Source organism: Thalassobaculum salexigens DSM 19539 (assembly GCF_000423805.1).
Taxonomy (GTDB): domain Bacteria; phylum Pseudomonadota; class Alphaproteobacteria; order Thalassobaculales; family Thalassobaculaceae; genus Thalassobaculum; species Thalassobaculum litoreum.
Window position 1 is genome coordinate 141,707 of record NZ_KE384095.1, and the last position, 56,562, is coordinate 198,268.

Consider the following 56,562-nt stretch of genomic DNA (forward strand, 5'->3'; position numbering starts at 1 on the left):
CCGTCGCCGCCCGTCAGCGTGTCACTGCCGTCCCCACCGGTGACGGTGTCATTGCCGTCACCGCCAGTCAGAGTATCCCCACCCGGGGTGGTGTCCTCTGCCGTTTCGGTGGGTTCGGTGTTCGCACTGAAGCGGAGTTGGGTATAGGGCGCGCCGCTCTCGTCGGTGCCGGTCGAGATCTCCGCAACCTCGAAGCCGCCAATCGCCTGGAAGCTGAAATCGGCAACCCCGTCGCCGTCGGTATCGACATTCACGGTGGTGCGGTCGTCGGCACCGATGGTTCGCGTGACGGTCAGAGCATCGGCATTCAGGGCCGACCCGTTGATCCGCACCGCATCGACCTGCTCCAGATCGAGAATGACGTCCCCATCATCGACCACGAAGGTGTCGGCACCGGCGCCACCCGTCATCCGGTCGGCCTCGGCACCGCCGTCGATCACGTCGTCGCCGGCCCCACCCGACATCTCGTCGCGCCCGGCGCCGCCTGACAGCGTGTCGCTGCCGTCGCCCGCGACGATCCGGTCGTCGCCGGCTCCGCCGTCGATCACGTCGTCGCCGTCATTGCCTTCCAAGTAGTCGGTGCCGTCATTGCCGAACAGCGTGTCGCGACCGGCACCGCCAAAGACTGAATCGCCGCCCTCGCCGCCGGACAGCAGGTCCTCGCCGTCGCCACCGACCAGAACGTCGCGATCGGCGCCGCCGGAAATCGTGTCGTCGCCCGCTCCGCCCGACAGGTTGTCGCGGCCGGCGGCCCCGGTGATCAGGTCGTTGCCGTCACCACCGGACAGATTGTCGCCGGCGCTGCCGCCAGCGAGAGTCGTGCCGTTCCAGCCAGCACCCGCGTCGCCCGCCAGGGAGTCGTCGCCGGAGCCGCCCTCGACCGTGTCGTTGCCGTCGCCGGACTGCACGGTGTCATTGCCGTCGCCACCGACTACGGAATCGTCGCCGTCATTGCCGTCGATGACGTCGTCGCCGCTGCCGCCATCGACGGTGTCGTTACCGGCGCCGCCGTCCAGCGTGTCGTTGTCCGCGCCGCCATCGACCAGATCGTCGCCGTCGCCGCCGGAAAGGGAATCCGCGCCTGCGTCGCCTTCGACGGTGTCGTCGCCGGCCCCACCGGCCGCGGTGTCGTCGCCGGAGCCACCGGCCACGCTGTCATTGCCGTCGCCACCGGCCAGGCTGTCATTGCCGTCGCCGCCCGCAACCGTGTCGTCCCCGTCGCCGCCGCCGACCGTGTCGTCGCCTGCGCCGCCCTCGGCCAGATCGTTGCCGGAACCGCCGTCGACGCTGTCATCGCCGTCGCCGCCTGCGACCGTGTCGTCGCCCGCACCGCCCTCGGCCGTGTCGTTACCGGCACCGCCGTCGACCACGTCGTTGCCCGAGCCGCCATCGACGCTGTCGTCGCCGTCATTGCCGGCCACCGTGTCGTCGCCGCTCCCGCCCTCGGCCGTATCGTTGCCGGCGCCGCCGTCGACCAGGTCGTTGCTTGCCCCGCCGTCCAGGCTGTCATCGCCGCCCCCGCCGGACAGGGTGTCCTCGCCCGAATTGCCGCTGACGACGTCGTTTCCGTCGCCGCCGTCCAGGCTGTCGTTGCCGATGCCGCCGGACAAGGTGTCCTCGCCCGACCCGCCCTCGGCGGTATCGTCGCCGTCGCCACCCAGGGCGATGTCGTCGTCCTCGCCGCCCAGCAGGCTGTCATTGCCGTCGCCGCCGGACAGGGTGTCGTCGCCCGCCTGGCCCGACAGGGTATCGTCGCCGCCGCCGCCGGAGACCACGTCGCCCGCCGACTTGGCCGAGATGTCGTCGTCGCCGTCGCCGGCCTCGATCGTGTCGTTCTCCGGCGTGCCGACCAGGGTGTCGGCGCCATCGGTGCCAAGCTCCGGCTCGAACGCCTCGAGGCTGATATCGACGCCGCCGGACCCGTTGTCGGTGACCGTCGGCGAGGTGAAAAGGCCATCCAGACGGATCGTGGAGTCGGGCGTGCCGTCGCCGTCGGTGTCGAGGCTGAGCGTGCTGCCGGTCTCGTCGCGGACCAGGGTGACGCCCAGTGTGTCGGCGCTGACCCCGGCGACCGAGATCACGTCCACGCCCGCCGCGAAGTCGCGGATCAGGTCGCCGTCGAGCTCCTCCGGCGTACCGGCGAAGGTGTCGGCGCCCGCGCCGCCGGCCAGACTGTCCGAACCGGCACCGCCGACGAGCGCATCGTCGCCGCCGTCGCCGTCGATGTCATCGGCGCCGGCGCCGCCGGACAGCAGGTCGTCGCCGTCGCTGCCGCGCAGGGTGTCGGCTCCCTCGCCGCCGTCCAGCGTGTCGTTGCCGCCACCGCCCGACAGCAGATCGGCACCGTCATTGCCCTGGATGCTGTCGTCGGCGGCCTCGCCCAGAAGCTCGTCGTCGCCGGCCCCGCCGGTCAGGGAATCGTCGCTCGGCCCGCCATACAGCGTGTCGTCGCCGTCGCCGCCGGCCAGGGCGTCCTCGCCCTCGTTGCCGGAGAGCAGATCGTTGTCGGCGCCGCCCGCGACCGTGTCGTTGCCGGCACCCCCGTCCAGGGTGTCGGCCCCTTCGCCGCCGGACAGCAGGTCGTTGCCGTCTCCGCCATCGACGGTATCCTCGCCGCCGCCGGCCAGGACGGTGTCGTCGCCACCGGCGCCGGACAGCGTGTCGGCCGCGGCACCGCCGGTCAGCACGTCGTTGCCGTCGCCACCGGTGGCCAAGATCGGGCCCTGATCGCGGATGGTGAAGTCGGTATAGGTGGAACCGTCGGCCGCGGTCCGGGTGACCGCCTCGACGTCGTTGAAATCGCCCTCCAGCGTGAGGGTCAGGTCGGCATTCCCGTCGCCGTCGGTATCGATACGGATGCCGGTGGTGGTGCCGTCCTCGCTGCGCACCAGCTCGACCGCGTCCGCATCCAGCGACACGCCCTCGACCCGGACCACGTCGTCGTCGCCGAGATCGGCGATCACGTCGCCGTCGCCGGCCACGAAGACATCGCCACCAGCACCGCCGGTCAGGGTATCGGATCCGGCGCCACCGTCGAGACGGTCGCTGCCGGCCCCGCCGACCAGGACGTCGTTGCCGCCGTCGCCCTCCAGCGTGTCGTCGCCGCCACCGCCGTTGAGGGTGTCGTTGCCGCTGCCGCCTTCCAGGTAGTCGCGGCCGGAGCCGCCCCGGATCGAGTCGGCGCCCGCACCGCCATCGAGGCGGATGCCCGGACCGGACCAACTCACCGTGTCGTTGCCGGCGGTCACGCCGCTGGCGGCGGCGGAGACCTGGCCGCGGTCGAGCACGGAGCCGTCGGCGAACTCGATGTTCTCGATGGTCCGCAGGGTGTCGGTCCAATAGTCGATCTCGACCATGTCGGAGATCGAGTCCCAGCCGACGGCGTCCTCGGCCGCGGCGAGATAAAGCGTGGATCCGTTCAGCCAGAGGGTCACGTCCTCGGCGTTCAGGTCGCTCAGCTCCAGGGTATCGATGCCGCCATGGAGCAGCGTCGGCGTGCCGATATGACCGAGCGGGCTGCGGGTCTGGTACCAGTACTCGTCGATGATCCTGTCGCGGCCGTCGCCGGAGGCATACTGGTAGACATCGTCGCCGCCGCCGGCACGCAACAGGTCATTACCCTCGCCCCCGACCAGGGTGTCGTCGCCCTCCGGCTCTGCGATGGCCGCGCCGCGGATGCCGCCGCTGCCCAGCAGCGTGTCCGCACCCGCACCGCCGGACAGCAGGTCGTTACCGTCGCCGCCGTCGATCGTGTCGTTGCCGTCGCCGCCCCGCGCCGTGTCGTTGCCGACACCGCCGCGGATCGAGTCGTTGTCCGCGCCGCCGTCGACCACGTCATTGCCGCCGCCGCCGACCAGCAGGTCATTGCCGTCACCGCCGGAGACCGTGTCGTCCGCCGCCCCGGCCACCACCGTGTCGTTGCCGCCCGCCGCATCGACGCCCAGCGCGGTGTCGGTCCAGCTCAGGCTCTCGTCGGCCGAGGTGCCGTCGAGGTTGGCGGTGATATCCTCGACCGACAGCTCGCTGCCATCGTCGAATTCCAGCGTCTCGATCCGGTAGTCGCTGTCGCGCCAGTTCTCGATGGTGATCTGGTCGGCCAGATCGCCGAGTTCATTGACCCCGTCGCGGATGCCGATGACCAGGTCGTCGCCGATGATGTCGAACCACAGATCCTCGGCGCCGATGCCAGGGCCGAAAACGATCCGGTCGGCGCCGCCGTCGGTCACATAGGCGTTGTCGACATGGCCGAGCCCGTTCTCCGGGACGATTTTGTACTCGTCGACGATGGTGTCCTGGCCGTCGCCCAGGTTGAAGCTGTAGACGTCGTTGCCGCCGCCGCCGCGCAGCAGGTCGTCGCCGACCCCGCCGGACAGGTGATCGTGGCCGACCGCCTCGTTGGTGGTGCCGGCTTCGGCCGAGCCGTCGAGGGTGTCGTTGCCGATGCCGCCGACCAGAGTGTCGTCGCCGGTGCCGCCGAGCACGGAATCGTCGCCGTCGCCGCCATCGACCCGGTCGTTGCCGCCACCGACCGACACGGTGTCCTGGCCGGAGCCGCCGGCCACACTGTCGACGCCGGCACCGGTAACCACCGCGTCGTCGCCGTCGCCGCCGTCGATCTGGTTGTCACCGCCCGCCGCGTTGACGACGTCGTTGCCCGCGCCGCCGCCGATCGTGTCCGCGGCGTCGGTGGCCGTGATGGTGTCGTCACCGCCGCCGGCATCGATGCCGAGGGCCGGCCCTTCCCACGTCACCGTGTCCGACTGGCCCGAACCCTCCAGGTCGGTGACCAGACCGGACACATCGATCGTGGTGCCGTCCTCGAACTGGATCTGCTCGATCGCCCGCAGGGGATTGTCGGCGTCGTTGAGGCGCAGCAGGTCGCTCAGACCGTAGAGGTCGGTGTCGCCGTCGCGGATGCCGATGATCAGGTCGTCGCCATCGAGGGAGACCCACAGGTCCTCATAGGTGATCCCCGCGCCGAACCGGATCGTGTCGGTACCGCCGTCGAGTTCGACAGGACTTCTGATCGACCCAAGGCTGATGCGCTCATGGAAGTAGTAGTAATCCTGGATCTCGTCGTAACCGTCGCCGCGGTTATAGAGATAGGTGTCGTTGCCGCCACCGCCGCGCAACGTGTCCGAGCCCGATCCGCCCGACAGCGTGTCGTCTCCGGTGGGCTGATTGAAATCGTTGATGTTACCGGCTGATCCGTCGATCAGATCGTCGCCGGCACCGCCCAACAGCAGGTCGTTCCCCTCCCGGCCGTCGAGAGAGTCGTTACCATCGCCTCCGAAGAGCGTGTCGTTGACGGCGCCGCCGAACAGCGTGTCGTCAGAATTAGTGCCGGTCAGATCGACCATGGGCAGGTTTCTCCCCCCTGGAGCGCGCAATCTATCCCCTCGACCCGCACATCGCAAATTTTATGCAAATTCTGGCTACCTGAGAATTTCGCAAGAACTGTTGAAGGATTCTCCGACACTTGGCAGGACGCCGCCGACGGGGTAAATCCTGGGCCGCTGCGGGCCTGATCGTCCCCAGCCGAATCGTGCGGAACCGGGGCCCCAGATGACCGCCAAGTCGTTGCTGGAAAAAGATTTCGAAGAACACGCGAGCGTAACGGCCTCAACCCGCGCGGCCGTCGAATCGGCCTTCGAAGAGTTGGTGGCCGCTTGCGCGTCATCCGTGTCCAATGGTGGAAAATTGCTCTTTTTCGGTAACGGCGGCAGTGCCGCGGATGCCCAGCATCTGTCCACCGAGCTGGTCGTACGCTACGTCACGGACCGGGCAGCGATTGCCGCCCTGGCCCTGACGACGGACACATCCGCCCTGACGGCGGGTGCCAACGATATGGGGTACGACCGGGTCTTCGCCCGCCAGATCGAGGCGCTCGGACGCCCCGGGGACGTCGCCATCGGCCTCAGCACCTCGGGCAAGTCGCCGAACGTGCTGAAGGGGCTGGAGGAGGCAAAGGCGCGCGGCCTGATCGCCGTGGCCATGGTCGGCGCCAATCGGGAGCAGGTGGACCCGATCGCCGATATCGTGGTGTCGGTACCGGCCCGGGCGGCGAACCGGATCCAGGAAATGCACATCCTGATCGGCCACGCGCTGTGTGGCACGCTGGAGCGCCGCCTCGGTCTGGTGGAAGAAGAATGACCGACGAGTCCGAACTCGCCTCCCTCGTCGAGGACCTCGCCGGCATCCGCGTGCTCGCGGTCGGCGACCTGATGCTCGACCGTTTCGTCTACGGCGCGGTCGACCGGATCTCGCCGGAGGCCCCCGTCCCCGTCCTTCGGATCGAGCGCGAGACCGTGATGCTGGGCGGCGTGGGCAACGTGGCGCGCAACCTGCGGGCGCTCGGCGCGACCGTCTGCCTCGTCGCCGTGATGGGACGCGACCAGGAAGCCCGCGACATCAAGGGCCTGCTGCGCGACGACCTGGAGATCGAAAGCCATCTGATCGAGGACGAGGCGCGGCCGACCACGATCAAGACCCGCTACATCGCCGGCAGCCAGCAGATGATGCGCGCCGACCGCGAGCGGATCGTGCCGGTCTCCGCCAGCCTGGAGGAGGAGATCGTCGCCCGCGCGGTCGCCGATCTGGCCCAGGCCAAGGCGATGGTGCTGTCGGACTACGGCAAGGGCGTGCTGACCGAGCCGGTGCTGCGGCGGCTGATCGAGGCCGCGGCCGAGCGCGGCGTGCCGGTGATCGTCGACCCCAAGGGAAGCGACTATGCCCGCTATGCCGGCGCCACCCTGGTGACGCCGAACCGCCGCGAACTGGCCGAGGCGACCGGCGGCATGGCGGACGGCGATGCCGGGATCGTCGAGACCGCCACCGCCCTGATCGAGGCGTCCGGCGTGAACGGCGTGCTGGTCACCCGCAGCCAGGACGGCATGTCCCTGGTGCGCGGCGGCGGGGTGGAACCGCTGCATCTCTCGGCAACCGCGCGGGAGGTCTATGACGTCTCCGGCGCCGGCGACACGGTGGTGGCGACTCTGGCAGCCGCGCTGGGTGCGGGGATCGCGGTGGAAGACGCCTGTCGGCTGGCGAATGTGGCGGCCGGAATCGTCGTCGCCAAGATGGGCACGGCGACCGCGGCGGCGAACGAGATGGCCGCAACCCTGCGCCAGCGCGAGCTGGATGTGGGCGAGTCCAAGACCCATACCCTGGAGGAGGCCCGCTCCCTGGCGCAGTCGTGGCGCCGTCAGGGCCTGAAGGTCGGCTTCACCAACGGCGTGTTCGACCTGCTGCACCCCGGTCACGTATCGCTGTTGCGACAGGCGCGCGCGGCCTGCGACCGGCTGGTGGTCGGGCTGAACAGCGATGCCTCGGTGAAGCGGCTTAAGGGGGAGTCCCGGCCGATCCAGAACGACGCCTCGCGCGCCCTGGTCCTGGGTTCGCTCGCCTCCGTGGATGCGGTCGTGATTTTCCCCGACGACACGCCGCTGGCGGTGATCGAGACCCTGCGGCCGGACGTTCTGGTGAAAGGAGCCGACTACACCGTGGCAACCGTGGTCGGCGCCGATGTGGTGCAGTCCTATGGCGGCCGGGTGATGCTGGCGTCACTCGAGGACGGTCACAGCACGACCGCGACGGTCGCCCGGATTTCCAAGAAGTAAGAGTACTTCTCCAGAAGCCAGGTTTCAGGCAGGCCCGCTCTCGGACCCGCGCAACCGCCCGGGGCAAGGCCATTGAACGGCCTGCGCCCCGGTCTCGGTTGGATACTGGTCCCGGACAGGCCGGGACATAGGCCCTTAGAGGGCGCCGGCGACCGCGGTCAGGGCGATCAGAGCCCAACCCATGCTGTAAGCGATCACGGTCTTCGCGACATCGATATTGGCCATGTCTGCCTCCACGTTCGGCGGCGGATCATCCCGTCGCCTTCTGCAGTGCAACATAGGGCGGAATAACGGTCAGGATAACTGACCAAACTGGCAGCGAATTAGTCGTGAAATAGAACCAATACTCGGTCGATTAATTCAAATATTGATCATTTATATTTTCAATAAGCCCGGCCTGACGCAGCTTTTCGCACCTGCAGCGCGACAGAACTGTCCGCCCCCCTCTTAGAGCCGGGGGTCCTCCAGGCCGCGCAGGCGGCGGGCGGCGGTTGCGGCAAAGCGCAGGGTGATCGCCTTGCGCCGGGCGGCGGCCAGCCGCACCACCGGGGCCTCGCGCAGGATTTCGGCGCCCCAGGCGTCGGCGACGATCAGGCCGCAGGTGTCGGGATCGGGCAGGCGCTCGAGCGGGAAGTCGGGCGAGACCGCGAAGAAGAACCGGTCGCAGAACGGCCCGTAATCCACCCATTTGCGGTCCGCGGCGAAATCGGGGATGCCGGATTTCACCTCCACGATCGTCACCGTGCCGTCCGGAGCCAGGGCGACGATATCCGCCCGCCGGCCGTTGGCCAGCCGCAGCTCGGTGACCACCGCATGCCCCAGATCCTCGAACAGCCGCGCCGCGCCGCGGGTGACGGCCCGGGTGATCGCGGCAGCCCCGTCCGTCTCCGGCCAGGGCGCCTGCGTCACAGGGCGACGTCCTGCGCGCCCCGGAAATCGGTGTCCCGGGTATCCGCGCCCCGCAGGTCGGCATCGGTGAGGATCGCATCTTGCAGATCGGCGCCGCGCAGGTTGGCGTCGCGCAGGTCCGCGCCTGTCAGATCGGTGTGCATCATGGCGGCGAAGGACAGGTCGGCGCCGCGGAAATTCGCCCCCGCCAGCCGGGCATGCTCCAGATGGGCGGTCCAGCGCTGGACGTTGGAGCCGATGATGTTGATCGGCCCGAGCCGGGCGCCGGTGAGATTGGCGCCGGTCAGGTTGGCACGGCGCAGGGTCACCCCCCGCATGTCGGCCTGGGACAGGTCGGACTTGCGCAGGTCGGCGAAGGCCATGTCCGACATCAGCAGTTCCATGCGGCTTAGATCGCAGCCGGTGAGGACCACGAATTCCATCCCGGCCGCCGACAGGTTGATGCCGGACAGCGACTGACCGCTGGCGTCGCGCCGGGTCAGCACCGCCCGCTGTCCCTGACGTCCGGAGGACCGGATCCAGGCGTCATGGGCGATCAGCATGGTCCGCATCTCCATGCCCAGCGCATCCAGTACCTTGGGCAGGCGCGCGTCGCGGAACTGCGGTGCGTCCCGGTCCATGTTGGAGAACGCCGCGCCGGCCAGATCGGCGTCGGCGAGCTGGGTGTTGGAGAAGATCACATTGTACAGCACCGCGCCGTGAAGGATGGCACCGGTCAGGTTGGCCTCGGTCAGGTCGGCGCCTTCCAGGTTGCTGCCCGTCAGGTTGGCGTGGCTCAGATCGGCGCGGTTCAGCCGCACGTTGCGCAGGTTGGCGTCCGTCAGATCGGTCTGGACGACGAAGGCGTTCGACATCTTCGCGTTGGACAGGTCGGCGCGCAGGGCGGTGGCCGTCGCCGCGTCGGTGGAGGTCGTCTCGAAACCCGAGGCCACCAGGTTGCCGCGCTCGTCGGGTTTCAGCAGCACGCCGTCGCGCAGATCCGCCTCCTGCAGGACGGCGTCGGTCAGGTTGGCCCCGCGCAGACAGGCGCCGCGCATGTCGGCCCGCGACAGGGTGGCGTGGCGCAGGTCGGCGTGGCGCAGGTCGCAGGCGAACAGGTTGGCGCTGCCCAGCTTGGCATGGCGCAGATCGGCATGGCTGAGGCTGGCGCCGGTGAAATCCGCGCCGCCGAGATCCACGCCCTTCAGGTCGAGATAGCGCAGGTCGCAGCCGGCGAAACTCGCCCGTGCGCCACCGGTGCGGCCGCTCTCGAACTGGGCATGGGACTGGACCATCTGGTCGACGTCGCGCTGGCTGAGCTTGCGCAGCCGCAGCGAGGTCGGCCGGTCGTCGCGCGGGAACTCGTGCCCGGTCGCCTGCTCGGCCAGGGTCCCGGGCATGCTGTCCCGGGTCCGCGTTGTCTTGCCGGATTTTCCGGCGCTGCCGGCTTTACCGTCGGTCATTGACTTGTCGCCCGAACTCACCGGCCCCGTCCTTGGCCGGAAAATATGCTGTATCCTGCGTATCTCTACCATACCCCACGCCCGCCGACCGCCGCCGTCGACCCTCCGGAGCCGCAGAAATGACCTGGGACACCTCGCAATACCTGAAATTTGCCGACCATCGCCTGCGCCCCGCGATCGATCTCCTCGGCCGGATTCCCGTCGACGCGCCGCGTCGGGTGGTGGATCTCGGCTGCGGCACCGGCAACGTCACCGCCGTGCTGGCGGCCCGCTGGCCGGCGGCCGAGATCACCGGGCTGGATCCGTCCCCGGAGATGCTGGACCGCGCCCGCGCCGACCATCCGGCCCTGTCCTTCCCGGCCCTGTCCTTCGACGTCGCGGACGCCGCTTCCTGGAGGGCTGAACCGCCGGTGGACGTGCTTTATTCCAACGCGGCGCTGCATTGGCTGGGCGACCACGGGGCGCTGTTCCCGCGCCTGTTCGACCAGGTCGCCCCCGGCGGCTGGCTGGCGGTGCAGATGCCCCGCAACTTCGCCGCCCCGTCACACACATCGGTCGCCGACGCGGCCATGGACGGGCCTTGGCGAAAGACGATAGAGCCGATGCTCAGCGCCCCGCCGACCCACGAGCCGGGTTTCTATATCGACCTACTGTCGCCGCTGGCCGATATGCTCGACGTCTGGGAGACCGAGTACATCCAGATCCTGGAGGGAGAGAACCCGGTGGCGGAATGGACCAAGGGCACCTGGCTGCGCCCGTTCCTCGGCGCCCTGGAGGGCGCGGAGCGCGACGGGTTCGAGAGCGCCTACCGGACGCGGGTCCGCGCCGCCTATCCGCCGATGCCGGACGGCCGCACGGTCTTCCCGTTCCGGCGCCTGTTCCTGGTGGCCCGGCGCGCGGGCTGAGGGAACCGCAAGGGAGGAAACCGGACCCCTCGGGTAAGGGCTGGGGCTGGGGTTGGGGCCGGGCGCCCTCAGACCCAGTCGTGGGTCTGGGGGAAGTGGAAGGCGACAAAGCGGTAGGTCTCGCGCACCGCATCGCGCAGCCGGTCGTGCTTCTTCTCGACCGGAACGTTCCACATCTTGATCGCCTGGTCCCAGATGATCAGGCGCTGGTGCAACTCGTCGCGGATCTCGCGCACGTACTTCACCATGGCGTCATAGGATTTCAGCACCACCATGATCTCGCTGGTCTGCGCGTCGACCTGCTCGAACAGGCTCATGAAGCCCTGCATCGCAGGCCGCATCAGGATGCCGGCGCGGTTGACCTCTTCGTAGAAGTGCTTGTCTTCCTTGTAGAGCCTGCCGACCTTGTTCAGCTTCACCGCGATGCCGCGGGCGGAGTTGTAGCGGTCGCGCAGGGCCTCGATGTAGCAGAGCTCTCGGGCGAAGCGATCGATCATGTCGAGCACCTCGTCGCGCCGGCCGGCACCCAGCCCCAGGGACTCCGCGATCTTGGAGATGCCGTCGCGCACCTTCTGCTGCATGTTGGAATCCGTCGACATGCGCCGCAGCTCGGTCATATCCAGGACCACGGATTCGTCACCGGTCAGCCAGGTCGCCACCTGCACCATCAGCCGGTTCTTGGCCAGTTCGCGGTGGTGGTCCTCGACCCGCCAGGAGGCGGTGCCGTCCAGCAGTTCCGACGGGATACTGTCACCCGGTCGGATATCCTTCACGAATTTCAGGCTGTTGGCGGCGATGACCAGAAGCTTTCCGTCGGGAGAATCCGGCGAAATCCCGAACTCTGAGGACACGTCGTCGATCGGGATCACCGCGTCGATATCCCCGAGTTTGACATGCATCACGGGACTGCGGTCTCGGCCCGACAGTTCGAACCGCGTGTCCGGAAGCTGAAATACCCGATGCTGAAAAACGAAGTGGGTATTCGGATCCAGTTTGTCGCTCGTCTCAACGCTAGCCCCTGCGACAGCCATCCTGCTCAACCTTTTTTCGCCCAAGCAATTGCCAGACAGGCGTCCGTTCCAAGCCCATCGGCCCGCGGCGCCAATTTTGCGCAATAGCCTGAAAAATTAGTTAATGATGTCGTGAGCGGGTTTCAGTTCGACTCCCTCCCTCTAAGGGTTAACGTTTTTTTTAAGCATCCCGGCGAATATCCGCGCAGATCGTACCGAGGTGCCGGGAGAAGATGATGATGGCCGCCAAGCACGAGAAGCTCTTTTCAATAGAACGCCGGGCCAAAAAGGCCGGAGCGGCGGGTGTGCTTAAGAGCGCCAACACCGACATTCCGCCCATGGCCCTGGCCGATGGCGGCGTGGAGATGATCCTGGCGCAGATCGCCGAGCTCCGGCAGGAGGTCGCCGAACTTCGCGGCGTCAAAGAGACCGAAATCGCCGAAGACGACGACATGAAGCGGGACGTGCGCGTGGAAATCGCGCAGATGGTCCGCAGCATCGGCCGCGCCAAGACCCAGATCGCCGCGATCAAGAACCCGGTCATGGGCCGGGACGAGATGGAGAAGGCCTCACTCCAGCTCGAGGAAATCACCAAGCAGACCGAGGACGCCACCAACGAGATCATGTCGGCGGCCGACGAAGTCGAGCAGCTCTTGAAGCAGATCCACTCGCATACGGTCGAAGATCCGGATGTGGCGCTGCTGATCGACCATGCCAGCGAACGCCTCATCGCCATCATCGAGGCCTGCGCCTTCCAGGATCTGACCGGCCAGCGCGTCACCCAGGTGGTGAAGACCCTGCGGTACATCGAGAGCCGCGTGCTGGCGATGATCGATATCTGGGGCCTGGAGGCGTTCAAGGACGTCGACATTCCGGACGAGGGCACGGTCGAGGGCGCGCATGACGAGCAGGATGAGCACGAGCTGCTGAACGGCCCGGCCCTGGGCGGCCAGGGTCTCAGCCAGGCGGATATCGACGCCCTGTTCGACTGACCGGCCGGCGCCGGTGGGTCGCCGACGCAGAGCCCCCGCCGGCATCGCGGTATTTCCTTCCACGGACGATCGTGCGATCTGACGGGGCCATGCCGTCGGACCACGGATGAGCCCTCCCATGAGGCGTGCCCCTTACGCACTGATCGCCGTCGCGGTGGCGGCCGTCGGCCTGCTGGCGCTCCGAGATACAGACGCCTTCCTGCGCCCGGACTTCTGGGCCGAGGACGGACGCGCCTTCTTCCGCGGCTGGAACATGTTCGGCTGGAGCTCCTTCATCGAGCCCTATGCCGGCTACCTGCACCTGATGCCGCGCATCGTCGCGGCGGCGGCCGGGCTGCTGCCGCTGGAATGGACCCTGGTCGTCTTCCTGGTGGGAGCGGCGGCGTTCAGCGCCTGGGCCAGCGTGACCCTCTTTCTGTGCCTCCCCGGACCGGCCGCCTGGCTCGGCGCGCTCACGCCCCTGCTGGCCTTCGGCGGCAGTGAGGTGCTGGGCACGCCCACCAACCTGCAATGGATCACCGCCATCGCTCTGGCCGCGATCGCCGTCTCCGCGCCGGGCGGAACGGCGAACAAGGCGGCGATGGTGGTCGTCGCCGGATTGTCGGGCCCGTTCTCCCTGATCTACCTGCCGGTCTTCGCGACCCGGCTCTGGCTGCTGCGCACCCACCGCCCCGAGGTCATCGTCTGCGCGCTGGCGCTCCTGTGCGGCGCGATCCAGGGCGGTTTCATCCTGTCCCAGCCGCAGGCCGGCGGCGGCACCCTCGGCCTGGCCGCCCTCGGAACCGCCGGCGATCTGGTGAAGGCCTCGGTCGGCTCATCCTGGGGCCTGGTCGCCCTGGCGGCGGCAACCGCCGGTCTGGCGGCCGGAACCTATCGTCTGCCGAGGGTCGGCCTCGCCGTGCTGGCCGGGCTGGTGCTGGCCGGCATCGCGGTCAAGTTCGCCCCCATGCCGGACATGTTCGCCGGCGGCGATGTCGGCCATCGCTACTGGTACGTTCCGTCGGGCCTGCTGCTGCTGAGCCTGGCGCTCATGCTGGCGGAGCCGGGGCGGTGGCTGCGCCGCGCCGGCGCCGTCGGGACCGTGGCCTTCCTGCTGGGCTACGCCTATCAGCCGTTCCTCGTTCCGGAACCGATCCATTACGGCTCCTGGGAGCAGGGCATCCACGACGGCGTCTATCGATACCCCCCGGACAAGACGGTCCCGGTCCCGCGCCGCTGACGGCGGCCGGCCTGCGATCGGACAAGGGGACAGCGGGGCAATCTGGTCGGGGGAAATCCGGGCCGGGGAAATCTGGAGCGGGCGACCGGGATCGAACCGGCATCATCAGCTTGGAAGGCTGAGGTTCTACCATTGAACTACGCCCGCGAGGCGGCGGACTTTAGCCGCTGTGCCCCTCAGATTCCAGCGCGGACTTTTCCCCCCGCGCCCCCTCCTGCACCTCCCCCCGCGTCGCGGCGATTTCGGCCCGCAGCGCCTTCACTTCGGCCATGACGTCCACCAGGGTCGGCTCGCCCAGATGCAGGGCCGCCTCCTCGGCATGGGCCTGGCTCTGCATGGCGTCGACGATGATGCCGATGAACAGGTTCAGCACCGCGAAGGAGGTCAGCAGGATGAACGGCACGAAGAACAGCCAGGCAACCGGGAACACGTCCATCACCGGCCGCACGATGCCCATCGACCAGCTCTCCAGCGTCATCACCTGGAACAGCGTGTAGAATGACGCGCCGATGGTACCGAACCACTCCGGGAACGCGCCGCCGAACAGCTTGGTGGCCATGACCGCGAAGACATAGAAGAGCACGCCGAGCAGCATGACGACCGAGCCCATCCCCGGAATGGCATGGAGCAGCGCGCCGACCACCCGGCGCAGGGACGGCACGACCGACACCAGACGCAGCACGCGCAGGATGCGGAAGGCGCGCAGCACCGAGAAGCCCTGCGAGGCGGGCACCAGGGCCACGCCCACCACCACCACGTCGAACAGGTTCCAGGGGTCGCGGAAGAACCGAGGGCCGTGGGCGAAGAGCTTGAGGGCGATCTCCGCGACGAAGACGCCCAGGATGATCGTGTCGGCCAGCACCAGCAGCGGCCCGGCCACCGCCATGGCCGTCGCGCTGGTCTCCAGACCGAGCGTGACCGCGTTCAGCACGATCAGGGCGGTGATCACTGCCTGGGCACGCCCGGATTCAACGACGGCGCGGACCCACTCCCGCGCGCCCGACACCGTACCCGCCCCCGACTGCGTCTCCAACATCCGATCCCCCGGCAGGTCCGCCGAACTGGCGGCCACGACAGCGCCTGAGCTAACGTCACCGGGGCTTCGGTTCAAGAGGCAAGCATGACGGATGGACGGCCGATCAATCCGGATGTGGATTTCCAGGCGGGTCTGCTTGCCGCGAAGGTCGCCCGCCGGGTGATCTCGCTCGACGACGCGGCGGCCGAGCTGTCCGACTGGCAGACGCGGACCCTGAGCGGACCGGCGGCCGAGCAATGGCGGACGGTGGAACCCCGCTCGCTGATCGTCACCCACATGATGAACCGCCTGCTCAAGCGCGGCTACTGATCCGCCCCGAAGGCGCCGACGTAGATGAAGCCGGTTCCGACAGATCGTCGCACGGCCTGTCGGAACCGGCGGCGCAGGGCCAGAATGCGGCCCTCTCGACGGGCCGACGCGACCGCAAGAGCCGCCGCCCACCCTGCTGACGATGGAGATCTCCATGCGTAGAACCGTCCTCGCCCTCGGCCTCGCCCTCGCGGCTGGCTCGATGGCCCTCACCCCCGCCGCCTCCGCCGAGGAGGGCGATGCGGCCGCCGGCAAGAAGGTGTTCCGCAAGTGCCAGGCCTGCCACACGGTGCAGGAAGGCAAGCACCGCCAGGGCCCCTCGCTCTACGGCGTGGTCGGGCGCAAGGCGGGCACCGCCGAGGGGTTCAAGCGCTACTCCGACGCCATGAAGGCCCATGACGTGGTCTGGGACGCGGAAAGCCTGAGCACCTATCTGGAAAACCCCAAAGAGGCGGTACCCGGCAACAAGATGATCTTCGTCGGGCTGAAGGACGCCCAGGATCGCGCCGACATCATCGCCTATCTGAAGCAGGCCGCCGAGTAGCCGGTCCGCCTGCGGTTGACCCGCTGCGGCGTCGCCGGTATTGCGGCGGACGCATCAGAGGGGAACGCCATGGCCGAGGGTGACCTGCGTCTGGAGACCATGACGGGCCGCGCCGCCATCGCGCCGGCGATCGACGCGCTGGCGCATCTGCGGATCCGGGTGTTCCGCGACTGGCCTTATCTCTACGACGGCTCGGTGGCCTACGAGGCGCAGTATCTCTCGGCCTTCGCCAATTCCGACGGCGCCATCCTGGTGGCGGCCTATGCGGGGGACGCCATGGTCGGGGCCTCGACCGGGCTCCCGCTGGCCCATGAGCACGCGGATTTCTCGGCACCGCTCGCCCGGGCCGGCTACGACCCGGACAAGATCTTCTACTGTGCGGAATCCGTTCTGCTGCCGGAATGCCGGGGCCGGGGCGCCTATCGCAGCTTCTTCGAGCGGCGCGAGGCTCATGCCCGCGCCCTGGGCTTCCGCACGGCGGCCTTCTGCGGCGTGCTGCGGCCGGACGATCATCCGGCCAGGCCCGAGACCCACGCGCCGCTGGACCCGATCTGGCGGCGGTTCGGCTATCGGAAGCTTGACGGCGCCGTCGCCCGGTACAGTTGGACCGATGTCGGCGACAGCGAGGAGACCGCCAAATCCATGCAGTACTGGATCAAAGAGCTGTGAACGCCGCCCGCGCCACTCTGCGGGTCGCCGCCGCGCAGTTTCCCGTCGGCCGGCCCTCCAGCCTCGACGCCTGGGCCGCCGGGATCGAATCCTGGGTCACCGAGGCGGCCGAGGGTGGGGCCGAACTGCTGGTGTTTCCGGAATACGGCGCCCTGGAGCTCGCCTCGACCTTCGGGTTGGAGATGGAGGCGGACCTGCCCGGTCAGATCCGCGCCGTCGGCGGCCTGATCGACCAGGTCGACGCCCTGCACGCGGAACTCGCCCGGCGCCACGGGGTGCATATCCTGGCCGCCAGCCTGCCGGTACTGGCGCCGGACCTGGGCGGGCAGCCGGTGAACCGGGCCCGGCTGATCGGCCCTCAGGGCGGTATCGGCATCCAGGACAAGCGGATCATGACGCCCTGGGAGCGGGAGATCTGGGGCGTCACCGGCAATTCGGCCGCCCGGATCTTCGACACCGAGATCGGACGGATCGGCGTCGCCGTCTGCTACGACGGGGAATTTCCGCTGATCGTGCGCGCCATGGTCGCCGCCGGGGCGGAGCTGATCCTGATCCCGAGCGCCACCGAGACGATCGCCGGCGCCGTCCGTGTGCGCATCGCCGGCCTCGCCCGGGCGCTGGAGAACCAGGTGCCGGTGGTGACCAGCCCGACGGTGGGCGACGCCCCCTGGTCGCCGGCGCTGGACAGCAATCACGGCTCGGCCGGGGTCTTCGTGCCCGCCGACGACGGCCTGCCGTCCTCCGGCATCCTCACCGAGGGCGTGTTCGACCGGCCCGGCTGGGTGCATGCGACGATCGACTTCGCTCCGATCGTCGCCGTGCGGGAAAGCGGCGGCGTGCGGGGCCGACGCGACTGGCTCGAGCAGGTCGGCGCGGCGGAAGCCGACGCTGCGGCCGCCGCCGGCGTCGAGATCGTCCGGGTGGAATGAGTACCCGACGCGTTTCTCTCTTCCACACTGCCCGGACCTGTTCCGAGCCAAGCCCGTCCGCCGCTTCGCACCCTCGTTCCCTGAGGGCGAAGCGGCTCCACGGTTCGTCCCGGAACAAGTCCGGGGAGTGCGATGTTGGCGGGCTCCTAAGAGCAACCTCTCAGGCGTAGCTTTTCTGGCTGATGAGCACGCTCATGACCGGCACCATCTGGCGCATGGCGTGGCCGATCAGGTCGGCCTTCTCGCGTTCGAGCCCTTCGACCTGGAGGTCGATCAGCAGCTCGTCACGGCGGCGGCCGCTGAGGTCGCTGTGCCAGCGCGACGGGATCAGGCCGCGCTTGGCGAACAACTCCAGCACCCGGGACATGACCTGCGGGTCGGCCTCGGCGGTGATGGAGAAGCAGGCCACGACAGGTTCGGCCGCGGCGTTGGCGGCGGAAGCGGTGGCGGAAAAGGCGGTGGCGGCGTTGGACGAGCCCGCGTTGGGACTCAGGTGCTCGGCGAGCATGAGAAATCTCCACAGATCGGTTCCTGGCGAATAGCACTGCCCCGGCCCTCGACGAGGACCGGGCGGCTAATTCGCCGACCGATGCGGCCGTTCCCGTAGGCGGCCTGCATGTGAAGATCGTTGCTCATGCCAGAGACGCTACGGAGACCCGAAGCGGCTGTCAAGCACGCGAAATATTATTACAATCGTATGCTAACCCTCTCTAATGGGTGAGCTTATCAAGCGCCTGGTTCAATTGACTCATCCGGTCGTGGTCGCCGAAGGCGCTGTCCGGATGGTAGATCATCGCCATGCGGCGCCAGCGACGCCGGATCGTGCCCGCGTCGGGCACTGCGGTCGGCGGGAAGCCTAGGGCGAACAGCGCCTCGCCGCGGGTCTGGACCCCGTTCGGCAGCACCGGCATGGCCAGGTCGGCGATCAGGCCGCGCAGGGTGGTGTTTTCTTCGGACATCTCGTCGCGCGCCCGCTCCACCGCCGCTTCCGCCTTGCGATCGGCCTCGGTGACCACCACGAGCTGGGACTCGCCCTTGGCCATCGACAGAGCCAGGGCCAGGGCCCGCCTCAGATCCGCATGGGCGTGACCGGCCGGCAGGCGCATCTGCAAACGCGGTTTCCGCTTCAGCACCCGGCCCCGCGACGCCCCGGACTGCAGGGCGATCCGCTCCCGGTCCCCGGGCGCCGGCTCCCCCGGGTCCACGGTCCGAGCCAAGACGTCGCGGGGGATCAGCAGGAGCACCGCCCGGGCAAGGTCCGAGGGGCTGGCCTGGCGCTGTTCGGCGAGCCGCAGGACCGCATCGCGAAAGGAGGAGGCGCAGGGCACGACGTATGCCGCCCCCGTCGCGCCGGAACCTTTTGATTTTCCTCGAATATTCTCGTCCGGCGCTGTCGTGTCGGCGGAAATCACGCTCGCTCCATATCGTAGGAACCGTTGAGAAACACACAGGATATTGAGGTGTCGGCCGGATCATATCCGTCGAGTCGGTGCCTCGCAACCAGGAACGGGGTTTCAATTCGATACTCCGTTTCGCATCCATATCAAATTGTAAACAATGGGTTAACCAACAGGGTTAACACGGCGGCTGAATGCATGGGGTCTGGACCTCCAACGCCGACTGCACCATGGTGTGGAAACCTCCGGAAACGCTAGAGAATTGGGAGATCCCAGGATGAACGGCGCCGCCGTCGAGACCTTAACCACCGAAACCACGGACGCAGATACCCTTTCGCTTGCGCGCGAGGCGGTCGATGCGGCCGAAACCGTGCTTGCGACCGCCCGCCGGCGGGTTTCGGACCTCGTGGTGGTAAACGGCCGGTTCGACGGCGCCAAAATGGAGGCGGAACAGACCGCGGTCCACGGCCTCGCCTGGCTGGCGACCACGGTGGAAGCCTTGAAACGGCTGGTTTCCTGGGCCGACGACCTCGCCGACCAGGGCCGTGCCGGCGAGACCGAGAGGCTGATCCTCGGGGTGGCCGCGGGTGAGTATCTAGGGCAGATCCGCGGCGGCATTCCGATGGCGCAGACCGAAATGCTCCGCCCTCACGACCTGGGACTCGAAGAGGAAGATCTGTCCCCGCTTACAAGCAGTTCCTGCCAGAAGTTGATGCGCTATGGTAACGGTCAGACCGCCCGCGTGGCCCTGGCCGCCCGCCTGGCGGAAGCGATGGAGGCCGGCGACCCGGATGCCTTTGGCCATCACGGGTTGGACGAGACTCTGGCCATGGTGCGCGAACAGTTCCGCCGTTTCGGCGCCGACCGGGTCGAGCCCCATGCCCATCAGTGGCATCTGGAGGACCGGCTGATCCCGATCGAGGTGGTCGAGGCCATGGCGGAGCTCGGCACCTTCGGCCTGACCGTGCCCGAGGAGTATGGCGGGCTCGGCATGGGCAAGGAGGCCATGGTGGTGGTCTCCGAGACGCTCAGCCGGGCCTATATCGGCGTCGGCTCGCTCGGCACCCGCTCGGAGATCGCCGCCGAATTGATCCGCCTGGGCGGCACCGAGGACCAGCGCGCCCACTGGCTGCCCCGGATCGCCTCGGGCGAGATCCTGCCCACGGCCGTGTTCACCGAACCCAACACGGGATCGGACCTCGCCCACCTGCGCACCCGCGCCGAGAAGGCCGGGGATGTGTGGAAGGTGAACGGCAACAAGACCTGGATCACCCACGCCGCGCGCACGGACCTGATGACGTTGCTGGTCCGCACCAACCCGGACGAGACCGGCTACCGCGGGTTGAGCATGCTGCTGGCCGAGAAGCCGCGCGGCACCGAGGAGGACCCGTTCCCCGCCGCCGGCATGAGCGGCGGCGAGATCGAGGTGCTCGGCTATCGCGGCATGAAGGAATACGAGATCGCCTTCGACGGTTTCGAGGTGCCGGTCGGTAGTCTGCTCGGCTCCGAGGAGGGGCAGGGCTTCAAGCAACTCATGGCGACCTTCGAGAGCGCGCGCATCCAGACCGCGGCCCGCGCCGTCGGCGTCGCCCAGGCGGCGATGGAACTGGGGCTTCGTTACGCCAACGAAAGAGTTCAGTTTTCCAAGAAACTTCAGGCCTTTCCCCGCGTTGCCAACAAACTCGCGCGCATGGCGGCGGAGATCGCGGCGGCCCGCGCCCTTACCTTGCACGCGGCCCGCGAGAAGGACAGCGACCGCCGTTGCGATATCGAAGCGGGGATGGCGAAGCTGTTGGCCGCCCGGGTCGCCTGGGCGTGCGCCGACGACGCCCTGCAGATCCATGGCGGCAACGGCTATGCGCTGGAGTATCCGATCAGCCGGGTGCTGTGCGACGCCCGCATCCTGAACATCTTCGAAGGGGCGGCGGAGATCCAGGCCGGCGTGATCGCCCGGGGGTTGTTAAACCCAGGGCGGAACTGAGAGCCCGAGACGACCCTCAGTCGCGTCCGGCACCGGTCAGTTTGCGCCGGAGCCAGCCGGAGGTGATGTCCATGGCGATGACCACCATCAGGGTAAGCACGATGATGTAGAGGGTGTTCTCCCAGTCCTTGCCGGTGCGCAACGTCTCGACCAGCTTCAGGCCGATGCCGCCCGCCCCCAGCGCCCCGATCACCGTCGCCGATCGGGTGTTGGATTCCAGATAATAGAGCGACTGGGAGATGAAGACCGGCAGGATCTGCGGAATCACCCCGAAGCGGTAGCGGGCAAGCGCCCCGGCACCCGTGGACTGCATGCCCTCGACCTGCTTGTTGTCGATGTTCTCGATCGCCTCGGAGAACAGCTTGCCCAGCGTGCCGGTGTCGGTCAGCGCGATCGCAAAGACGCCGGTAAGCGGGCCGAGGCCGAAGGCGCGGATGAAGATCAGCGACCAGATCAGCATGTCGACGCCGCGCACGAAGTCGAAGAAGCGGCGGATGACGAAGCGGCTGACCGGCTCGGGATTGACGTTGGCGGCCGCCATGAAAGCCAGGGGCAGGCCGACCGCGGCGGCGACCACGGTGCCCAGGAAGGCCATGATCACGGTTTCCAGCAGCGCCTTGAAGACGTCGCCGTGCTGCCAGCCCTCGTTGCCCCAGAACTCATCGACGATGAAGGCGGCGTTGGACATCTCCGGATCGATCCGCTCGTCGGACCAGGCCAGCGCCCACAGCTCGCCCGCCGAGAGGCCGTTCAACGGCGAGCGGAAGTCGAACCAGAAATCCTCCCAACCCCAGAAATAACGGAACACCAGGATCCGTCCGGAGGTCACCTGGGCGCGCTGGAACAGGCTGAGCTTGACGTCGACCTTCTTCGGGTTGAGCTCGATCCAGGACGGCACGTCGCCCTCCCAGCTCAGGGTGTCGCCGGCGGTGACCGTGAACGGCGCGCTCATCCCCGGCCCGGTGACGGTCAGGCGCTCGCCCTCGATGACGAAGGAGTATCCGCCGCCCATGTCGATATCGACCCGGCCCTCGTTGCCGCTGGCGCCGGTGACGCCGACCCAGTCGGGCAGCGACGCCTCGTCGTATGTGGCGGTGCGTTCGCCCTCCACGGCGACCTCGAACCGGTCGCGGCGCAGGTTCTTCTCCACGTGAACCTTGTAGGCGACGCTGTCGAGACCGAGCAGGACGCCCCGGTCGAGCCGGGACTTGGCGATCAGCTCGGGAACGCCGAAGGCGAAGAAGGCGTATGCGAGATAGACCACAACCAGGACCAGCAACCCGACCGGCCAGAGAAACTGGCGCCGGTGCGTCCGCAGGACGTCGCCATAGGTGCTCTCGAGACGGCCGGCCTCATCGGCGGTGATGGCGCTCATGGCGGCCTCCTCAGCGCGCGCCGACGAACATGCCGCCGACCAGGCGCCGGCGCACATGGCCGGAGATCTGGTCGATCACCATGATCGTCAGGAACAGCAGGACGAAGAGCGCGGCGATGTCGGCGCCGTTGGCCCAGCTGATCGCCTTGCGCAGCTCGGAGCCGATGCCGCCGGCGCCGACGAAGCCGAGGATCGCCGAGGCCCGGATGTTGATCTCGAAGCGCAGCAGCATGTAGCTGGTGTAATTCGGCAGCACCTGCGGCAGCACCGCCCAGCGCATGCGCTGGGTCCAGCTCGCCCCGGCGGCGGTCATGCCCTCCAGCGGACCGCGGTCGATGTTCTCGTTGACCTCGGAGAACAGCTTGCCGAGCGCGCCGGCGGTGTGGAAGGCGACGGCGATGATCGCCGGGACCGGCGAGGACCCCAGCATGAAGATCAGGAACAGGGCGAGGATCAGCTCGGGAAAGGCGCGGGTGATGTCCATGATCCGGCGTGCCACCGGGATGATCGGCGGCCAGACCTGCAGGTCCCGCGTCGCCGCGAAGGACAGGAACACGGCGAATACCGTCCCGAAGATGGTCGCCACGGCGGCCATGTTGATGGTCTCGATCAGGGCCGGGAGATAGATCCACAGCCGCTCGAACCACCCGGTGCCGGCCTCGGCGGTCTCGGACACGATGTTGCCCGGGTAGTCGAAGAACTTCTCCAGGCCCTGGACGAAGCCTCCGGAGTTCATCTCCTCGGCGCCGATGAAGCCCAGCACGACCAGGATGGCGAAGATCGCCGCCCCGAGGCCGGTATACAGACGCCGCCGCCGCTCCAGGGAGGAGGCGTGGGCCTGCAGCTGATCGACGGTGGTCATGGCCATGGACGGGCTCGCGCGGAGGGGGAGGCGGAATACGGAACGCCGCGCGATCCAGAGAGGACCGCGCGGCGCCGGAATGGGGCAGGATTACTTGCCGATCTTCGACTTGCGGGCGGCGACGATCACTTCGTATTCCGCGTGGGTGATCGGGGCCATGCCCTTCACTTCACCCGCCATGACGCCATAGGCGCACTCGGGGTCCATGGACTCCAGGCTGGCCATCAGGCCGGTCATCAGCAGTTTGACCTTCTCCGGCAGCGCCTTGCGCAGCACGATCGGGCCTTCCGGGATGACCTTCGAACGCCAGATCTCGACCAGCTGGGTCATGTCGACCAGGCCGGCATCCGCCGCCTTGCGCAGGGCGCCGGAATTGTAGCCCTCTTCCCAGGCGCCGATGCCGTCGGCCCAGGTCACGCCGGCGTCGATGTCGCCGTTGGCGACCGCGACGATGGTCTGCTCATGGCCGCCGGTGAAGACGACATCGCCGAAATACTCGCCCGGGGTCATCGGGAAGCCGGCCGCCGGGATCTCGATCGACGGGATCAGGTAGCCCGAGGTGGAGTTCGGGTCGCCGAAGCCGAACTTCTTGTCCTTCAGGTCCTCAAGGCTGGTGATGCCGCTGTCGGCGCGGGCGAAGCCGATCGAGTGGTAGCCGTAGGAGCCGTCCACGTTGATCTTCACCAGAACCGGCTCGACGGCCTCGGGATCCTCAAGATAAACGGCGGCGTAGCCGGACGCGCCGAGCCAGGCCATGTCCAGGTTGCCACCCAGCAGACCCTCGATCACGCCATTGTAGTCGGCCGGGGCGAACAGCTTGGTTTCCACGCCGAGCAGCTTCTCGGTGCGCTCGCGCAGGCACTCGTTGGACCGCAGGCGGTCGGAGGCGTTCTCGCCGCCCAGCAGGCCGATGCGGAATTCCTTGATGCCCAGATCGGCCGCGGAGACCGGCGCGGTGCCGGCGAACGCGACCAGGGCAGTGACGGCAGCGGCCGCCGCAGTGCGCAGAAAGGTCATTGGTCTTCCCCTCGCTCAGAAATGAGCCGTTTGGTGTTGGCGTCGCCGGGTCTGGCTGACCGGTACGGTCGGCGGCGTCACCCCCCGGCGGAGGCGACGGCGCTTCCGACCGCCCGCAGACGCGGGCCGTCGGAATCCTGGGAGCCCGTGTCGTCCGGGCGGTCGTTGATGGTTGTGGAGGTCGCGGCCTCGTCGAACTCGGCGCCGGCGCCGTAGATCTCGCGCGCCGCGTCGGTGGTCAGTTCGGCCGCGGTACCGTCGAACACCACCTTTCCGCCGCGCATCCCGACGATGCGGTCGCAATAGGTCCGCGCCGTGTCCAGGGTGTGCAGGTTGCAGACGACGGTCATGCCCTCCTGGCGGTTGATGTCGCGCAGGGCGTCCATCACCAGCTTGGCGTTCATCGGGTCGAGCGAGGCGATCGGCTCGTCGGCCAGGATGATCTTAGGGTTCTGCATCAGCGCCCGGGCGATCGCCACGCGCTGCTGCTGGCCGCCGGACAGGGTCCCGGCCTGCTGCAGCGCGGTCTCGACGATGCCGAGCCGCTCCAGCGCCAGCAGCGCCTCGTGGCGCTCGGCATCGGTGAACAGCTTGAAGACGCTTTTGACGATCCCCATCGAATTGGCGCGGCCGAGCATGACGTTGGTGAGCACGTCGAGGCGCGGGATGAGGTTGAACTGCTGGAAGATCATGGCGCAGTCGGCGCGCCAGTCGAGCAGGGCCTTGCCCTTGAGGTGGCTGATGTCGCGCGGGCCGAAGCGGATCGAGCCCGCGCTGGGATCGATCATCCTGTTGGTGAGCCGCAGCAGCGTCGACTTGCCGGCACCCGACCGGCCGATGATGCCGAGCATGGTGCCCGCGTCGACCGAAACATTGACGTTGTCAACGGCGGCGTTGGCGCCGAAGCGCTTGGTAACGTTCTGATAAATCAGCATGAGGGGCGAGCGGGCCTTCGAGCGTTGCGATGAGCGTTCGTGCGGTCCGTCCGACCAACCCGCCAGCCCCACCGCGCCAAGTCGCCAGCGCGCCGGGCGGTGCCGGTCGGGCGCTGCGACTTCCCAGCATGGCCGGCGCCGACGATCGGCTCCGTCGGAAGCCCATATAGCCCGCGGTCGATGACGCTTTGTTTGCAGTCGCGTTGCGATTTGGAGACTCAACGGGAACCGGAAGCCTGCCCGCGGCGTACTCCCTGCGTGATCTTCCTTGAAACTCGGACCCTTGCGGGGCTATCAGGGCGCCGACGTCAATACTGAAAGACCACGCCCGTGCCGGAGACATCCACCGCGCCGGCCGAGACCCCGCATACCGCGCCCGCGAGCGATCCGCTCCTGTCGGTGGTCGTCCCGGTCCTGAACGAGGAGGCCAATGTGGGTCCGCTGATCGCCGAGATCCGCGGCGCCCTCGACTCTGTGTGTGCGTATGAGATCGTGTTCGTCGACGATGGGTCGACCGACTCGACCGGCGCGAAACTGGCGGAACTGCGGGGTGACGTGAAGGAACTTCGGGTACTGACCCATTCCAGGCGTTCGGGACAGAGTGCCGGCCTGCGCAGCGGCATCACCGCCGCGCGCGGCCGTCTCGTCGCGACCCTGGACGGCGACGGCCAGAACGATCCGGCGGACATCCCGGCCCTGCTCAAGGCCTGGCAGGACGACCAGGGGGCCACGCCGCTGATGGTGACCGGCCACCGGGTGAACCGGCGCGACACCTGGGCCAAGCGCCGGGCTTCGCGCGTCGCCAACGCCCTGCGCCGCGCCATGCTGGGGGACGACAACCCGGATACCGGCTGTTCGCTCAAGCTGTTCGAGCGCGCGCTGTTCCTGCGGTTTCCCTATTTCGATCACATGCACCGCTTCATGCCGGCCCTGGCGAAACGCGAAGGCGCGCGGGTGACCGTCGTGCCGGTCAACCACCGCGCCCGGCATGCCGGGACATCGAAGTACCGGATCTTCGACCGGCTGGCCGTGGGCATCCCCGATCTGTTGGGCATGGTCTGGCTCATGCAGCGCGCGCCCGCCGACGTTGCGGTACGCGAGTCGGACGACAGCGCCACGGTCAGCGACGGAGCGACCCATGCTTGACACCCTCGCCGACAAGCTCATCGGCGCCTTCACCGGCATGTCGACGGAAGAGATCGTGATGGTCTGCGTCGGTTTCGGCGGTCAGGCCATGTTCACGATGCGGTTCCTGATCCAGTGGCTGAAGAGCGAGATCAGCCGCAAGAGCGTCATCCCCATCGCCTTCTGGTATTTCTCGCTCGCCGGCGGTGCTACACTGTTCGTCTACGCTCTGTGGCGCCAGGATCCGGTCTTCATCCTGGGCCAGGGAACCGGCCTTTTCATCTACGCCCGAAATCTCTGGCTTATCCACCGGGAACGCCGCGAGACCGAAGCCGCCGCCCGGGAATCCGCCAGAGAAGCAGTGCAATAATGGCCCCACGCATCGTCTCGTTGCTGCCGAGTGCGACCGAAGTCGTCACCGCCCTGGGTATGGGCGAGCACCTGGTGGGGCGCAGTCACGAATGTGACTACCCCGCCGAGGTGGTCGATGTTCCGGTGATGACCCGGCCGCGGATCAATCCGGCCAAGCCGTCGCGGGGTCTGCACCGTCAGGTCTCCAAGCTGATCACCAAGGCGCTGTCGGTGTTCGAGGTCGATGCCGACGCGCTGAAGGCGGCCAAGCCCGACATCATCCTGACCCAGCACCAGTGCACGGCCTGCGCGGTTTCCGAGGCCGACCTGAACGCGGCGCTGGCGACCTGGACCGGCAGCCAGCCCGTCGTGGTCTCCGTCGCCCCGGAGACCCTGGATCAGGTCTGGCGCAGTTTCGGCACGATGGCCGACGCCTTCGATCTGCGCTGGGCCGGCAACGAGCTGGCGGAGCGGGCGCGCGAGCGGGTCGAGATCATCGCCATGCGCGGCGCCGCGCTGGATCCGAAGCCGACCATCGCCTGCGTCGAATGGATCGATCCGCCGATGATCGCCGGCAACTGGGTGCCGGAGCTGGTGACCGCCGCCGGCGGCGTGCCGGTCATGGCGAAGAAGGGCCAGCACTCCGAATTCACCACCCTGTCCAAGCTCGCCAAGTCGGACCCGGACGCGATGATCTTCATGCCCTGCGGCTTCGACCTCGCCCGCACCATGGAGGAGGCTGCCCCCTTCATCGCCCGCCCGACCATCGCGGCGATGCGGGCGGTGCGGCAGAAGAAGCTCTGGGCGGTCGACGGCAACGCCTATTTCAACCGACCCGGCCCGCGGCTGGTCACCTCGCTTGAGATCCTGGCCGAGATCCTGAATCCCGGCGCCTTCAACTTCTCCCGCGAGGGCACCGCCTGGGCCACGGTCGCCGGATCGTCGTAACCGACCGCCAGGACCGCACAGGGATGGCACCGCGCCGGTACCGTGGCGGAACCTATCGTGACGGAACCGTCGCCGGATTGCCTTCATTTCGCCCTCTGGCTATGGTCGCCTCACGGTCCGAAATCACCTGACCGTGAGGAACTTTCCATGCGCCTTCCCTTAGCCGCCCTGCTCGCCGCCTCGCTTCTCCTCGCCGCCCCCGTGCAGGCCGAGGAAGCCGGCCCGATCACCCGCCAGGGTGTCGCCGACGACGAGGTCGTGATGATGCTGGAGGTCGAGGACTGGGTCGAGACGACCACCGCCACCGTGCGCATCTCCGCCGATCTGGCCGTCGAGGCCGGGACCTTCGGCGCCGCCCGCGACGAACTGGTCTCCACCCTTCAGGGCTTCGGCATCGACACCACCTGGCGGATCGTCCAGTTCAGCAAGCAGGCCGACGATGCCGGGTTCGAGCGGTGGAGCGTGACGGCCGAGGCCCGGCTGCCGGAAGCCGCCCTGTCGGATCTCTCGGCCAAGGCCAAGGGTGCCACCAAGCCGGGCCGTTCGCTGACCGTCGCCTCGATCGACTACTCGCCGACCATGGCGGAACGCGAGGCCGTCACCGACAGCCTGCGCACGCGTGTCTATGAGCGGGTCGGCAAGGAGATCGCCGCCCTGAACGCGGCCTTCGCCGATCGCAGCTTCCGGGTGCGCATGATCGATTTCACCCAGTCCTACCGCCCGGTGCCCATGGCCAAGGCGGAGATGCAGATGATGCGCTCCGACATGCCCCAGTCCGCCTCGGGCGGCGGCAGCGGTCTGGCCGGCGCCGAGAAGGCGAGCATCACCGCGCGGGTCCACCTGGCCGCCACCGCGCCGGCCGCTCAATAAGCCCGCCACTGGCGACGGGCACAGCTAAACGGGGGAATTCGCGATGTCCGACAAGGTCCTGATCGTCACCGGAGGCTCGCGCGGCATCGGCGCCGCGACCTGCCGCCTTGCCGCGGCCCAGGGCTGGGACGTCGCGATCAACTACACCGCCAACGCGACCGCCGCCGAGGCGGTCGCCAAACAGGTGACGGATGCCGGCCGGCGGGCGATCACCGTCAAGGGCGACATGGCCAGCGAGGCCGACATCCTGGCCCTGTTCGAGACGGCGGAGAAGGAACTGGGCCCGGTTGGCGGCGTCGTCGCCAATGCCGGCATCACCGGCAAGATCACCCGGGTCGAGGACATGAGCACCGCGGCCATGCAGGAGGTGATCAACCTCAACGTCATCGGCCTGATGATCACCAACCGCGAGGCGGTCCGCCGCATGTCGACCAAGCGCGGCGGCAAGGGCGGCCCGATCGTCAACACCTCCTCCATCGCGCCGCGTGTCGGCTCACCGAACGAGTTCGTGCATTACGCCGCCTCCAAGGGCGCGGTCGATGCCTGGACCCTCGGCCTCGCCCGCGAGGTCGCCAGCGAAGGCATCCGAGTGAACGCCGTGGCCCCGGGCATGATCGACACCGACATCCACGCCACCGCCGGTGCGCCCGACCGGGCTTCGCGTCTCGGCGCCCTGGTGCCGATCGGCCGGGCCGGCACCGCCGAGGAGGTCGCCGAGGCCATCGTCTGGCTGCTGTCGGACCACGCCGCCTATTGTGTCGGAACCGTCCTGGAAGTGAATGGTGGCCGCTGACGGTGCGCAGAAGCTGGTCGTCGACTGCTCCGCAGTTCCCGACGGCCGGCCCCTGGAGCGATATGCCGCGCTGCTGAAGGCCGGTGCGATCACCGCGGATCCGGATCAGGAGGAGGCCGCCAGGCGACTTGACGCGCTTGCCGAAACGGTTACCGGCTGGCGCGCGAAGTCGCCGAAGGGCGGCGGACTGGTCCGCCGCTTCCTGGGCGGCTGGGATTCCGGCAAGGCGGAGGTACCGCGCGGCGTCTACCTCTACGGTCCGGTCGGGCGGGGCAAGTCCATGCTGATGGACCTGTTCTTCGACGCCGCCGAGGTGGCGCACAAGCGGCGCGTCCATTTCCACGAGTTCATGCAGGAGGCGCACAGCCTCATCCACCACATCCGCCAGCGCGGCATCGGCGGCGAGATGCCCTTCGCCCGCGCCGCCCAGGAGATCGCGCGCGACGCGCATCTGCTGTGCTTCGACGAGATGGAGGTGCGCGACATCGCCGACGCGATGATTCTCTCGCGGCTGTTCACCGCCCTGTTCGAGCGCGGCGTGATCGTCGTCGCCACCTCGAACCGGCATCCGGACGAACTCTATAAGAACGGGCTGCAGCGCGAGCGCTTCCTGCCCTTCATCGAACTGGTGAAGGCGCGGCTCGACATCGTCGATCTCGGCGAGGGCACCGACTACCGCCTCGACCGGCTTGTGGGCGAGAAGGTCTACGTGACCCCCGCGGATGCCGCGGCCGAAAAGACCCTCGACCACCTGTTCGCCGAGATGACGGGCGGCGCCGTCCCCGAGCCGGATGTGGTGATCGTCCATGGCCGGGAAATGCCGGTCGAGCGCGCCGCCAAGGGCGTCGCCCGGTTCCAGTTCGAGGATCTGTGCGCCAAGCCGCTCGGTCCGGCCGATTTTTTGGCCCTGGCGAAGAAGTATCGCGCAATCGTGATCGACGGCATCCCGACCATGAGCGACGCCATCCGCGATCAGGCGCGCCGCTTCATGATGCTGATCGACGCGCTCTATGAACGGCACACCACCCTGGTCTGTTCGGCGGCGGACGAGCCGGAGGCGCTCTACGCCGGCTCCGACTGGGGGTTTGAGTTCGATAGGACGATCTCGCGCCTTATGGAAATGCGGTCCGAAGACTACGTCTCAAAACCCCATCGTCCATAAGGGCTCCGCCCGAGGCGCGATTTAATACTTCGCACCACGCGGATATGGCGAGATGCATTGCGTTTTGCGGAAATTTCCCTAAAAGACTTTGAATATTACGATGATCGTCTGCAGACTGTCGCCGGGACGATGCTTTGACAAAGCTTTATTGAGCGGCGATTGGGGAGAGCGACAATTCCATGCCCGATGCGACCGGCATGATCCACGAGATAGCGGAATACGATCGGGATTCGATCCACACACTTCCGCTTGCGATCGTACCGATTAAGACAGCCGCCATGCGCTCCGCGCGTCTGATCCGCAACGTGCGCCTGGAAACCCGCATCGAGCTGTTTCGCGAGAAGGGCATGGGGTCGGGCCAGATCGCCGTCGAGGAAGTGCCGGACTTCTTCCCCGACCAGGGCGATCTGAAGGACGACATCCTGCTGCTGCGCCGGCTCAGCCAGCTTCCGGCCTTCGACCCCTATACCCTGCGGATCGGCCTGCGCCAGGCCGGCGTGGATATCCTTAGCCTGGACGCCTTCCAACTCTCGAGCGCCAAGAAGCGGGAACTGATGCCGCTGATGCAGAACATCACGCGACCGTTGATGCAGCATCTCTACGGCGATGGCGACGCCGACGGGCCGAACGATCTGGAGACCCTGATCGAGCGGGTGGCGACCCCCGACACGGCCGTGGTCCGCAAGCGCATCGACAGCATGGCCAACGGTCTCGGCATCGGCGTCGAACAGCTCCCGGACATGCTGGAGAGCTATGGCGACACCTATCTGGCGCTGTCCTATTACCGCAGCTACTTCCTGTACTGCCTGCCGGCGGTGAACCGCCTGCTGTCCTGGATCGGCGATGTGAAGGATTCCGGCAACCTGCGCCACGACCAGTCGATGCAGAAGGCGATCGCCCGGGTGGAGGAGATCCTGACCTTCGTCTCCAACTCGGTGACGCGCCGGTTCAATGGTTTCGACCGCGAAACGGTCGTGCGCTGGGATCAGGTGACCGTCGAGACTTTCAACGCCGTGCGCGGCGCCATCTCGCGCCACCAGCGCAGCCTGGCCGAAGTGCTCTGCGGCCTGACGGTCAAGATCTACGAGTGGGAGCAGAAATTCCCGAGCGGCGGCGGCAGTCCGGACAAGCGCGCCGACTTCGTCGCCGCCGAGGTGAAGCCGGGTCTCGACCGCCTCTGGGCCATGGAGCGCCGGGCGCCCAAATTCGCCAACGCCGCCTGACCGCAGGCGATCAAACGTATAACCGTCGCGTCAGACGCTCTGCCGGGCCTTCATTGCCTGGGTCAGGGTGCCGTCGTCGAGATAATCCAATTCGCCCCCGACCGGCACGCCATGGGCCAGGCGGGAGACCGCGACATGGGCTCCCGCCAACCGGTCGGCGATGTAATGAGCGGTGGTCTGACCGTCGACCGTGGCGTTCATCGCCAGCACGACCTCGGTCACTTCCGCCGTATCGGCGCGGGCGACCAGGCTCTCGATGTTCAGATCCTCCGGACCGACCCCGTCCAGGGCGGAGAGCACGCCGCCGATGACGTGATAGCGCCCCTTGAAGGCCGCCGCCCGCTCCAGGGCCCAGACGTCGCCCACATCCTCGACCACGCAGATCAGGCCCGGATCGCGGCGCACGTCCTGGCAGATCGCGCAGGGATCGGTGGTGTCGAAATTGCCGCAAGTCCGGCAGGTCCGGATCGACCGCGCCGCCGCCGCAAGGGCCTCGGCCAGCGGCAGCATCAGCGACTCGCGCCGCTGCATCAGGTGCAGGACCCCCCGGCGGGCCGACCGGGGGCCAAGGCCCGGCAGCTTCGCCAGAAGATGCATCACTCTATCGAGATCGCCAGCGGCCATTGGTGCGCGTCCGATCCGCCGTTGTCAGAACGGCAGCTTGAAGCCGGGCGGCAGCGGCAGGCCGCCGGTGAGTTCCTTCATCTGCTCGGCCTGCAGCGTCTCCGCCTTGGCGCGGGCATCGTTCAGCGCGGCGACCAGCAGGTCCTCCAGCACCTCGGTCTCGGTGGCGTCCATCAGCGCCGGATCGATCTTGATCTTCCGGGCCGAGCCCTTGGCCGTCATGGTGACCGAGACCATGCCGCCGCCGGCGGTGCCCTCGATCTCCGTCTGCTCCATCCGCTCCTGCATTTCCTGCATGCGGGTCTGCATTTCCTGGGCCTGCTTCATCATCTGGCCAAGATTTTTCATCGCCTACGCCTCGTTTGCTTGACCCGCCCGGAGCGGGTCAGGGGACATATCGCTTTGCAGGTCGGCCGCCTCCGGTTCGGGCGCGGCCAGTTCGACCACCGTGTCTATCTCAGCGCCGGGGAACAGTTCCAGCACCTTGGCGACCACCGGGTGGGCCGCCAGTTCGGCCTGAACGGCCGCCTTCTGTGCCGCCTTCTGCTCGCGCAGGGTCGGATCGCCCTCCTGGTCGGAGATCTCGACGGTCCAGGCGCGCCCAGTCCAGCGCTGCAGATGACCGGCCAGCAACCCGATCAACCGGGAATCAACGCCCTTCTGCGGCCGCAGTTCCAAACGACCGGGTTCGACGGTGACCGGATGCACCTTGTTGGTCAACGTCGCGCCCAGGATCGCCTCGCCCCGGCGGAAGGCCAGTTCGGCCACGCCGGCGAAGTCGGTCGGCACCGGATCCAGAGCATCGTCGGGATCGCCGGCCGGCCCCTCGTCATCCTCGGGGGGCGGGCCGGCGGTGACGAAATCCGGCACACCATCGTCCGCGTAGCCCGGACCGTCGAAATCGCCGCCGGGATCGGCCGCCATCCCGTAGTCGGAGGACACGTGGTCCGGCACCGGATCGGGCGCCGGGGCCATTTGCGGCGACGCCGCGGGCGGCGGGGCGGCGGCAACCGGCGCCGCAGTGGCGGCGGGCATCGAGGGGGGTGCAACGGAGGCAGACGGACCGGAGGTGGCGGGCGCCGGCGCGGACGGGGCGGCGCCACCGGCCGGCAGCGCCGTACCGTCGGTCAGCATCCGCACCAGATCGGCGGGGTCGGGCATGTCGGCGCTATGGGCGACGCGGATGAGCACCATCTCGGCGGCGGCGATCGGCACCGGGGCGGTCTGCACCTCGCCCAGGCCCTTGGCCAGCATCTGCCAGGTGCGGGTCAGCGACGGTACCGCCAGAGTCTCGGCCAGCGCCTTGCCGCGCTCGCGCTCGGATTCGCCCAGATCGTTCGCCCCCGCCGCCTGCGGCGCGGCCTTCATCCGGGTGATCGCGTGGGTCAGTTCCATCAGGTCCTGAATCACCACGACCGGATCGGCCCCGCCGTCATACAGCTCCGACAGCACGGTGAGACCATCGGCGATCCGCCCGGCCATCACCGCCTCGAACAGGTCGTAGATCCGCACCCGGTCGACCAGGCCCAGCATGTCGCGCACGCCCTCGACCGTGACCGGTCCGGAGGCCAGCGCGATCGCCTGGTCCAGGATCGACAGCCCGTCGCGGGCGGAGCCGTCGGCGGCGCGGGCCACCAGCCGCAGCGCCTCGGCCTCGGCCTCCACGCCCTCGTCCCGGCAGACCCGCTCGAACAGCTCGACCAGCAGGGCGATGTCGATACGCCGCAGGTCGAAGCGCTGGCAGCGCGACAGCACCGTGATCGGCACCTTGCGGATCTCGGTGGTGGCGAAGATGAACTTGGCGTGTTCCGGCGGCTCCTCCAGCGTCTTCAGCAGCGCGTTGAAGGCGTTCTTGGAGAGCATGTGCACTTCGTCGACGATGTAGACCTTGTAGCGGCCGGCCACCGGCCGGTAGCGCACGTTCTCGATCAGCTCGCGCACGTCGTCGACGCCGGTATGCGAGGCGGCGTCCATCTCCAGCACGTCGACATGCCGGTCCTCGGCGATGGCGCGGCAGTTGTCGCACACCCCGCAGGGCTTCATGGTCGGCCCGCCCTGGCCGTCCGGACCGATGCAGTTCAAGCCCTTGGCGATGATCCGGGCGGTGGTGGTCTTGCCGACCCCGCGCACGCCGGTCAGCACGAAGGCATGGTGCACCCGGTTCTGCTCGAAGGCGTTGCGCAGGGTGCGCACGAGCGCGTCCTGGCCCTTCAGATCGTCGAAGGTCTGGGGCCGGTATTTCCGCGCCAATACCCGATACTCGCTCGGGGCGGCGTCCTGGGCGGAGGGCGGGGCATCGTTCATCGCGCGATCATAGGGCGGCGTCCCCGCACATGAAAGAACGCGATCCCCGATTTCTCAGGGATCGACCAGTGGGATCGACCGGTGGGATCGATGGGTGGGCTCGGACACGAAGGGGAGAGGTGGAAGACTGGCAGCGACCCGGACCGAAACTCGTTACGGCTGCTTCCTTCCGGACCTGACCGGGTTGGCGAGGAGCCCGTCCGCGCCAGCCTTCCACCCCCCATATAGGGTGTCGCCGGGGGGTGACGCAAGGACGGCGTCCCCGACCATGTGCAACGGCCCGGTCTCCTTGAGTTGCGGCCACGCGGCCCCTATCGTTGGGGCGCAGACGGACGCCACGAGCGGACGCACGCCAGAAGCCGAGAGAGCGACCATGACCCTCGCCGTGCGCGATATCCTGACCCGGGGGCCGGTGATCCCGGTCGTCACCATCGACGATCCGAGCGACGGCCCGGACCTCGCCCGCGCGCTGCTGGACGGCGGCATCTCGGTGATCGAGGTGACGATGCGCACGCCGGCGGCCCTGGAGGCGGTCCGGGCGATCCGCGCCGAGGTGCCGGAGATGATCGCCGGCGTCGGCACCCTGCTCGACCCGGACCGGATCGCCGACGTGCTGGCGACCGGGGCGCAGTTCGCCGTCTCCCCGGGGCTGGACCTGTCGCTGGTCGCGGCCTGCAAGGCGGCGGGACTGCCTCTGCTGCCGGGCGTCCAGACGGTGTCGGAGGCGATGGCGGCGCGTCGCGCCGGGCTGGACACGCTGAAGTTCTTCCCGGCCAAGACGGCCGGCGGGCCGGCGGCCTTGAAGCAGATCCAGCCGGTGCTGCCGGACCTGCGTTTCTGTCCGACCGGCGGGATTGGGCCGTCGGATGCCCAGGACTATCTGGCCCTGGCGAACGTGCTCTGCGTCGGCGGCAGCTTCCCAGCACCGACCGACGCCATCCGCAGCCGCGACTGGGCCGCCGTGCGTGACACGGCCGGGCACGCGGCGGCGCTCAGGGGGTGAGCCGTCCCCAGGCCCCAGCCATCCGCTCTGTCGCCGGCCCCTGTCACGCGCTAGTATGACGTCGTGCAAGCTTCGAGCGCATACGATGCAGGCTGACGACGACCCGGTGCTGGCATCCGCCATCGCCTTCTGGACCGAGCATCGCCCGGTCGGCGGATTGCCGACCCGCCGGGAGATCGATCCGCTCCGGATACCGCCGCACCTGTTCCCCTATCTGATCCTCGCCGAGGTGATGACCCCGCAGGGCCGGGTGCGCTACCGGGTGGTCGGCGACGAGATGGTGCATCGCTGGGGGACCAACTTCGTCGGGCGCCGCTCGGACGAGATCTTCTCCGGCGACTACCGCGCCTATCTGGAAGGCGCCTTCGCCCTGGCGATCAGGCATTGGCAGCCGGTCTTTACCGCCAGCCGCTTCCGCTGGGACGTGGGCGGATTCCTGTGGACCCGCCGGGTCATGCTGCCGATCGGCGCCACCGACCAGGGGCCGGTGACCCAGGTTCTGGTGGTGCAGACCTGGCCGAACAGCCGCGAGGACCGCCGCACCGATCCGATGGTCATCGTGCCGGGTACCGCCCCCGTGGAGAACGCCAAGGCGGTCCTGGTGACAACGTGATGTTTCTGCAACGCGCGCCGCACGCGATCCAGACCCGGCGAAAAATCTATGGAGACCCGTCCGGGTTTGCGGTATTTGCAAAGGTCTGACAGGGGACCAGACCTATGAACGACCGGCATACCCGATTGGAGCGACGACGACAGGTGCTTCCCAGCATCTGAACGCCCCCGTGCCGGCCGACCGGAACGGGGTTTCGACGCCCTCTCCGGATCAGGTCATCGCCATGTTTCACATCCGCGCCGAACTTCCCGCCGACACTTCCGCCGTCGAGCATCTGAACGACCTCGGTTTCGGCACCGATCGCAAGGGCCGCACCGTCTGGCGCCTGCGTCAGGGCCCGGTCGCCGAGGGCCTCGCCTTCGTCGCCGACGATCCGATCGACGGCCGGGTGCTGGCCACGATCCGGTTCTGGCAGGTGGATGTGGGCCGAGCCGATGCCGGCCAGGACATCTCCGCCGTCCTGCTCGGTCCGCTCGCCGTCTGCCCGACCATGCAGGGTCAGGGCCTCGGCCGCGCGCTGGTCTCCCACGGCCTGCAGGCGGCACGCGACGGCGGCTGGGACATCTGCCTGGTGTCCGGCGAGCCGTCCTACTACCTCCCCTTCGGCTTCGAGCCCGCCCCGCCTTACGGCTTCGAGATGCCGGGACCGCTGAAGGCCGGATGGCTGCAGGTCCGCGACCTGAAGGCCGGCGCGCTGGATGCGCTGCCGCGCAAAGGCACGCGACCGATCCGGCCCTGGAGGTGGGTTCGAGGAGCCGGTGACGTGACCGCGCTCCGGGCGGCCGGGTGAGCGGGCTCACCGCCGGCTTTCAGGACCTTGTCTTTCTGGGCTGGCAGGCCCCGATCTGGGCGGCCGTTGTCGGCGCCTGCATCGTCGCCGGCGTGGTGCGCGGCTTCACAGGCTTCGGCTTTCCGCTGATCGTCGTGACGTCCACCAGCCTGGTCATCGCGCCGGTGGAGATTGTCCCGATCGCGCTGCTGCTCGACATCCTGGCCGGGGTGCGGATGCTGCCCTCGGTCCGCCACGACGTGGACCGGCGCGGCGTGTCCTTCCTGGTGCTCGGCGCCCTGCCGGCGATCCCGCTCGGCGCCTGGCTGCTGTCCTCCCTCGACGCGGAGACCATGCGGCTCGCCATCGGCGTGATGGTGCTGATCGCCGTGCTGATCATCGCCCGGGGGTTCCAGATGGCTCGGCCTCCCGGTGCGCCGCTGCTGACCGGCACCGGCATGGCGGCAGGCTTCCTGTCCGGCACCATGGGCATGCCCGGCCCGCCGGTGATCCTGCTGTATCTCTCCTCGCCGCTGCCAGTGGCGACGCTGCGGGCGACATCCATCGCCTTCTTCCTGTTCAGCGATCTGGCCGCGCTGGCCGCGATGCTCTGGTTCGGCATCATCACCGAGACGGTCGGCTGGCGCGCCCTGGTGCTCGCCCCGATCGTGGAGCTGGCCGTGCTCGCCGGTCGTCACCTCTACGGCATCGCCGACCCGGGCCATGTGAAGCGTGCCGCTCTCGTGTTGCTGACGGTGCTCGCCGTCGTCGCCATCGCCAAGAGCCTGCTCTAACGACGCCCGCCCAAATGCAGACCGCCTTCCCGGAGCGGAGCTGGGAAGGCGGTCGAAGGCAGTCCAACGCAGGGCGCATTACGCCGCCCGCGCGCCCTCCTGGACGATGGTGAAGCGGGCGAGGCAGATGGCCCGGGTCTCCACGGCGACTTCCTCCCAGGCCTTATGGGCCTCGTCTCGGCACAGGTATGGCCCCAGGATCCGCTCGGTTCCCTCCACCACGCGGTCGAAGGCGGTGCTGGCGTATTCGCCGCCGATCACCCAGTAACGATGTTCCGGCATGATGTGTCCTCCTCTCACTCGGCCGCGCTCTGCAGCGGGGCCTTCTTTCGGAACTGCGCCGCCTCGGTGCTGTCGGCGAGCGCGGTGGTGGACGACGCGCCGCCCTTGATGGCGACGGAGACCGCGTCGAAATACCCCGTGCCGACCTCGCGCTGGTGGCGGGTCGCGGTGTAGCCGTCCGCCTCGCTGGCGAATTCGGCGTTCTGCAACTCGGAGTAGGCCGCCATGCCGCGCTCGGCATAGCCGCGGGCCAGCTCGAACATGCCGTGGTTCAGGCTGTGGAAACCGGCGAGCGTGACGAACTGGAACTTGTAGCCCATGGCGCCGATCTCGCGCTGGAACCGGGCGATATCGTCCTTGTCCAGGTTGGCCGCCCAGTTGAAGGAGGGCGAACAGTTGTAGGCCAGCATCTGGTCGGGGAACTCCGACCGGATCGCCTCGGCGAAGCGCTTCGCCTGGTCCAGATCCGGCGTGGATGTCTCCATCCACAACAGGTCGGAATACGGCGCGTAGGCCAGCCCCCGGGCGACGCAGCGCTCGAAGCTGGTGCCGTCCTTCAGCCGGTAGAAGCCCTCCGCCGTACGTTCGCCGGTGAGGAACGGGTGGTCGCGCTCGTCCACGTCGGAGGTGATGAGCTTCGCACTCTCCGCGTCGGTGCGGCAGATGATCAGCGTCGGCACGCCCATGACGTCGGCGGCCAGCCGGGCGGCGTTCAGCGTCCCGATATGCTGCTGGGTCGGGATCAGCACCTTGCCGCCCATGTGGCCGCACTTCTTCTCCGAGGCGAGCTGATCCTCGAAATGGATGCCGGCGGCCCCGGCCTCGATATAGGCCTTGGCCAGCTCGAAGGCGTTCAGCGCGCCGCCGAATCCGGCCTCCGCATCGGCGACGATCGGCGCGAAGAAGTCGGTATCGCCGGACTGCTCCATCGTCTGGATCTGGTCGGCGCGCATGAAGGTGTTGTTGATCCGGCGGACCAGCTCCGGGCCGGAATTCACCGGGTACAGGCTCTGGTCGGGATACATCGCCCCGGCGCTGTTGGCGTCGGCGGCGACCTGCCAGCCGGACAGGTAGATGGCCTTCAGCCCCGCCTTGACCTGCTGCATCGCCTGGTTGCCGGTCAGCGCTCCGAGCGTGTTGACATAGGGCTCGGTGTTCAGCAGGTGCCACAGCCGCTCGGCCCCGCGCCGGGCGAGCGTATGCTCGACCCGCACCGAGCCGGCCAGCCGTGCGACATCCGCCATCGCGTAGTCGCGCCGCACATTGTCGAAACGGCCCAGGCCGGTCTGGGTATGCTCCTCGAAACTGGTCATTCCTGCGGTCCTCTCCATCGGTCCCGCGGCGCCTTCTGCTGCGCCGCAATGCAAGGGAACCGTAGGAGCGGATCGAGGAAGACGTCCATAAAACGTTGTTTGAAAAAGAGTAAATATGTAACAGGCGTAAATCCAATCCGCCTGTTCCTGTAAAATTCGTAAAGTGTTCGCATCCGCAAAAAACCCGCTCTAGACTGTCTTCCCGACACGCTGAGAGCCCAATGGGCGGACCAAGGGGAATGGAAAGCCTCGATCGCAAGGCCATGCTGGGCCACAAGGTCCGGCGCTTCAGAATGGATACCGGGCTGAGCCAGACCGAAATGGCGGCCCAGATCGGCATTTCCCCCAGCTATCTCAACCTGATCGAGCACAACCAGCGGCCGGTGACCGTGCCGCTGCTGTTCAAGCTCGGCCAGACCTTCGAGATCGACCTGAAGGCCTTCGCCGAGGATGACGACCAGCGCCTCGCCGCCGGCCTGTCGGAGGTGTTCGGTGACACCCTGTTCGAGGGCCAACGCGTCTCCGACCGCGAAATCCGCGAGCTGGTCGGCGCGGCGCCCGCCGCCGCCCAGGGCGTGCTCAGCCTGTATCAGGCCTACCGCCAGCTCTGGGAGACCGCCCAGGCGCTGGCCCACCGGGAGGGCGGCGACGGCGGCCTCGAAGCCTCGATGACCGTGGCTCCGGTGGAGGAGGTCCGCGACTTCCTGCAGGGCGAGAGCAACTATTTCGATCCGATGGAGCGGCTTGCCGAGCAGGTGTGGGAGAGCGCCGCCCTGGACCGAGACGCCCTGTTCGCCGGCCTGCGCGACCATATCGAACGCGACCACGGCATCGGCGTGCGGATCATGCCGGTTGAGGTGATGGGCGACACCCTGCGGCGCTGGGACCATCACCGCCGCCGCATCCTGATCTCCGAGTCGCTGCTCGCGTCGGGCCGGGTGTTCAACCTGGCGGTTCAGTTCGTGCTGATCACCGAGCGCGACCTGTTGGACGATCTGGTCACCCGGGCGGGCCTGTGCGGCGAGGAGGCGCACGGACTGCTGCGGGCGACCTTGGCGGCCTATTTCGCCGGCGCGCTGATGATGCCCTATGCCCCTTTCCTGAAGGCGGCCCAGGAGCTGCGCTACGACGTGGAGCTGCTGCGCCGGCGCTTCGGTGCCAGCTTCGAGCAGGTCTGCCACCGGCTGACCACCCTGCAGCGGCCGGGCGCCCGCGGGGTACCGTTCTTCTTTCTGCGGATCGACAATGCCGGCAACATCTCCAAGCGGCTGTCCGGCGGCGGCTATCATTTCGCCCGGTTCGGCGGCACCTGCCCCCGGCTCGCGGTGCATGACGTGTTCCGCACACCGGGTCAGATCCAGACCCAGGTGGCTGCCCTGCCCGACGGCACGACCCTGTTCCTGCTGGCCCGCACCCTGGATGTCATCGGCGGCGGCCGCGACCCTTTGCAGCCGCGCTACGCCATCGCGCTGGGTTGCGAGTGGAAGGAGGCCAAGCACCTGGTCTATGCCGACGGGCACGACGCCAAGCGCAAGCCGCAAGCCACGCCGGCCGGCGTGAGCTGCCGGGTCTGCGAGCGGCTCGACTGCACCCAGCGGGCGCATCCGCCCGTCAACCACCGCCTGCGCATCGACGACAGCATGCGCCGGACCCAGCCTTTCGACTTCGCGAGGTAGCCACATGGACGGATTTCTCGACCACATCGCCGGGGCGCTCGGCGATGACGAACCCGCATCCTTCGCCGTCACCGGCGAGGGCGGCCTGCCCTCGGTCTTCGCGGTAACCGATCTGGCGGCCGCGACCGTCGGTGCCGCCTCCGTCGAAGTCGCGCGGCTGATCGGCCAGGCCTGCGGCACGGTGCCGGGCGTGACGGTCGACCGCCGGCAGGCCTCGTTCTGGTACGACCTGACCTTCGAGGCCCTGGGCTGGGAGATCCCGGGGATCTGGGACTCGATCGCCGGCGATTATCCGACCAGGGACGGCTGGATCCGGCTGCACACCAACGCGCCGCACCACCGGGCCGCCGCCCAGCGGGTGCTCGGCGACCATGCCGACCGCGCCGCCATGGCCCCCGCCGTCGCGCAATGGGAGGCGAAGGCGCTGGAGACCGCGGTGGTGGCGGAAAACGGCTGTGCCGCGGAGATGCGCTCCATTGAGGCTTGGAAAGCGCATCCCCAGGGCATGGCGGCCAACGCCGAACCGCTGATCCACATGGACTGGAGCGACGGGCCGCCCGACGGGCGTGACGTCGATCCCGCCCGCCCGCTCGTCGGGTTGAAGGTTCTGGACTGCACACGAGTCCTGGCCGGCCCCGCCTGCGGCCGGTTTCTCGCCGGGTTCGGGGCCGATGTGCTACGGGTCGATCCGCCCTGGTGGGAGGAGCCGCTGCTGGAGCCCGACATGACGCTCGGCAAGCGCTGCACCGGCCTCGATCTGACCAAGGAGGCCGACCGGGAGACTTTTGCCAAGCTGCTGTCGGAGGCGGACCTGTTCATCCATGGCTATCGCAGCGATGCGCTGGAGAAGATAGGCTTTGGAATCGAGACACGCCGAGCGCTGAACCCCGCCCTGATCGACGTGTCCCTGGACGCCTATGGCTGGAGCGGGCCGTGGCGGACCCGTCGGGCCTTCGACAGCCTGCTGCAGATGTCGAGCGGCATCGCCCATGCCGGCATGATCCGCCGGGGTGCGGACAAGCCGGTGCCGCTGCCGGTCCAGGCGCTGGATCACGCCACCGGATATCTCATGGCGATCGGCGCCCTGCGCGGCATCGCCGAGCGACGGTCAACCGGCCGGGTCCTGCGGGTCCGGGCCTCCCTCGCCCGCACCGCCAAGCTGGTGACCGACAACGACCCGGAGGACCTGGACGGCCCTCTGGCGCCGCGCGGCGACGCCGACTTCTGGCCGCGGCCGGAGAGCACCGGCCGGGGACCGGCGCTGCGTCTGAAGCCGCCGGTGGCGATCGACGGCTGCGCGATGCGCTACGACCGGCCGGCGACCGCGCTTCGCTCGTCGCCGCCGACCTGGTAGCCGGCCGCCGTGGTCGCCTGCACGGTTGACCTGGGGCCAGGAACGTTAATTTATGGGGGACCTTGACTGTTCCCGGATCCTTCATGCGCCTTCTGATCGTTTGCCTGGCTCTGGCCGCCGCCCTCCTCGCGGCGTCTCCCCTGTCCGCCCAGACCCCTGGCCTGGCCACCGGGTCGCCATCCGCGGAAACCTCCACAGAGACTTCCGCAGAGGCCCAGGAGACCGCGGGCCCGGAGGGTGCCGCGCCGGAAACCGCCGCCGATCTGCGTCGGCTGATCCAGACCCTTGAGGATCCCGAGCGCCGCGCCCAATTGCTGTCCGACCTGCGCACTCTGCTGGAAGCCCAGAGCGGGACGGCCGTTGGCGGGACGGCCGTTGGCGGGACGGCCGTTGGCGGGACGGCCGTTGGCGATACTGCCGAAGCGCCCGCCCAAGGCGCGGAGCAGCCCCCGGCCGACGACCACTCGTTCAGCGACCAGCTCTCGGACGCGGTGATCAATCAGGGCGAGCGGGTGCAACTCGTGTTCTCCGAGGTGTGGGACGCGGTGATCGCCATCCGCGACCTGCCGGAGTGGCTGGACAGGCAGATCAACGTCGAATACCGCCGAGATTTCTGGATCGAGATCGCCACCGTCGGCCTCGGCTTTCCGATACTGGTGGCACTGATCGCCCGGTGGCTGACCGGCCTCGCCCTGGGCCGCACGATCCGCCGCCTGCGCGACGCCGAGGTACCGTCGATCCAGGCGAAGATCTTCACCGCGATCTTCCGCACCATCCTGGAGGCCTTCACCGTGGCCGCCGTGCTCGGCGCCGGCTGGGCCGCTCTGGTGGTCGTGCCCCGCAGCTTTCAGGCCGAACAGATCGCTCTCGTGGTGATCCAGGCGATCGCCGTGCAGACCGGTATCGGCGTTCTCGCCCGGCTGATCCTGGCCCCCTACGCCCCGCATCTCAGGATCCTGCGGGTCGGAGACGAGATGGCCGCCTATCTCTATCTGTGGGTGATGCGCCTCACCGCCGTCGGCGTGATCGGCTACGTGATTTCCCAGACCGCCCTGCCGCTGGGCGCCGGGTATGTCGGCTCCCACGCCCTCGAGGTGGCCGCCGCCGCGGTGATGACCGGCATGCTGCTGATCCTCGTCACCCAGCTGCGGCCGACCGTCCGCGAGGCGATCCGAGGCGGCGGCAAGAGCGTCGTGCGCCGCCGCTTCGCCGATATCTGGAACCTGCTGGCCAGCCTCTACATCCTGGTCGGCTTCGGGATCTTCGTCTCCGGCGCCCAGGACGGCTTCCTGTTCATGCTGCGGGCGACCGTGATCTCGGTGGTCGCCGCCGCCGCCGCCCTCGCCGCCCAGCACCTCGCCAACAAGCTGCTCGACCGGCTGTTCGCCGTCGACGAGGAGCTCGAGAAGCGGTTTCCGGGTCTGCGCAAGCGGGCCAATCTGTATCGGCCGACCCTGAAGAAGGCGGTCGACATCGTGATCCTCGCCCTGGCCGCCGTCGCCATCCTCGAGGGCTGGAACGCCGGCGTGATCAGCGCGCTGGATACCCAGACCCAGACGGCGGTGCTGCGCTCTGCCGGCACGATCATCCTGGTGCTGATCGTCTGCGTGGTCATCTGGGAGCTGACCGCCAGCGGCATCGCCCGGGCGCTGTCCGGCACCAATTCCGACGGCAGTCCGCGCGAGGCGAGCAGCCGGACCAAGACTCTGCTGCCCCTGCTGCGGCGGGCGGTGCTGGTCGCCCTGGTGGTGTTCGGCGGGCTGATCGTGCTCTCCGAACTCGGCATCGACATCGCGCCGCTGCTCGCCGGTGCCGGTGTCGTCGGTCTGGCCATCGGTTTCGGCTCCCAGGCGCTGGTGCGCGATGTGATTACCGGCCTGTTCATGCTGATCGAGGACACGGTGGCCGTCGGCGACGTGGTGACGGCCGGGGGCCATACCGGCGTCGTGGAGGACATGTCGATCCGCACCATCCGTCTGCGCGATCTGGAGGGCTCGGTGCACGTCATCCCGTTCGGCGACGTCACCACGGTGGTCAACCTGACCAAGGACTTCTCCTTCGCCCTGCTCGACGTGGGCGTGGCCTATCGCGAGGACACCGACCGGGTCAGCGTGGTGATCAAGGAGGTGGCCGACGAGATGCAGGCGGACGAGGCCTGGAGCGCGCTGTTCCTCGAGCCGATCGAGATCCTGGGCGTGAACGAGCTGGCCGACAGCGCGGTGATCATCCGCTGCCGGATCAAGACCCCGCCGATCAAGCAATGGGGCGTGAAGCGCGAGATGCTGCGCCGTCTGAAGAAGCGGTTCGACGCGGAGAACATCGAGATTCCGTTCCCGCACACCACCGTCTATTTCGGCGTCGACGCGGCCGGCAAGGCCCCGCCGGCCCATGTCACCCTGCAGGCCGAGCAGGCCGCGAAGCAGCTGGCGCCGCCGCCCGAGACCCCGCCCTCCGACACGGCGGTGCAGGAGACCCGGCCGCCCGCCCAGCCGGCCTCCGACCCGCCGCCGGAGAGTGAGGAAGGATCGACGCGGAGCTAGCGCTGTAGCGCCGCCCCGACCCGACCTGCTAGACTCCCGCTCTCCGTCGCGTTTCCCCCGGTCCATGCGCACGCTTTATCATCTGGCACTATCTCCGCAGTCCCGCCTGATCCGTCTGGTCCTGGGCGAGAAGCGCATGGAGGTCCATCTGCGCGCCGAACCGGTCTGGGAGCGGCGCGACGAGTTCCTGGCGATCAACCCGGCCGGCGAGGTTCCGGTGCTGGTGGAGGACGACGGCAGCACCATAGCCGGCTCCCAGGCCATCGCCGAATATCTCGAGGAATGCGACGACACCATTCCGCTGCTGCCCGGCACGATCGCGGACCGGGCGGAGATCCGCCGGCTGGTCTCCTGGTTCGACCGCAAGTTCGACCGCGAGGTGACCGACCTGCTGGTCGGCGAGAAGGTGATGAAGCGCTTTCTCGGCATCGGCGAGCCCTCGAGCTCCGCCATCCGCGCCGGCCATGCGAACCTGCAGATTCACCTGGCCTATATCGCCTGGCTGGCGGAGCGCCGGACCTGGCTCGCCGGCGACAAGTTCTCGCTGGCCGACCTCGCCGCCGCCGCCCACCTGTCCTGCGTCGACTATCTGGGCGACGTGCCCTGGGACCACGCGCCGGAGGCCAAGGAATGGTACGCCCGGGTGAAATCGCGCCCGGCCTTCCGCTCCCTGCTCGCCGACGCCGTCCCCGGCCTGCGCCCCGTGGGCCATTACGCCGACCTGGATTTCTGATTCCGGCCCGCGCCGGTCAGACGAAGATCATATCCACGTCGTTCGAAGTCAGGCCGATCAGCTTCACGGTGCCATCGTCCAGCCAGAGGGTGACGCCATCTATCGCGTCGGTCGCCCGCAGCATCACCCCGCTCAGCCGGTCACCTTCCGCCGCCGAGAAATCGCTGATGGTGTCCTGTCCCGACCCGACGATGAACAGATCGGCGCCGCCGCCTCCGACCATGAGATCGTCGCCGAGACCTCCCGACACCAGGTCGTTTCCGAGATTGCCGAACAGTTGGTCGTCGCCGTTGCCGGCGATCAGCGTATCGTCGTCCTGGCCGCCATACAGCGTGTCGTCGCCATCGCGGCCGAGCAATGTGTCGCCGGCCTGGTTACCATAGAGAATATCCGCTCCGGCATTGCCGACGACCTCCTGCACCCCGTCCCCTCCGGCCTGCACGGTCGCCGCAAGCCCGGTGATCTTCGGGCCGTAAATCTCCTCCAGGTTGGCGATATCCAGATCGGTCGGTGCACTTGCGGCCGACCGGATGGCGGAGATCATGACGCTGTCGCTGGTTTGGTGCTCCAACCCGACGATGTGCCCCACCTCATGGATCGACAGGGTGGTAAAGATCTCGGGCTCGATGCGGTTCATGTCGGAGACGTCATAGACGACCTCACCCCAGTAATAGGCATAGGCCCAGATACCGAAGACGTTGTCGATCGAACCGGCGGTGAAGGCGACCTGATTCTCCGCCCCGGCGGAATGGGTCGAGAAGTCCACATTCGTCAGCGCTTCCCAGGTATCGAGCGCGGTATAGATCGATTCCTTCTGCGCCTCCGTGAAACCGTAGTCGAAGCTGACGGTAGCGGTAGCGATTCCGTTCCCGTCCGTGTCGTACAGCGGCGTGATCGACATCCTTGTATCCTCCCGTCCTGGGCGGAACGAGGGCTCGGTGTCCGGCACCGCTCCGGCGGCGGAACGACCGCCTCAGCCTCCTATCCGCGTCGTTGCAGTGGCTATCCTAAGATTGTCGTCTCTTGTCCCGGCCGGCCGCACGCCGCTCCCGTCTCCGAGTTCCGGCGGTCCGCCTCACAACCATTCTTCACATATGGCTATCGTATTAGGATCATCGCAATAAGATCATTTCCCGTAAAAAAGGTGAAGCCAAAACCCGAACCGCACGGCTGGATCTACCGCTCGACACCCGAAAACGTCCGCCGCCGCAGAAACCGGTTTGACCGCCGCACGGTCAATCCCGCTACCCTGCGCCCGACCAAAAGCGCTGGGAGGCGACCGTGCCCGAGACCTCTGTGACCGACACTCTCGTATCGTTCTCGCTGGAGGGCGGGCTTGCCCGCCTGACCTTGACCCGCCCCGAGGCGGGCAATTCGATCACCCCCGAGCTCGGCCTGGCGCTGATGAAGGCGTCGGTGCGCTGCGCGTCGGACAGCTCGGTGCGGGCGGTGCTGCTGACCGGTGCGGGCAAGAACTTCTGCGTCGGCGGCGACCTGAAGACCTTCAAGGAGGCCGGCCCCGGGGTCGGCGCCCTGATCAAGGAGACCACCGGCTATCTGCATGCCGCCTGCTCGACCCTGGCGCGGATGGACGCGCCGCTGGTGGTCGCCGTCCAGGGTGCCGCCGCCGGTGCCGGGCTGTCGCTGGCGCTGCTGGGCGACCTGGTCTACGCGGCGGAGAGTTCGAAATTCGCCATGGCCTATACCGCGGCCGGCCTGTCGCCGGATGGCGGGTCGACCTTCCTGCTGCCCCGGATGGTCGGCCTGCGCCGCGCCCAGGAACTGACCCTGACCAACCGCCGGCTCTCCGCCGCCGAGGCGGTCGAATGGGGCATCGCCACGGCGACCGTGGCCGACGACGCCCTGCTCGCCAAAGCGGAGGAGACCGCCCGCACTCTCGCCGCCGGCCCGACCCGGGCCTATGGCCGGGCCAGGCGGCTGCTGATCGACAGCTTCGACACCAGCTTCGAGGCGCAGATGGAGAAGGAAGGCACCGCCATCGCCGCCGCCTCGGTCGAGCCGGACGCCCAGGAGGGCCTCGACGCCTTCCTCAACAAGCGGGTGCCGGTCTATCGCGGCACGCCATGAGGGAGCCGATCGGCCGCTGCCGCGTTATCCCTCCGCAATGGCCACAGATGGGACCCCCATGATCGACAGAATCATTCAGACCGGCGTCATCGGCATCTGCACCGCGCTCTTCGTGCTGCTGGTGGGGGTCGCGGCGTGGTTTCAGCACCTCTACACCTGCTTCACCGAGGAATCCTGGGGCTTTCTCATCGCCGGCGCGATCTTCTTCCCGATCGCCATCATCCATGGCATCGGGGTCTGGTTCGGGTTCTGGTGACCATCGCCTATCACTGAATCAAAGGCCCGGCACCACGCGCCGATGCCGGGCCTTTGGGCGTTCGCGTCAACCGAGGATGTCCGTCGCCCGATGTCCCTCCTCGACCCCGTCGATCAGGATCACCGGACCCTCCGAATGGCCGGTCCGCAGGGGCAGGATGCGCCGATAGGCCGGCGAGGCATACCAGGCGCGGGCCCGCTCCAGATCCGGAAAGGCGATCATGATCAGATCGCCCGACCACGCCCCCTCCAGCACCTCGACCCCTCCGCCATGGATCAGGTAGCGGCCGCCGAACGGCACAAGGGTGTCGTCGATCCGCCGGAGATAGTCGACGATCGCCGGACCCATCTCGACCCGGTGCAGATACGCCATCGCGTAAGCCGCCATGGTCACGCCCTCCCCACGGTGCGGAACGCCGCGAGTTCGAGCCAGGTGAGGAGGCAGACGGCGGCCGCCTGGGAGAGGATGAACGCCACGCCCAGCAGATTGGGCGAGATCACCCCGGCCACCAGGGCCAGGCTTCCGAGCACCCAACCGGCATTACCGAGGATCACCAACCAGACGGCAGGACTGCCCGCCATCCAGCGGCCGATCGCGGCGATGACGCCGGCAAGCGGGAGCAGCGCCAGCCCGGCATAGAACAGCAACGGCGCGGGAATGTCCGTGAGTCCGGCGAGAAATCCGGTCCCGGCAACGAGAATGCCGCCCATCGCCAGACAGGTGGCGGCATCCAGATACAGAACCCGGCGAAGGGACAGGGTGGGTCGATCTTGCGGCATGACAGCCTCCAAGGTTGCGTCACGGCCCCGGATGGGGTGTGCGCATCCTTCGCCGTAGCGGGAGACAGGTCGATTACCTGCCGGGTAATTGGCGCCCCTTTCTGTCGGGGTTAGGGTTGCGCCATGGACAGTACCGCCCCCGCCCCGAGTTTTGGCCCGCTGCTGCGCGGCTGGCGCCGCCGCCGCTCGCTCAGCCAGCTGGCGCTCGCCGCCGAGGCGGAGGTGTCCCAACGGCACCTGAGCTTCATCGAGAGCGGCCGCAGTTCGCCGAGCCGCGAGGTCATCCTGCGCCTGGCCGAGCGCCTCGCCCTGCCGCTGCGCGAACGCAACCAGCTCCTCGTGGCCGCCGGCTACGCGCCGGTGTTCCAGGCCCGTCCCGCCGACGACCCGGCCATGGCCGCCGCCCACCGGGCCGTTGCCCTGATCCTGGAGCGCCACGAGCCGTTTCCAGCCCTGGCGGTCGACCGGCACTGGACCCTGGTGCATGCGAACGCCGCGGTCGGCCGGCTGCTGGCGGGGGTGGCGCCGGCGCTGCTGGCGCCGCCGGTCAACGTCCTGCGGCTCAGCCTGCATCCCGACGGTCTGGCCGGCCGGATCGTCAATTTCCGGGAATGGCGCGACCATGTGCTGAGCCGGCTGGGCGAGCAGGTGAGCCTGACGGCCGACCCAGCGCTCACCGCGCTGCTTGAGGAGCTTCGGGCCTATCCCGTTCCGCCAGGCGCGGCGCCGCACAGCCGGCCCGCCACCAACCCGCTCGCCGGCGTCGCCGTGCCATTCCGCCTGCGCCTGGAGGCCGGCGTTCTGTCCTTCCTGAGCACCACGACGGTCTTCGGCACCGCCCTGGACATTACCTTGTCGGAGCTGGCGATCGAAGCCTTCTTCCCGGCCGACGACGAGACCGCGACCGTGCTGCTGGACGGTCGGAGGAAGGGCTGAGGAACGTCGCTGGAGGAGCGTCAGGGAAAAGTGGCGCACCCGACAGGATTCGAACCTGTGACCTCTGCCTTCGGAGGGCATTATACTTGTATTTTTGACGCATACTGCGTTGAAACTAAAGATAAACGAACGGACAATCTTCGCCAATACAGCTTATTATGCTGTTGCTAACCTGTTGATATGTTGCGTCGTCGGGCAGCATGGGCAGTTCGACTGAATTCGTACTTGGGCAGCGGCGGTCATCTACACACCGTCAAAAGGGCAGTCGGGAAGGGCTTCGTCGACAAGGATATCATGCGGGCTCGGTAGAAGGAGATCGCCATGCCTAGCCGTGCACCTGCCGGACCTACAACTCGCCGATCGTCGACACCGAAATCCGTCCAGTCCGTGTGCTACCTGCTTGAGATCACGGCCGTGGACATCGATTACTCGATGTCCGCCGACCGAGACAGCAGGCTTTCACGCAACGGACTGGTCGAACATCAGCATGTCGCGATCCGAGCACGCCTACTAAGTCCCAGCAGGTACGCAAGTCGGACGGTCAAGATGACGCTAATTGGCGATAGAGACCTGGATACTCTCCTGACAGGACCGGAAGCCGATGCCATGGGCAATGTTGTCGGCATGCTCACTCTCAGCTCTGACTTCGCATCGTACCTTGGCTCGCTCTCATACAGTGCTCTCTGGGGCCTTATTCCGACTCTCGGGGGAAGGTTTGTTCGATACATTGTCCTGACCGGCTCACCGGTTCGCTACGGGAAAGCAAGAATCGGATCGATCAGCTTCAAAGGCACCTATGATCCCGAGGACTACTTCGACTGAATTTCACTCATAGTGCATCGATCATCACCACCTCGGCCCACTCCAATGCCCTCCAAGAACGAACGACGCCCAGCAGTCACGATGCCCGCCGACCAGCGAAGGTGTGCGTGTTGCGGTTTCGATGTTCCCTCCCTGGTCGAGGTCGCCCACATTCCGAACTGGCGGACCAATCCAGAGAAGTACCTCCCTCTTTGCCTTCTGTGCCACCGAGCGTACGACCTGGGGCTCATCACCGAAGCCGAGATCGAGCAGATGTACGCAGGGTTTGGTGCCGGATCGCCACCTCCCCATAGCTCGTCGTCAATCCGGCAAATCTGGGCAACGAGGGAGCCCGATTGGAAGAAGCTCCAGCAAGGAGCAGGTGAGCGTGCAGGTCGAACTCGGAGGCGGAAGACAGCTGCCAGAAAGGCGGCGGACACTCGACGTTCCAACCAAGAAACCGATCAGCAACGGTAGAAGCTCGCCGATAGGTTACAGACCCGCCGTGCCGACCTACTATGCGATCATCCAGGTCGGGGGAGATTATGGAAGCACGCACAAAGAACATTGAGGAATGGTTTGCCATGATCTCGCAGGGCCAGGTTGCCCTGCCACGCTTTCAACGCCACGAGGCTTGGAGTGCAGGTCAGATCGAAGGCGTCCTGGAGAACGTCTTGCGGCAGCCATCTCTGCCGATTGGAGCACTGCTCACGCTTGAGGTAGGGGACAAGGAATTGTTCCACTCACGGTCCATCGTCGGGGCTCCGCCGACTAGCCAGAGACCCAGCATGCACCTGCTGGATGGCCAGCAGCGGATGACGGCATTGTGGCGTTCGCTGCATGCCGACTACGACGACATGACGATCTTCGTGAAACTGAACGGCGAAGATAGCGAGCCGGATGTCGAGATCGTCAAACGTTGGCCTCGCAAGGGTATTCGATACCCCGTATGGGCTGACGACCCGGTACAGCAGTTCGAACGGTCCTTGGTCCCAATCGATGTCCTCTGCCCTGGAAACGCCGGGGAAGAGCGTCTGGATGCCTGGTGTGATGCCGTAGGAGCTTCGAACCAGGACGGAAGGCGAATCGCGAAGCTGCGGTCTCGCGTCGCGGCCTACAAGGTCCCCTTCCTGGAGTTGCCGGTCGGGACATCTCAGGAGACCGCCCTGAACGTGTTCATCAACATGAACACGTCCGCATCGCCGTTGAAGGATTTCGATATCGTGGTCGCTCAGTTGGAGGGGGCGGTTGGGAACTCCCTCCACGAGATGGTCGAAGACCTGAAACAGCGGGTACCCGCAACCGCACATTTCAGCAAGATCGAAGACCTGACGCTGTCGGTCGGTGCACTACTCCTCGGCAAACCACCATTGAAAGCGACCTATCTTGATTTGGAGTTCGGCAAGGCGTTTGCGGAAATCTGGACCGATGTCCTGACCGGCATCGAGAGAGGTCTCAATTTCCTTCAGGACGAAGGTATCTACTCCGACAAGCTGCTGCCGACCGAGGTGGCTGTGTACCTAGTATCGGCATTGTGGGCTCGTGCTCCCAAGACCGGAGGCGATGAAGAAGGGCGTGCTCGAACTCTGATCCGCAAGGCACTCTGGCGGGCCAGCTTCACAGACCGGTACCTCAAGACCGCAGCGACGAGAGGATACGCCGACTTCGTTCGCCTCGCTGAGATCATCAGGGACCGCGACCACCCGAACCAGCCGGAACTCTTCGACGAGGAGGCCAATCCCCTCCCATCGGTCGAGGAGTTGGCGAAGGCAGGGTGGCCGTCTCGAAAGGATCGTCTGGCCAGAGCCATTATCGCGTGTTCGATGCACAAGGGTGGTTACGACTTCGCAGACGGCGAGAAGGCCAAAGCGACCAACATCGACCGACGCGAGTATCACCACCTCGTCCCCGTGAGTGTCTTGGGCGTCGACCGCGACGACGCGTACGCGACCAGGGCAATGAATTGTGCCCTCATCTCGTGGAAGACAAACCGGAAGATCGGGGCGAACACGCCGATGGCGTACCTCCAAGAGCGTGCGAAGGAAGCCGGTCTCGGAGAAGCTGAGGTACGCCAGAGGCTGGAAAGCCACATGGTGCCTTATGACACCCTGAAAGCTGGTGAATACGAGGCATTCATCCAGGTGAGAGCTGGACGCGTCCATGCAGCGATGGTGAAGCTTTGCACCGGAGAAATTGTTTGATGATTTCTAATTAAATGTTTTTCGTTCGAATTGGGCCACGTTTCAACTCTCTGGTTTCTTTTTCAGTAGCTCGCCATTTCTCACTCTCTTCTTTCCTTGTTGCAGATTTCTTTTCGGCATCCACTGCCCCGATCCGCCAAAGATACATGTCGAGTACGCGGATCAGGGGTGGATTGCCGACCTCCTTGGCTGCTGCCTCAAACTCACGCTGATGTTCGAGTGCAAACCCGAATAGCCTCTCTAGGCCGCTCACGTCTGTCTTAGGGGGACCAATCCCGAGCTTTCGAACAGCGAAGCACGCGTATGCATCGTACGCGGGGAGACACACCACAGTGCCGAGCACAACCTTTGTGGTAAGGGTTTTTAAAGCGTCCTGTTCAGGGCTTAACGGCGAACCATCACATTGATCAGCCGCAGGCTTGATCCCCTCTTTGACAGCGGATCTCGACCTCGACTTCAGCGGTTCATAGGCTGTTGTGAGTTTCCCGACGAGATCGCTGATTTGCCCCGCCTTATTGAAGGCAGTTTGGAAATCACAGTCCTGCAATTCCGCCAAACTTTCCCGATCTAGAACAGACCAGGCTCTTTGATGGATAGCGTGCGTACCACGCCGAAGGAAACCGCTTCCTCGATACATTCCGAACGCAGCCAAATAGACCGCGAGACGAAGGTTCGCGTAGTCATCTGGATATCTCGATCGGTCAGTCTCACTTCTCATCCATTTTTGGTAAAACTCGCGGAACGAATGCCATTCGGCAAAACCTCCGGCGTCCCCGTCCGTCACGCCATTTTGGTACTCTATAACCGTCTGAACTATTGGATGTTGCTCAAGGGCTTCCTGCTGCTTCTTATCCATTATTATTCCGACTCCATAATCGCCGCTCTGTTGGGCGATAAGTTTTACACGTATGAGATAACACGCGACAGAGAACCATCATGTGATCCGGGCTGTGTGAGCGGGATTGAGGCTTCAAATCTCGCCCGTCTTCCCGCCCGCCCCCTGAACCCGAATGGATACATTGACCAGTGTCGATTATCACTCTACACCCTAGAGGACGGTGGGAGGCGGCATGGACCATCCGGGCTCGATTGTACGACGTGAATGCATCACGAAGAACGGGCTCACCGTTACCGAGACGGCCCGCGTCCTCTGCGTCAACCGCCAGACCCTGAGCAACCTCCTGAACGGACGCTCCGGCGTTTCGCCTGAGATGGCGGTGCGGCTTGAGAAGGCCTTTGGAACTCCGGCCCGCACCTGGATGGAGCGGCAACTGGACTACGACCATGCCTTGGTCATGGGGCACGCCGAGCGAATCAAGGTGGAGCCATTTGCTCCACAGGACCAAAAGCAACAAGGCGGGGAATAGATGAACGCCGTCGAGATCGAAGAAGCCATTTCAGCCCTTGCCGCCGAACCGTTCGATCCGGACGAGTTCCCATACGCCTTTCTCGAAGCGTTCGGGAACAAGGCCACGACGATCAAGCGGCTTCGATCCGGATCATCCAACAGGTCCGATGTCGATGGCGTGCTTCAGACAAGCAACATTCACATCAAGACCTGTGCCCCTGGTGAGGTCGCCGACACCCTTACCGCACTTCGTAACAGCCCCGCGACAGCTCGTGCGAAGGCGAAGTTCATCCTGGCGACGGATGGCGTGGATTTTCAGGCCGAGGACCTCGCCTCGGACATTCCGCCTGTCGTCTGCGACTACAACGATTTCCCCGAGCACTTTGGATTCTTCCTGCCACTCGCCGGTATCTCGACGGTCAGGCAGGTCCGCGAAAGTGCCTTCGACATCAAGGCGACCGGCCGCCTCAACAGGCTCTACATCGAGCTACTTAGGAACAATCCGGACTGGGGAACGGCAGATCGACGGCCCGAGCTGAACCATTTTATGGCCCGTCTGATTTTCAGCTTCTTCGCCGAGGACACGGACATCTTCAACGGCGAAGGGCTTTTCACCCAGACTATCGAACAGATGAGTGAGTCAGACGGCTCAAACACAGGTTGGGTGATCTCGGAGCTATTCCGAGCAATGAACACACGCCCAAAGGACCGGCCGACCGGAAACTTCCGCCCCTGGGCCAATATCTTCCCTTACGTCAATGGAGGGCTGTTTTCTGGTTCCGTAGAAGTGCCGCGTTTTAGCCGAATGGCACGCACCTACCTGCTTAATGTCGGCAAGCTCGACTGGACAAAGATCAATCCCGACATCTTCGGTTCAATGATTCAGGCTGTCGCCGATGACGATGAACGCGGTGCACTGGGGATGCACTACACTTCGGTACCGAACATTTTAAAGGTTCTCAATCCGCTATTTCTCGATGACCTAAGAGAGAAACTTGAAGATGCAGAGGGAAATCCCCGGAAACTTCTCAATCTTCGCAATCGCATGGCTAGAATAAGGGTATTCGATCCGGCATGCGGATCAGGCAACTTTCTCGTCATTGCCTACAAGGAAATGCGTGCTATCGAAGCCAATATCAATCAGCGTCGAAACGAGAAAGAGCGAAACTCAGACATCCCTCTTACGAATTTTCGTGGGATAGAAATTCGCGACTTTCCAGCAGAAATCGCACGGCTTGCTCTTATAATAGCGGAATATCAATGCGACGTTCTCTATCGCGGACAAAAAGAGGCTTTAGCCGAATTTCTGCCTCTTGATGCAATGAATTGGATCACTTGCGGCAACGCTCTACGACTGGATTGGTTAAGCTTAATGGATGTGAAAGGAACTGGCGTAAAGCATCATGCTGACGACTTGTTCCACACCCCCCTAGATCAAGCACAGATCGATTTTGAAAATGAGGGGGGAGAAACATATATCTGTGGGAATCCCCCATACAGGGGTAGCCAATGGCAATCCGAAGAACAAAAGTCCGACTTGGGATCGATCTTTGATGGCCGTGTGAAAAATTGGAAATCACTCGACTATGTTACCGGGTGGTTCATGAAGGCCGCCGACTACGGGCGTAAAGCTGGCTCTATCGCCGCATTTGTGACTACGAACTCAATCTGTCAAGGCCGTCAGGTTGGAGCATTCTGGCCAATCATTTTGGCGACCGGGCATGAGATTACATTCGCCCATACAAGTTTCAAATGGGCTAATCTAGCGACTCAGAAAGCCGTCGTTACTGTTGTTATTGTAGGAATTTCGATTAACCCAGGGCGTACCAGACGATTATTCACGACCACAAACAACGGAGAAGCTGTACTAACGTATACTGAAAACATCAACCCATATCTTGTTCCAGCATCAAATGTTATTGTTGAACCAAAATCCAAACCCATTAGCCGTGTAAGTCTCATGAACTTTGGGAGCATGCCTAATGACGGCGGGAATCTGTTGGTAAACTCCGAAGAAGCACGACGTGTCGTCGCTCAGAACCCCGATATACGGCAATATATTCGCCCGATATTCGGAACTCAGGAATTTATCAACGGAATAGAGCGTCGTTGTATTTGGGTCGAAGACCCTGAATATCATCAAGCTCGGGAAGATGAATGGCTTCAGAGTCGGTTTCAGGCAGTTTCCGAAAAACGCCTCGAAAGCTCACGGTCAACAACCAAGAAATTGAGTGAATACCCGCATCGGTTTGGGGAAATTAGACAGAAAGGTAATGAAGTTGTCACAATAATTTCCAAGACATCATCTGAAACAAGAGAGTATATTCCGGTAAATATTCTCTCGAAAGGAAGCATTGTTTCTGAAGCCTTTGCATTATTTGATGCACCATTATGGAATATTGCGTTGCTTGTTTCAGCTCTTCATCTTGTGTGGATTGCGACAGTCTGCGGAAAACTCAAAACAGATTTCCGTTACTCTAATACGTTGGGATGGAACACATTCCCGGTTCCACAATTAACTGATAA

52 protein-coding genes, 1 tRNA gene and 1 other RNA gene (1 of these 54 running past the window's edge) are annotated in these 56,562 nt (G+C 66.6%); 32 read left to right on the forward strand and 22 right to left on the reverse strand.

The window, feature by feature from the left end:
* A partial coding sequence (locus G578_RS28755) for a calcium-binding protein (protein ID WP_051245128.1) occupies positions 1-5,360 on the reverse strand: 5,360 nt, incomplete at its 3' end.
* Between the two features lie 205 nt (positions 5,361-5,565).
* Between G578_RS28755 and G578_RS0121065 the strand changes: the two genes are divergently transcribed.
* Complete coding sequence (locus G578_RS0121065) at positions 5,566-6,153, forward strand: SIS domain-containing protein (RefSeq protein ID WP_028795919.1); 588 nt, start codon at positions 5,566-5,568, stop codon at positions 6,151-6,153.
* Positions 6,150-7,619 carry a D-glycero-beta-D-manno-heptose-7-phosphate kinase gene (gene rfaE1 / locus G578_RS0121070; protein ID WP_028795920.1) on the forward strand — a complete coding sequence of 490 codons (1,470 nt, stop codon included), beginning with the start codon at positions 6,150-6,152 and terminating at the stop codon, positions 7,617-7,619. Before G578_RS0121065 ends, rfaE1 begins: the two co-directional genes overlap by 4 nt.
* 447 nt (positions 7,620-8,066) lie before the next feature.
* On the opposite strand, the gene G578_RS0121080 is transcribed toward rfaE1, so the two are convergent.
* Both G578_RS0121080 and G578_RS0121085 read right to left on the reverse strand, forming a co-directional pair.
* On the reverse strand, positions 8,067-8,528 hold the full coding sequence (locus tag G578_RS0121080; RefSeq protein ID WP_028795921.1) for an MmcB family DNA repair protein: 462 nt from the start codon (positions 8,526-8,528) through the stop codon (positions 8,067-8,069).
* Complete coding sequence (locus tag G578_RS0121085) at positions 8,525-9,970, reverse strand: pentapeptide repeat-containing protein (protein WP_051245129.1); 1,446 nt, start codon at positions 9,968-9,970, stop codon at positions 8,525-8,527. The genes G578_RS0121080 and G578_RS0121085 overlap by 4 nt, the downstream gene beginning before the upstream one ends.
* Positions 9,971-10,089: 119 nt before the next feature.
* Here G578_RS0121085 and G578_RS0121090 point away from each other — a divergent pair, with 119 nt between their 5' ends.
* Positions 10,090-10,875, forward strand: coding sequence for a methyltransferase domain-containing protein (locus tag G578_RS0121090; protein WP_028795923.1), 786 nt, complete (start codon positions 10,090-10,092; stop codon positions 10,873-10,875).
* A 68-nt stretch (positions 10,876-10,943) separates the two neighbouring features.
* Here the strand turns inward: G578_RS0121090 and G578_RS0121095 are convergent, their stop codons facing one another.
* Positions 10,944-11,774 carry a hypothetical protein gene (locus G578_RS0121095; protein ID WP_051245130.1) on the reverse strand — a complete coding sequence of 277 codons (831 nt, stop codon included), beginning with the start codon at positions 11,772-11,774 and terminating at the stop codon, positions 10,944-10,946.
* A 350-nt stretch (positions 11,775-12,124) separates the two neighbouring features.
* Between G578_RS0121095 and G578_RS27515 the strand changes: the two genes are divergently transcribed.
* Positions 12,125-12,877, forward strand: coding sequence for a protein phosphatase CheZ (locus G578_RS27515; protein WP_169400896.1), 753 nt, complete (start codon positions 12,125-12,127; stop codon positions 12,875-12,877).
* A 118-nt stretch (positions 12,878-12,995) separates the two neighbouring features.
* Complete coding sequence (locus tag G578_RS0121105) at positions 12,996-14,096, forward strand: hypothetical protein (protein WP_028795926.1); 1,101 nt, start codon at positions 12,996-12,998, stop codon at positions 14,094-14,096.
* Between the two features lie 73 nt (positions 14,097-14,169).
* Here the strand turns inward: G578_RS0121105 and G578_RS0121110 are convergent.
* Together G578_RS0121110 and G578_RS27520 are read right to left on the reverse strand one after the other, a co-directional pair.
* Positions 14,170-14,243 (reverse strand) — tRNA-Gly (locus G578_RS0121110).
* A 13-nt stretch (positions 14,244-14,256) separates the two neighbouring features.
* On the reverse strand, positions 14,257-15,132 hold the full coding sequence (locus G578_RS27520; protein WP_051245131.1) for an ion transporter: 876 nt from the start codon (positions 15,130-15,132) through the stop codon (positions 14,257-14,259).
* 84 nt (positions 15,133-15,216) lie between these two features.
* Between G578_RS27520 and G578_RS0121120 the strand changes: the two genes are divergently transcribed.
* The 4 genes from G578_RS0121120 to G578_RS27525 all read left to right on the forward strand — a co-directional run bounded on the left by G578_RS0121120 (position 15,217) and on the right by G578_RS27525 (position 17,583).
* Positions 15,217-15,441, forward strand: a complete 225-nt coding sequence (locus tag G578_RS0121120; RefSeq protein WP_028795927.1) for a hypothetical protein — start codon at positions 15,217-15,219, stop codon at positions 15,439-15,441.
* Positions 15,442-15,595: 154 nt separating this feature from the next.
* Positions 15,596-15,985 (forward strand): c-type cytochrome, encoded by a 390-nt coding sequence (locus G578_RS0121125; RefSeq protein ID WP_028795928.1) that lies wholly within the window; start codon positions 15,596-15,598, stop codon positions 15,983-15,985.
* Between the two features lie 69 nt (positions 15,986-16,054).
* The gene (locus tag G578_RS0121130) at positions 16,055-16,654 is read left to right on the forward strand and encodes a GNAT family acetyltransferase (protein WP_028795929.1); all 600 of its coding nucleotides are present in this window, start codon (positions 16,055-16,057) and stop codon (positions 16,652-16,654) included.
* The gene (locus G578_RS27525) at positions 16,651-17,583 is read left to right on the forward strand and encodes a carbon-nitrogen hydrolase family protein (RefSeq protein WP_211228986.1); all 933 of its coding nucleotides are present in this window, start codon (positions 16,651-16,653) and stop codon (positions 17,581-17,583) included. The genes G578_RS0121130 and G578_RS27525 overlap by 4 nt, the downstream gene beginning before the upstream one ends.
* 160 nt (positions 17,584-17,743) lie before the next feature.
* On the opposite strand, the gene G578_RS27530 is transcribed toward G578_RS27525, so the two are convergent.
* Both G578_RS27530 and G578_RS27535 read right to left on the reverse strand, forming a co-directional pair.
* The gene (locus tag G578_RS27530; protein WP_084619096.1) at positions 17,744-18,091 is read right to left on the reverse strand and encodes a hypothetical protein; all 348 of its coding nucleotides are present in this window, start codon (positions 18,089-18,091) and stop codon (positions 17,744-17,746) included.
* Between the two features lie 202 nt (positions 18,092-18,293).
* Positions 18,294-18,911 (reverse strand): J domain-containing protein, encoded by a 618-nt coding sequence (locus tag G578_RS27535; protein ID WP_038015612.1) that lies wholly within the window; start codon positions 18,909-18,911, stop codon positions 18,294-18,296.
* A 346-nt stretch (positions 18,912-19,257) separates the two neighbouring features.
* Between G578_RS27535 and G578_RS0121150 the strand changes: the two genes are divergently transcribed.
* Positions 19,258-20,961: an acyl-CoA dehydrogenase family protein gene (locus G578_RS0121150; protein ID WP_028795930.1), complete on the forward strand. Its 1,704-nt coding sequence runs from the start codon at positions 19,258-19,260 to the stop codon at positions 20,959-20,961.
* Between the two features lie 16 nt (positions 20,962-20,977).
* On the opposite strand, the gene phnE (G578_RS0121155) is transcribed toward G578_RS0121150, so the two are convergent.
* The 4 genes from phnE (G578_RS0121155) to phnC form a co-directional block, all read right to left on the reverse strand.
* Positions 20,978-22,336 (reverse strand): phosphonate ABC transporter, permease protein PhnE, encoded by a 1,359-nt coding sequence (gene phnE, locus G578_RS0121155; protein WP_028795931.1) that lies wholly within the window; start codon positions 22,334-22,336, stop codon positions 20,978-20,980.
* Between the two features lie 10 nt (positions 22,337-22,346).
* A complete protein-coding gene (gene phnE / locus G578_RS0121160) occupies positions 22,347-23,204 on the reverse strand; it encodes a phosphonate ABC transporter, permease protein PhnE (protein ID WP_169400897.1) in 858 nt (285 codons plus the stop codon).
* Between the two features lie 84 nt (positions 23,205-23,288).
* A complete protein-coding gene (phnD, locus tag G578_RS0121165; RefSeq protein ID WP_028795933.1) occupies positions 23,289-24,215 on the reverse strand; it encodes a phosphonate ABC transporter substrate-binding protein in 927 nt (308 codons plus the stop codon).
* Positions 24,216-24,292: 77 nt separating this feature from the next.
* Complete coding sequence (phnC, locus tag G578_RS0121170) at positions 24,293-25,150, reverse strand: phosphonate ABC transporter ATP-binding protein (protein WP_028795934.1); 858 nt, start codon at positions 25,148-25,150, stop codon at positions 24,293-24,295.
* Between the two features lie 330 nt (positions 25,151-25,480).
* Here phnC and G578_RS27540 point away from each other — a divergent pair, with 330 nt between their 5' ends.
* The 7 genes from G578_RS27540 (at position 25,481) to G578_RS0121205 (ending at position 31,622) form a co-directional block, all read left to right on the forward strand.
* Positions 25,481-26,296, forward strand: a complete 816-nt coding sequence (locus G578_RS27540; protein WP_084619097.1) for a glycosyltransferase family 2 protein — start codon at positions 25,481-25,483, stop codon at positions 26,294-26,296.
* Positions 26,289-26,645, forward strand: a complete 357-nt coding sequence (locus tag G578_RS27545) for a lipid-A-disaccharide synthase N-terminal domain-containing protein (RefSeq protein WP_211228987.1) — start codon at positions 26,289-26,291, stop codon at positions 26,643-26,645. Before G578_RS27540 ends, G578_RS27545 begins: the two co-directional genes overlap by 8 nt.
* Positions 26,645-27,574, forward strand: coding sequence for an ABC transporter substrate-binding protein (locus G578_RS27550; RefSeq protein ID WP_038015616.1), 930 nt, complete (start codon positions 26,645-26,647; stop codon positions 27,572-27,574). The genes G578_RS27545 and G578_RS27550 overlap by 1 nt, the downstream gene beginning before the upstream one ends.
* Positions 27,575-27,721: 147 nt before the next feature.
* The gene (locus G578_RS0121190; protein ID WP_028795935.1) at positions 27,722-28,444 is read left to right on the forward strand and encodes a hypothetical protein; all 723 of its coding nucleotides are present in this window, start codon (positions 27,722-27,724) and stop codon (positions 28,442-28,444) included.
* 43 nt (positions 28,445-28,487) lie between these two features.
* Positions 28,488-29,237, forward strand: coding sequence for an SDR family oxidoreductase (locus G578_RS0121195; RefSeq protein ID WP_028795936.1), 750 nt, complete (start codon positions 28,488-28,490; stop codon positions 29,235-29,237).
* Positions 29,227-30,399, forward strand: coding sequence for a cell division protein ZapE (gene zapE, locus G578_RS0121200; protein WP_245565667.1), 1,173 nt, complete (start codon positions 29,227-29,229; stop codon positions 30,397-30,399). Before G578_RS0121195 ends, zapE begins: the two co-directional genes overlap by 11 nt.
* A 278-nt stretch (positions 30,400-30,677) precedes the next feature.
* A complete protein-coding gene (locus G578_RS0121205; protein WP_156907420.1) occupies positions 30,678-31,622 on the forward strand; it encodes a hypothetical protein in 945 nt (314 codons plus the stop codon).
* A gap of 30 nt (positions 31,623-31,652) precedes the next feature.
* Here the strand turns inward: G578_RS0121205 and recR are convergent, their stop codons facing one another.
* The 4 genes from recR to ffs all read right to left on the reverse strand — a co-directional run bounded on the left by recR (position 31,653) and on the right by ffs (position 34,762).
* The gene (gene recR / locus G578_RS0121210; RefSeq protein WP_028795939.1) at positions 31,653-32,246 is read right to left on the reverse strand and encodes a recombination mediator RecR; all 594 of its coding nucleotides are present in this window, start codon (positions 32,244-32,246) and stop codon (positions 31,653-31,655) included.
* Positions 32,247-32,270: 24 nt separating this feature from the next.
* Positions 32,271-32,594: a YbaB/EbfC family nucleoid-associated protein gene (locus tag G578_RS0121215; protein WP_028795940.1), complete on the reverse strand. Its 324-nt coding sequence runs from the start codon at positions 32,592-32,594 to the stop codon at positions 32,271-32,273.
* 3 nt (positions 32,595-32,597) lie between these two features.
* Positions 32,598-34,550: a DNA polymerase III subunit gamma/tau gene (locus tag G578_RS27555; protein WP_051245134.1), complete on the reverse strand. Its 1,953-nt coding sequence runs from the start codon at positions 34,548-34,550 to the stop codon at positions 32,598-32,600.
* Positions 34,551-34,671: 121 nt separating this feature from the next.
* An RNA gene (gene ffs, locus G578_RS29260) (signal recognition particle sRNA small type) lies at positions 34,672-34,762 on the reverse strand.
* Between the two features lie 161 nt (positions 34,763-34,923).
* On the opposite strand from ffs, the gene eda reads away from it, so the two are divergent.
* From eda to G578_RS0121245, 4 genes are all read left to right on the forward strand, one after another.
* Complete coding sequence (gene eda, locus G578_RS0121230; protein WP_028795942.1) at positions 34,924-35,553, forward strand: bifunctional 4-hydroxy-2-oxoglutarate aldolase/2-dehydro-3-deoxy-phosphogluconate aldolase; 630 nt, start codon at positions 34,924-34,926, stop codon at positions 35,551-35,553.
* Between the two features lie 85 nt (positions 35,554-35,638).
* The gene (locus tag G578_RS0121235) at positions 35,639-36,166 is read left to right on the forward strand and encodes a PAS domain-containing protein (RefSeq protein ID WP_028795943.1); all 528 of its coding nucleotides are present in this window, start codon (positions 35,639-35,641) and stop codon (positions 36,164-36,166) included.
* 223 nt (positions 36,167-36,389) lie between these two features.
* Complete coding sequence (locus tag G578_RS28760) at positions 36,390-36,956, forward strand: GNAT family N-acetyltransferase (protein WP_156907421.1); 567 nt, start codon at positions 36,390-36,392, stop codon at positions 36,954-36,956.
* A complete protein-coding gene (locus tag G578_RS0121245) occupies positions 36,953-37,729 on the forward strand; it encodes a sulfite exporter TauE/SafE family protein (protein ID WP_028795944.1) in 777 nt (258 codons plus the stop codon). The genes G578_RS28760 and G578_RS0121245 overlap by 4 nt, the downstream gene beginning before the upstream one ends.
* A gap of 78 nt (positions 37,730-37,807) precedes the next feature.
* Here the strand turns inward: G578_RS0121245 and G578_RS0121250 are convergent, their stop codons facing one another.
* Together G578_RS0121250 and aceA are read right to left on the reverse strand one after the other, a co-directional pair.
* Positions 37,808-38,011 carry a DUF4170 domain-containing protein gene (locus tag G578_RS0121250; RefSeq protein ID WP_028795945.1) on the reverse strand — a complete coding sequence of 68 codons (204 nt, stop codon included), beginning with the start codon at positions 38,009-38,011 and terminating at the stop codon, positions 37,808-37,810.
* 14 nt (positions 38,012-38,025) lie between these two features.
* Complete coding sequence (gene aceA / locus G578_RS0121255; RefSeq protein WP_038015620.1) at positions 38,026-39,324, reverse strand: isocitrate lyase; 1,299 nt, start codon at positions 39,322-39,324, stop codon at positions 38,026-38,028.
* A gap of 239 nt (positions 39,325-39,563) precedes the next feature.
* On the opposite strand from aceA, the gene G578_RS0121260 reads away from it, so the two are divergent.
* The 4 genes from G578_RS0121260 (at position 39,564) to fzlA (ending at position 45,627) form a co-directional block, all read left to right on the forward strand.
* Entirely contained in the window at positions 39,564-41,000 is a 1,437-nt protein-coding gene (locus G578_RS0121260) for a helix-turn-helix domain-containing protein (protein WP_028795947.1), read from the forward strand.
* A gap of 4 nt (positions 41,001-41,004) precedes the next feature.
* The gene (locus G578_RS0121265; protein WP_028795948.1) at positions 41,005-42,354 is read left to right on the forward strand and encodes a CoA transferase; all 1,350 of its coding nucleotides are present in this window, start codon (positions 41,005-41,007) and stop codon (positions 42,352-42,354) included.
* Between the two features lie 83 nt (positions 42,355-42,437).
* Positions 42,438-44,894: a mechanosensitive ion channel family protein gene (locus G578_RS0121270; protein WP_028795949.1), complete on the forward strand. Its 2,457-nt coding sequence runs from the start codon at positions 42,438-42,440 to the stop codon at positions 44,892-44,894.
* A gap of 64 nt (positions 44,895-44,958) precedes the next feature.
* Positions 44,959-45,627: an FtsZ-binding protein FzlA gene (fzlA, locus tag G578_RS0121275; RefSeq protein ID WP_028795950.1), complete on the forward strand. Its 669-nt coding sequence runs from the start codon at positions 44,959-44,961 to the stop codon at positions 45,625-45,627.
* Between the two features lie 16 nt (positions 45,628-45,643).
* Here the strand turns inward: fzlA and G578_RS28765 are convergent, their stop codons facing one another.
* Positions 45,644-46,528, reverse strand: a complete 885-nt coding sequence (locus tag G578_RS28765) for a matrixin family metalloprotease (RefSeq protein WP_051245136.1) — start codon at positions 46,526-46,528, stop codon at positions 45,644-45,646.
* Between the two features lie 380 nt (positions 46,529-46,908).
* Between G578_RS28765 and G578_RS0121285 the strand changes: the two genes are divergently transcribed.
* Both G578_RS0121285 and G578_RS27570 read left to right on the forward strand, forming a co-directional pair.
* Complete coding sequence (locus G578_RS0121285) at positions 46,909-47,715, forward strand: enoyl-CoA hydratase-related protein (protein WP_245565668.1); 807 nt, start codon at positions 46,909-46,911, stop codon at positions 47,713-47,715.
* A 58-nt stretch (positions 47,716-47,773) separates the two neighbouring features.
* Positions 47,774-47,971, forward strand: coding sequence for a hypothetical protein (locus G578_RS27570; protein WP_038015623.1), 198 nt, complete (start codon positions 47,774-47,776; stop codon positions 47,969-47,971).
* Positions 47,972-48,037: 66 nt separating this feature from the next.
* Here G578_RS27570 and G578_RS0121295 read toward each other — a convergent pair whose 3' ends face one another.
* Entirely contained in the window at positions 48,038-48,358 is a 321-nt protein-coding gene (locus G578_RS0121295; protein WP_028795952.1) for a DUF1330 domain-containing protein, read from the reverse strand.
* A 2-nt stretch (positions 48,359-48,360) separates the two neighbouring features.
* The gene (locus G578_RS0121300) at positions 48,361-48,750 is read right to left on the reverse strand and encodes a hypothetical protein (RefSeq protein WP_038015626.1); all 390 of its coding nucleotides are present in this window, start codon (positions 48,748-48,750) and stop codon (positions 48,361-48,363) included.
* Between the two features lie 123 nt (positions 48,751-48,873).
* Between G578_RS0121300 and G578_RS27575 the strand changes: the two genes are divergently transcribed.
* The 3 genes from G578_RS27575 (at position 48,874) to G578_RS0121320 (ending at position 52,688) form a co-directional block, all read left to right on the forward strand.
* Positions 48,874-49,686, forward strand: coding sequence for a helix-turn-helix domain-containing protein (locus G578_RS27575; protein WP_038015629.1), 813 nt, complete (start codon positions 48,874-48,876; stop codon positions 49,684-49,686).
* Positions 49,687-50,100: 414 nt separating this feature from the next.
* Positions 50,101-50,508 (forward strand): hypothetical protein, encoded by a 408-nt coding sequence (locus G578_RS0121315; protein WP_156907422.1) that lies wholly within the window; start codon positions 50,101-50,103, stop codon positions 50,506-50,508.
* A gap of 524 nt (positions 50,509-51,032) precedes the next feature.
* Entirely contained in the window at positions 51,033-52,688 is a 1,656-nt protein-coding gene (locus tag G578_RS0121320) for a DUF262 domain-containing protein (RefSeq protein ID WP_028795955.1), read from the forward strand.
* Between the two features lie 10 nt (positions 52,689-52,698).
* Here the strand turns inward: G578_RS0121320 and G578_RS29750 are convergent, their stop codons facing one another.
* Complete coding sequence (locus G578_RS29750; RefSeq protein WP_156907423.1) at positions 52,699-53,544, reverse strand: hypothetical protein; 846 nt, start codon at positions 53,542-53,544, stop codon at positions 52,699-52,701.
* 214 nt (positions 53,545-53,758) lie between these two features.
* On the opposite strand from G578_RS29750, the gene G578_RS0121325 reads away from it, so the two are divergent.
* A complete protein-coding gene (locus tag G578_RS0121325; RefSeq protein ID WP_028795956.1) occupies positions 53,759-54,055 on the forward strand; it encodes a HigA family addiction module antitoxin in 297 nt (98 codons plus the stop codon).
* On the forward strand, positions 54,056-56,562 hold the 5' portion of the coding sequence (locus G578_RS29265) for a class I SAM-dependent DNA methyltransferase (RefSeq protein ID WP_084619100.1). Its footprint extends 271 nt past the window's final position; 2,507 of the gene's 2,778 nt are visible here — the first part of the coding sequence; the start codon lies at positions 54,056-54,058; the stop codon falls past the right edge of the window. It abuts the gene before it with no gap.

Bases quoted from the DNA above. Each gene is read 5' to 3' on its own strand.
- recR (WP_028795939.1), bottom strand. From the start codon at position 32,246: ATGGCCGCTGGCGATCTCGATAGAGTGATGCATCTTCTGGCGAAGCTG.
- G578_RS27530 (WP_084619096.1), bottom strand. From the start codon at position 18,091: ATGCTCGCCGAGCACCTGAGTCCCAACGCGGGCTCGTCCAACGCCGCC.
- G578_RS0121300 (WP_038015626.1), bottom strand. From the start codon at position 48,750: ATGCCGCAAGATCGACCCACCCTGTCCCTTCGCCGGGTTCTGTATCTG.
- phnE (WP_028795931.1), bottom strand. From the start codon at position 22,336: ATGAGCGCCATCACCGCCGATGAGGCCGGCCGTCTCGAGAGCACCTAT.
- G578_RS0121065 (WP_028795919.1), top strand. From the start codon at position 5,566: ATGACCGCCAAGTCGTTGCTGGAAAAAGATTTCGAAGAACACGCGAGC.
- G578_RS0121090 (WP_028795923.1), top strand. From the start codon at position 10,090: ATGACCTGGGACACCTCGCAATACCTGAAATTTGCCGACCATCGCCTG.
- aceA (WP_038015620.1), bottom strand. From the start codon at position 39,324: ATGACCAGTTTCGAGGAGCATACCCAGACCGGCCTGGGCCGTTTCGAC.
- G578_RS27550 (WP_038015616.1), top strand. From the start codon at position 26,645: ATGGCCCCACGCATCGTCTCGTTGCTGCCGAGTGCGACCGAAGTCGTC.
- G578_RS27570 (WP_038015623.1), top strand. From the start codon at position 47,774: ATGATCGACAGAATCATTCAGACCGGCGTCATCGGCATCTGCACCGCG.
- G578_RS0121215 (WP_028795940.1), bottom strand. From the start codon at position 32,594: ATGAAAAATCTTGGCCAGATGATGAAGCAGGCCCAGGAAATGCAGACC.
- G578_RS0121120 (WP_028795927.1), top strand. From the start codon at position 15,217: ATGACGGATGGACGGCCGATCAATCCGGATGTGGATTTCCAGGCGGGT.
- rfaE1 (WP_028795920.1), top strand. From the start codon at position 6,150: ATGACCGACGAGTCCGAACTCGCCTCCCTCGTCGAGGACCTCGCCGGC.
- G578_RS0121085 (WP_051245129.1), bottom strand. From the start codon at position 9,970: ATGACCGACGGTAAAGCCGGCAGCGCCGGAAAATCCGGCAAGACAACG.
- G578_RS0121235 (WP_028795943.1), top strand. From the start codon at position 35,639: ATGCAGGCTGACGACGACCCGGTGCTGGCATCCGCCATCGCCTTCTGG.
- G578_RS0121250 (WP_028795945.1), bottom strand. From the start codon at position 38,011: ATGCCGGAACATCGTTACTGGGTGATCGGCGGCGAATACGCCAGCACC.
- G578_RS0121320 (WP_028795955.1), top strand. From the start codon at position 51,033: ATGGAAGCACGCACAAAGAACATTGAGGAATGGTTTGCCATGATCTCG.
- G578_RS0121265 (WP_028795948.1), top strand. From the start codon at position 41,005: ATGGACGGATTTCTCGACCACATCGCCGGGGCGCTCGGCGATGACGAA.
- G578_RS0121095 (WP_051245130.1), bottom strand. From the start codon at position 11,774: ATGCATGTCAAACTCGGGGATATCGACGCGGTGATCCCGATCGACGAC.
- G578_RS27555 (WP_051245134.1), bottom strand. From the start codon at position 34,550: ATGAACGATGCCCCGCCCTCCGCCCAGGACGCCGCCCCGAGCGAGTAT.
- G578_RS0121195 (WP_028795936.1), top strand. From the start codon at position 28,488: ATGTCCGACAAGGTCCTGATCGTCACCGGAGGCTCGCGCGGCATCGGC.
- eda (WP_028795942.1), top strand. From the start codon at position 34,924: ATGACCCTCGCCGTGCGCGATATCCTGACCCGGGGGCCGGTGATCCCG.
- G578_RS27575 (WP_038015629.1), top strand. From the start codon at position 48,874: ATGGACAGTACCGCCCCCGCCCCGAGTTTTGGCCCGCTGCTGCGCGGC.
- G578_RS0121295 (WP_028795952.1), bottom strand. From the start codon at position 48,358: ATGGCGGCTTACGCGATGGCGTATCTGCACCGGGTCGAGATGGGTCCG.
- G578_RS0121260 (WP_028795947.1), top strand. From the start codon at position 39,564: ATGGAAAGCCTCGATCGCAAGGCCATGCTGGGCCACAAGGTCCGGCGC.
- G578_RS29750 (WP_156907423.1), bottom strand. From the start codon at position 53,544: ATGGATAAGAAGCAGCAGGAAGCCCTTGAGCAACATCCAATAGTTCAG.
- G578_RS0121130 (WP_028795929.1), top strand. From the start codon at position 16,055: ATGGCCGAGGGTGACCTGCGTCTGGAGACCATGACGGGCCGCGCCGCC.
- G578_RS0121205 (WP_156907420.1), top strand. From the start codon at position 30,678: ATGCGCTCCGCGCGTCTGATCCGCAACGTGCGCCTGGAAACCCGCATC.
- G578_RS28765 (WP_051245136.1), bottom strand. From the start codon at position 46,528: ATGTCGATCACGCCGCTGTACGACACGGACGGGAACGGAATCGCTACC.
- G578_RS0121105 (WP_028795926.1), top strand. From the start codon at position 12,996: ATGAGGCGTGCCCCTTACGCACTGATCGCCGTCGCGGTGGCGGCCGTC.
- fzlA (WP_028795950.1), top strand. From the start codon at position 44,959: ATGCGCACGCTTTATCATCTGGCACTATCTCCGCAGTCCCGCCTGATC.
- G578_RS0121150 (WP_028795930.1), top strand. From the start codon at position 19,258: ATGAACGGCGCCGCCGTCGAGACCTTAACCACCGAAACCACGGACGCA.
- phnE (WP_169400897.1), bottom strand. From the start codon at position 23,204: ATGGCCATGACCACCGTCGATCAGCTGCAGGCCCACGCCTCCTCCCTG.
- G578_RS0121190 (WP_028795935.1), top strand. From the start codon at position 27,722: ATGCGCCTTCCCTTAGCCGCCCTGCTCGCCGCCTCGCTTCTCCTCGCC.
- G578_RS28760 (WP_156907421.1), top strand. From the start codon at position 36,390: ATGTTTCACATCCGCGCCGAACTTCCCGCCGACACTTCCGCCGTCGAG.
- G578_RS27515 (WP_169400896.1), top strand. From the start codon at position 12,125: ATGGCCGCCAAGCACGAGAAGCTCTTTTCAATAGAACGCCGGGCCAAA.
- G578_RS0121270 (WP_028795949.1), top strand. From the start codon at position 42,438: ATGCGCCTTCTGATCGTTTGCCTGGCTCTGGCCGCCGCCCTCCTCGCG.
- phnD (WP_028795933.1), bottom strand. From the start codon at position 24,215: ATGACCTTTCTGCGCACTGCGGCGGCCGCTGCCGTCACTGCCCTGGTC.
- phnC (WP_028795934.1), bottom strand. From the start codon at position 25,150: ATGCTGATTTATCAGAACGTTACCAAGCGCTTCGGCGCCAACGCCGCC.
- G578_RS0121125 (WP_028795928.1), top strand. From the start codon at position 15,596: ATGCGTAGAACCGTCCTCGCCCTCGGCCTCGCCCTCGCGGCTGGCTCG.
- G578_RS0121325 (WP_028795956.1), top strand. From the start codon at position 53,759: ATGGACCATCCGGGCTCGATTGTACGACGTGAATGCATCACGAAGAAC.
- G578_RS27520 (WP_051245131.1), bottom strand. From the start codon at position 15,132: ATGTTGGAGACGCAGTCGGGGGCGGGTACGGTGTCGGGCGCGCGGGAG.
- G578_RS27545 (WP_211228987.1), top strand. From the start codon at position 26,289: ATGCTTGACACCCTCGCCGACAAGCTCATCGGCGCCTTCACCGGCATG.